This is a genomic window from Actinotalea lenta, from assembly GCF_030586465.1.
In the GTDB taxonomy this organism is placed as follows: Bacteria; Actinomycetota; Actinomycetes; order Actinomycetales; family Cellulomonadaceae; genus Actinotalea; species Actinotalea lenta.
In genome coordinates, this window is sequence record NZ_JAUQYP010000001.1 from 284444 (window position 1) to 342114 (window position 57671).

Genomic DNA, 57671 nt, shown 5'->3' on the forward strand with positions numbered 1-57671 from the left:
GCGCGGCCTGGGCACCGCGTTCGGGGTCACGGTGGTCACGCTCTCGTTGCACCTGGCCGGGGCCGACCTGGGGGGCGCCCGGGTGGCCCTGGCGGCGCTGGTCGCATTCGGGCTGGTGTCCGCGGTCGCCGCGCAGATCGGACGGCCGGAGGCGGCCGCATGACGGACCTGACCGCCGGGCCGAGCACCGAGCCGCGCGCCGGGGGCGGCACCGCCCGACCCGACGCGGCGCTCGCCGACGTCGTGGCCCGTCTGCGCCGGGCGATGCGCCGCGCCGCACGGTCCGCCGACCCCGACAACCCCCTGGCCGTCGCCCAGCTCGAGCTGCTGTCCTGCGTCGCGGAGAACCCCGGCGCCCGGCCCGGCGAGGTCGCACGACTGCTACGCCTGGCCCCGAACTCGGTGACCACCCTGGTGCGCGGGCTGCTGCAGCGCCGCCTCATCACCCGCGCCAGCGGGGGCACCGACCGGCGGACCGTCGCCCTACGTCTCACCGCGGACGGCGCGCACGCCGTGGCGCGTTGGCAGGCCACCAACACCGCGATCCTTCGCCAAGCGCTGGCCGGGATGTCTCGGCAGCGCCAGGACCTGATCACCGCGGCCCTCCCCGCGCTCCGCGAGCTGGTCGAGGCGGTGGACGCGTCGGCGGACCCCGTCGACGACCCGGGGGGCGGCACCTAGCCTGGGCTGATGGCGGCACCGCGCGCTCTGCTCATCGACGTCGACGGCGTCCTGGTGGTGTCCTGGCGACCTCTGCCGGGAGCGGTCGACGCGCTCGCCGCCGTGCGCGAGCAGGTCGGGGTGCGGTTCCTCACCAACACCACGTCGCACACCCGGGCACAGCTCACCGCACTGCTGCGCGACGCCGGGTTCGACGTCGGCCAGGACGAGGTCGTCACGGTCGCGTCGGCGGTGAGCACCTACCTGCGCCGCAACCACGCGGGGGCCCGGTGCCTGCTCCTGACCTCCGGGGACATCGCAGCCGACCTGCCCGAGGTACGGATCGTCACCGAACCGCCCGCCGACGTGGTGCTCCTGGGCGGGGCGGGCGAGGAGTTCAGCTACGACGCTCTGAACACCGCCCTGGCAGCGGTCCTGGACGGAGCCGCTCTGGTGGCCATGCACCGCAACCTGGTGTGGCGCACGGACGCAGGGCTGCAGCTGGACACCGGTGCCTACCTGGCCGGTCTGGAGGCGGCAGCGGGGGTGCGGGCGACGGTGGTGGGCAAGCCGGAGCCGGCGATGTTCGACGCGGCGCTGGCCTCGCTCGGCGTCCGTCCCGAGGAGTGCGCGATGGTCGGCGACGACCTGGACACCGACGTACGCGCCGCGCAGGCGCGCGGCATCACCGGGGTCCAGGTGCGCACGGGCAAGTTCCGCGCGACGCAGCTCGAGGACGGCGGCCCACCACCCCACGTGCTGCTGGACTCCTTCGCCGACGTCCCGCGGTGGCTGCGCGAGGGCGGGTGGCGGCGCGGGCAGACCTGAGCGGCCCGGCTGCGCGACCGCGCGGGTCGGCGGCCCGCGTGCGGTGGCACCTTCACTTCGCCTCGGCCCTGCCGATGAGAGGGGCCGGAGGCGATGAATGACGCAGGCGCACCGGGGGGTGGTTCGGGAGGCGGCGATCGGCGTCGTCGCCCTCCTCGGGCTGCTCGTGCTGCGGCTGGCGCTCGGCTCGGCCGGTGGCGCGTCCGCCCGCGCCGGCCTCGCCCTGGACGCCGCCGCGGCACTCGCCGTCTGGTTCGCGGCACGCGCCTCGACCCGCAAGGCGCGCGACGCCCGGAGCCGACGTGCATGGCTGGCCCTGACCGCATACCCGCTCGCCTGGGTCGTCGCGCCCGTGACGTGGCTGCTGGGCTGGCCCGAGGCGCTGGCGGACGTCGCGCGGGCGCTCGCGATGGCACTGGCCGCGGCCTCGTGGCTGTTCGCCGCGCGGGCCGGGGACCGTTGGTCCCGGATGCGGCTGGTCCTGGACGGGGCGCTCGCGGCGGCGACCGCGTTCGTCCTGGGCTGGGGGACGGTCGTGCCGGCCGTCTGGGCGCAGTCCGGTGGCGGCGCGCAGGGGTTCGCGGCGGTGACGCTGCCGCTCGTGGCGATCTGGCTCGCGGTGCTCGGCTTCGGCATGACGTGGACCGAGCTGCGCAACCGGAGCCGCCTGATGCCGACGCTGTTCGTGCTCGCCCTGCTGGTCATCGCCGTCTCCGACGTTCGCTGGGCGCTCGGCAGCAGCCCGGTGTGGGCGGTCGCGTGGGGGCTCTACTGGATCGCGGTGCGCGGGTACGGGGGCACCTCGCCGCGGGCGGCCGTGGTGATCACCCACATCACGCTCACGTACGAGCCGTACGTGCTGGTGCTGCCCACCGCCGCGGTGCTCGTGGTGGGCGTGGCTCGCGGCACCGGGGCCGCCGAGCCCGCCGTGATGGGTGCGGCCGCGGTCCTGGTGCTGCTCGTCGTGCGCCAGCACGTGGTCTCCATGGAGAGCCGGGCGTTGCTGATCCGCCTGGAGACCACCGAGAGGCTGCTGCGGCACCAGGCGACGCACGACCACCTCACAGGTCTTCCCGGACGCGTGGTGCTCTGGGAACGGCTCGAGGCGGCCTCGGCCGAGCGCGGGACGGTCGGCATCCCGGTCGCTGTCGCGTTCGTCGACCTCGACGGCTTCAAGGACGTCAACGACGTCCACGGGCACGCCTCGGGCGACGCGGTCCTGGTGGAGGTCGCCCGGCGGCTGGGCGCCGCGATCGGCGCGCACGGGGACGACGCGCTCGCCGTGCGCATGAGCGGCGACGAGTTCGCCGTGCTCCTGCTGCGCCGCGCGGCACGGGAAGCGCTCGACCTCGCCCACGCGATCCACGACGCGCTCCGGGTGCCCATGGCGGTCAACGGGGTGGAGGTCCTGGTCACGGGCAGCGTGGGGCTGGCCTCCGCACCGGAGGGCGAGCTGAACCCGTCGGCCCTGCTGCGCGCCGCAGACGTCGCGATGTACCGCGCGAAGCGCGCGGGCAACGCGGGCGTGGAGGTGGCGGCGGCCGAGCGCGGCTGACGGTCGCGCCCGGCGCGGCGCGGGCGCGCTACGCGCGCGCCCCCGTCACCCGGATCTCCAGGATGTGGCCGGAACGACGGAAGACCTCGGTGCTCACCGCGAGCGGGAGAGTGCCGCCGTCGTAGTCCGACTCGGACCCGTCGGCCGTGCGCACCCGCACGGCCATGCGCGCGCCACGCTCGTAGATGACGGGCACCTGGCAGAACGTGAAGGCCAGGCTGCCCGCCGGGAGCTCGACGTCCCGCTGGCGGCCTGCGACGTCGACGAACCGGAACACCGCGGGCTCCGACGTCCACTCCTCCGGGCGCAGCAGGACGGGCCGGAAGCAGATGGCGCCGCCCTCCACCCGCAACCCGAGCTCGCCGGCTCGGGTGAGCACCTCTTCCTTGACCTGACCGGTCATCCCTGGCTGACGTGCGCCCTTCCCGCCGGGCGTGTGCGAGTACGGATCGACCGGGAACGCGCCGTAGACCTCGGGCGGCTTGCAGTAGCCGAGCCCCTGACGCACGTCCTCGTACGCGCCGCGCAGCCCGTCGATCGTGCCGGGATCGGCGCCCTCGGCGACCGCGCGCTCGAGCGTCTCCTGAGCCGCGAGCAGGAGCTTGGAGACCATGTGCCAGTAGATGCTCCCGAGGCCCTCGTAGGCGAAGAAAGAACCCGAGCGACCCGTGAACTCCGAGTGCCGGAAGACCTCCTCGAAGACCTCCAGAAGCGTCGCGCCGTGCGCCTCGACCTGTGCGGCCAGCCGGTCATCGGTCCCGAGGGGGGCCCGGCGCCGCAGCCGCTCGAGCGCGTCGGCGACGTCCCGGGCGTTGTGGATCGCGGGCGCGAAGTGGTGGTCGCCCCGGGCGTCGCGGACGACGACGGAGCGATCACCCTCGTGTACGAGGGCGTCGACGAGAGGGCAGCGCGCGACCTGCTCCGGGGTGAGGCGGTTCTTCTCCAGGAACCTCGGCAGGTCACGGTCCGGGTAGAGCATGTAGCTGTGCTGGTCGGCCCGGTACAGCGCGCTGCCGCGCAGCGTCCTGAGCACGTCAAGGGCCTCGGCCGGCGTCAAGAGGCCGGAGGAGAGCGCGGCGACCTGGCCCTCGAGCATCTCCTGGAGACGGCCGATCGTCAGACGACCCGGACCGAGCCGCAGGACGTTGTACGAGTGGTACAGCCCGTCGGCCCGGCGGTTCGCGCGCAGGCCGGAGTCGACGTAGGCCAGTACGAGATCGAGCGCCCCGTGAACCTGAGCGCGGGCGACCGTGACGGACTCACCCGAGACGCCGTGGTAGACGGACTCGCGGTAGTCGCTGCCGGCGGCGCCGAGCGCGTCGACCACCCGGCGGCGCTCGACGTCGTCGAAGCCGTCCACCGTGCCGGCAGCGTGCTGCTCGAGGACCTCGGCGACCCGGGTGAGCAGGCGCGCGGCCTCGACACCGACCTCCAGGTCCTCGTCGAGGAGCGGTCGCACCACGCCGAGGTACCGACGCAGGTAGGCGAGCGTGACGACGGACAGGCCACGGCCGACGAGCGCGTTGTTGGCGTCGTTCCACTCCGGGCGCTGGGTGTTCATCCAGATGCCGCCCTCGGGGACGAGGTTCACGACCTTCGCGAGCATCAGCACGAGGAGCTTCTCACCGAGCGTGACCCGCACGAGGTCGCCGTCCGCGCCGTGCACGAGCCTGCCGTCGGCGCCCTCCCTGGCCACCCGGTCCGCGGTCGCCTGGGCGGCGCTCGCGTCGAACTCGATCGTGGACGACGGATCCTGCACGGTCTGCTCGTAGGACGCGATCCGGTAAGGCACGTCGGCGTGCGTGAACGCCGTGCGGTTCGTCAGTCGACGCAGCCTCCCGGGGTGGAACCGCTCCGAGGTCTCCAGGAGCTTGGCGAGGTACACGAGCTGGTGATCGCTCCAGTACCCGATGTTGGCCCACGGGTTGCCCGGCTCGGGCACCTCCCAGTCGATGCCGTCGCGCGAGATCCGGTACGGGTTGTAGCCGTCGGCGGTCGTGGCATCGACGAACACCGCGACCATCGACTCGACGTACTCGGGGAAGGACCACGCGAGGGCCTCCCAGTTCTGGAAGATGTCGCGCCAGTTGCCCTGGTAGTCCAGGCTCGGCCGGCCGTCGGCGTCCCGTAGCGCGATCCGGAAGGCGTTCCAGGGTCGACTCGGGTCGCCGTGCCGGCGGCTGAAGGTCAGGGGGAGGTACTCCCGGCACAACCGCCACAGGTCGACGTCACCCGAGGCCTCGGCGGCGGCGAGCAGGTCCTCGTGGGAGATCACCGGGGGCAGGGCTGCGAGGTGCTCGGCGCACCGTTGCGCGGTCCGTGGGCTCCGGGTGCGTACGAAGGCCCGGACGTCGTCGGCCCGGAGCCGGTAGCCGTGCACCGGGACGCCGCCGCGCATCGCGTTGAACAGGACGTTCGCGCCGTGGTGGGCCGTGGCGATCTCGTCGCCGGTGAGCTGCGCGCCGTCCGCCGACCCGACCAGCACCTCGAGGCCGCGCCGGGTGGACTCGATGTCGGCCTCCAACCGGGCTGCGAGCCCCTCGGGGTCGGTGAGGTCCTCGCGCAGACCCACGACGTCCGCGGCCGACAGGCCGACGTCGGCCACCACGCGCCAGGTCCGGCTCACGCCGGGCTCGAGCGTCACTTCCGTGCGGACGAGGTAGGAACCCCGTTCCCCGCGCACCTGGTCCTCGTCGCACACGCTGCCGCCCGCCCGGAGGGCAGGGAGCTGACGGTCGGACAGGAGGTGGCCCACCCCGGGGAGCCCGACCTGCCAGGCGACGGACGCCTGCAGCGACTCGCTCGCCTCGGCGAGGTCGGTCAGGGTGGAGTTCAGGTAGTACAGGCCCAGGCCGGTGGGGGCGTCGAGCTCGGCTCGCTTGTAGGCGTCCAGCAGGATGCTCAGCTCGTTCTGCACCTGGGCGGTCGCACCCGCCGGCAGGAGGTTCCGCAGGCCGTCCAGCACCTCGACCGTCACCGGGTCCTGCGAGGTCGAACCGAGCTGGCACGTGCGGACCACGCCGTACCGGGCGCTGGTCTGCCAGGCGACGCGGAGGCGCAGGCCGAGGTCGGCGCGCGCCTCCTCGAACACGACCGAGGTCCCCAGGAAGTCCTTGTAGAGGGTCCGTGCGACGGGAGCGTCGCCGGGGCGCAGCTCGGCGAACGGCCGCCACCAGACCGAGGTGCCGTCCGGGCGTCGTACGCGCAGCTCGGTCAGGCCACCGGTGTGGGCCGCCCCCTCCGCGACCTTGTCCTCCGTGTAGTACGGGAACAGCGCACCGTCGGCGTCCCGACGCCCGGCCGTGAGGCCTCCGGTGCTCGAGAGGAAGAGCCAGATGTCGCTCGCACCGACGACCGTCATGAGGAACGGAGGAAGGACCTCGTAGGACTCGATCGCGTAGTACCGGCGATCATCGAGACCGAGAGCGCTGCCGTCGACGACGGTGTGGCCGACGAGCCGTTCCGGAGCAGCGGTCGGCGAGATCATGGACGTTCTCCTCTGGCATCAGCGGCGGGCCCGGCGCCCCGACACGGCCGACGGCCCGGTGTGAGGGTCGCGAGAGAGCGCTCTCTCATCCTGGCACGCCTGCCGTGCGCAGGGCAACGCCACGGTGCACGCACGCGCGAGTGCAGCGCTCCGACCGGCGCGACCCGAGGTCGAGGGGTGATCTACCATGGCCGCGGCCCGCACGGCCCCCGTTGACCAGAGAGGTCCGTCATGCCCGCGTCGGCACGACCCCGGCGTCCGAGCCTGGAGGACGTCGCCGCCCGCGCCGGCGTCTCACGCGCGACCGTCTCGCGGGTGGTCAACGGCGCGACCACCGTGGACTCCACCATCGCCGCCCGCGTCGACCGCGCCGTGCACGAGCTCGGGTACCAGCCCAACCTCAGTGCGCGCGCTCTGGTCAATCGCCGCACGGACACGCTGGCCCTGATCGCCTCGGAGTCCGACACACGGGTGTTCGGCGATCCGTTCTTCAGCCGCATCGTCCAGGGCGCGACCCTCGAGGCCGGCGCCGCGGGGATGCAGCTGGTCCTGTTCATGCCGCAGGAGCGGACCGAGCTCGAGCGCGCGGAGCGCTACGTGCGCTCCGGCGCCGTCGACGGAGCGCTCCTGATCTCCCAGCACGAGGCCGACGTACGACTGCCCGAGACGCTCAGCCGTGCGGGCGTGCCCGTCGTGATTGGCGGACGCCCGTTCAACGAGGACCTCGACGTGCCGTTCGTGGACAACGACAACGTCACCGGCGGACGCCTGGCGGCCCGCCGGCTGGTCGCCATCGGCCGGCGCCGGATCGGAACGATCACCGGTTCCAAGGACATGACCGCGGGGATCGACCGGCTCGCAGGTTTCCGCGCCGAGCTCGGCGAGGCATTCCGGCCCGACCTCGTCGAGCAGGGCGAGTTCACCCAGGACTCAGGCCTGGCCGCGGCCCAGCGGCTGCTGGAGCGCGCACCCGACGTCGACGCCATCTTCGCAGCCTCGGACCTCATGGCCCTCGGGGCGATCCAGGTGCTCCACCGGACTGGCCGCCGCGTGCCCGAGGACGTCGCCGTCGTCGGGTTCGACGACATCCAGGTCGCGGCGTCGGCCGCCCCGCCCCTGACCACCATTCGCCAGCAGACCGCGCTCCAGGGACGAGCCATGGTGCGCCTCCTTCTGGCGCGCACCCGACCGGATCTGGAGCTCCCACCGCTGCCCGGGCTCCCCGGGCCGGCCACCGCCTCCCATCTCGTGCTGCCGGTGGAGCTCGTCGAGCGCGCCTCGGCCTGAGTCGCAACCCGGAGGTCAGGCGTCGGGACCCGTGACCTGAATGTTCGCCCTGGCCTGGCCGGGCCGGGTCAGCACCGTGCTTGGTGCGTGATCGGGGCGAGCGGACGCGTCTCAGTGTGACAGCGCCGCGCAGGCCGCCGCCGGGCGGACCGGGCTCGGTGTCGCGGGCACGGTGGGCGCGGGGCCCAGCCTGGTGAGGAACCGACGCAAGGGGTCTTGGGGTAGGGGCGGGGACCAGAGGAATCCTTGGGCGAGCGTGCAGCCCTGCTCGAGGAGAGCCTCGGCTTGTGCGGGCTGCTCGACTCCCTCGGCGACGACGGTGGCGCCCATGCCTTGGGCGATTCCGACTGCGGGTCGAAGGAGTAGGTCAGGGTGTGGTGCGGGATCACGGCCTTGACCAGGCGCCCGGCGCCCGACTTGCGGCCTCGTAGTACCCCGACCTGGAGATCCCCAGCACCCGGCAGGTCAGCGCGACGGGCACCCCGTCGGTCGCCAGCTCTCGAACCAGCCGGGCGGTCATTCTGGGAGCACGTTCTCCCGGGCGAAGTAGGCGCTGGCCCGCTTGAGGATCTCGTTCTCCATCTCCAGCACCCGGGTCCGCCGGCGCAGCTCGACCAGCTCCTTGCGCTCGGCCGACGTCAGGCCCTCCCGACGGCCCGCATCGACGTCCTCCTGGGCCATCCACCGCCGCAGGCACGACTCGCTGATACCCAGGTCCTTCGCGATCTTCGCGACCGGCTGCTGACCGCTACGGGCCAGGTCGACTGCTCGACGCCGGAACTCCGGCGGCTTGGCTGCAGGCACAAGGACCCCTCTCGAAGGTGACATCGTCACCTCAGATCAGGTGTCCGGGAAAGCGGGTCAGGCTCCCCGGCCTTCGACCTAGACGCTGACATGACGCACCCGGCGGACTTCGCCCTCGTGCGGGGCGGTGGCATCGCGCTCTACTGGAGCCCGGCCGTTCTGAGGGATGCTGAGCACGAGCTGGGCGAACTGGGGTACGACCACACCAGGGTCGACGCGGCGAACTGGGACGAGTCGACCATGCACGAAGCGGTCGCTACGACTCTCGACTTCCCGGGCTACTACGGACGCAATCTCGACGCCCTGGCCGACTGCCTTGGCGACGTAGCCCACGGCGACTACGGCTGGAGTGCGGAGCGCACCGACCTTGCCGTCACCTTCGACAACTTCGGGACCTTCGCGAGCGAGCAACGAGACCTCGCCCGCGACCTTGTTGATCTCCTCGCGGGCGCAAGCCGCTACGGACTCGCCTTCGGACACCGCCTCGTCTGGCTGCTCCACGTCGGCGACCCTCGGTTCACGCTCGGAACGATCGGCGGGTTCAACGTGCCGTGGAACCGCCGCGAGTGGCTCGACTCATCCCGCGCGTGAGTGAGCCCTCGGCGCTCAAGCAAGTGCGCGCGGCAGCTCCTCCGGAGGCGATCCGCGCAGTCGATCCGCGGCATGCCGTGCGAGCGGTGTGCAGCCACGCCGGACGGCGGCAGATGCGGATGTTCGCTAGGGCGCGAGTAGTCCGAGTGGGACGACGGCGATGCCGTCGGGTCGGCGGTAGGCGTGGGGTCCGGTGTTGATGACGATGGTGTCGAGGAGGGTGTCGCCGACCTGGTCGGTGAGCCAGTGCAGGTGGGTGGTGTCGCGGTCTTCGATGGTGGCGTTGAGCTTGACCTCGATGGCTAGCGCTCTGCCGTCGTCGCGGACCAGGACCAGGTCGATCTCGTGGTCGCCGTTGCGGGTGCGCAGGTGACCGATCGTGGCGTCGGCGGCTTGGGCCGGCACGCGCACGCACAAGGTGACGAGGGACTCGAAGAGGTGGCCGAGCAGGGTGCCAGCCTGGGGGCCGATGGGTGCGCCGTCGCCGTCGAGCAGGGAGGTACGGTCCGCGCCGAGGAGCCGGGCGGCCAGGGCGGGGTCGGCCAGGTGGTGCTTGGGGGCTTGTCCGAGCCGGGTCAGGGGATGGCCGGTCGGCGCCCAGGCCGGCACCGGGTCGAGCAGCCACAGCTGGGTCAAGACGTCGCGGTAGGCGATGGACGTGCTGCGAGCAGGCTTGTCCGACTGGCCGGGCGTCGCGGCGTCGAGCAGGCGCGAGTAGCTGGCGGTCGTGGCGGTCGCCGCGGCATAGGCACGCAGCCACGCCAGCATGGCCTCGGGCTTGCGCACCGCCAGACCCTGTTCCGGCACGTCGCGGTCGACGGCGTTGTGCAGGTAGGAGTCGAGCTGGAACCGCAACGCTCGTGGGGTCAGCCCGCGCAGTCCGGGGAACCCGGAGGCCAGGACCTCGTCGGTGTAGTCGGCCAGCCGCAGGTCGCACTGCCCCTCGACGGGCGGCCGGGTCCCGGTGAGCAAGGTGCGCAGGCTGACCGTCGGCTTCCCGAGGCCGCGCTCGGACAGGGTCATCGGACGCATCCGTAGCCGGCCGATCCGTCCGGCGCCGGAGTGCGCGGTGGCGCCCACCGCCGGGGCGGCGGATCCAGTGAGCAGGAACTGGCCACCGGTCGCCTCCTCGTCGGCGACCCGCCGCACCACGTCCCATACCTCGGGGACCTTCTGCCACTCGTCGATCAGCAGTGGCCTGGCCCGCACCCGGACCAGGTCCGGATCGGCCGCCACAGCGGTGCGGTTGGCCCGTGCGTCCAACCGGAGCAGGCCGGCAACCCGCTGCTCAGCCGTGGTCGTCTTGCCCACCGCCTTGGGCCCGTCGATCGCAATCGCCGGTACGTGCGGGAAGAGGTCATCCAACTCGTCATCGATGATGCGGCGCAGGTAGTCCACGCCACGACCCTACAACTCGCAGCCCACGAATCAGACAATCCGCAGGCCTCGAATCAGACAGTTCGCATGAGCGCTCATCGGCTACCGGGCGTCGCGCGGCCAGCGTGCAGCCCTCGAACACCGGGCCGCTCAAGCAGCGGGCAGCCACCTAGCAGGATCCGACTGGCACCTAGCCCGCCACACACCCCGACGCGCGCCGACCGCGTAGCCTCATCCTCGGGATGAGGACCGTCCGGACTGCTCCCTAGCCTTCCCCCTAGGTAAGTCCCGACTAATCCCCTCTCCACCCGGGCCTCTGGGTCCCGTAGACAAATGCGTCGCCGCAGGTCGCGGCAACGAGCTCCGATCCCGCGATAACGCGGATCGCCCCGCTCGGTAACGCGGCCAACTCGCCGCGGCATTCGACCGCGCAGGGCGGTCGCACCCGCTCGGGTCACGGCGTGGGGCTTCCGCAACCCCACCCACTACATCGCCCGCAGCCCGCTCGAGAGCGGCGGCTTCAGACCCCGACTACACCCTCGACTGCGACGGGCCGGGGCATCGCGTCAACCTCGGCGCGACGCTCGGTGGCCCGGGGCCGCGCCGCTCACGCCGGCGGCCGTCATGCCAAGGCGGGCGCGGGCATGGAACCCGCGCCCCAACGCGCGCGGAAGCACAGACCGCGTCAAAAACCCCCGTGGAGAGTCGAACGTGGCCGCCGAGCGGCGCCCGAACTTCCCAGACTTGAGACGAGACCGCACGGTCATTCAGACTCGCATCGCGAGCGAGCCCAGGAGAACCAGGAGGCCGGCTGTGCCGGCGCAGTACGCCGGGGCGCGATGCCGCCACCTCACGGGCGATTCTTGACCATCCGATGCCGGCCACAGCTGCCCCCGCCGCCGCCTCCTCGGACGCACGAAGCGGAGTGCCAAGAGGTAGGCGAGGCCGAAGAGAAGTTCTAAGATACCCGCAACGGACGCAACGGTGGTCAATTGCGAGCCCAGAGAAGGAGCCCGCCCGAGAAGGGCCGCGACGCAGGCAAGAACAGCTCCCATCGCACCGACGAAGGCCGCGGCTCCACCCCAGCTACCCGAGGTCTTCCAGTAGTCGTCACCACCAAGGAACGCGACCTCAACGCCGAGGTACGTGAGCCACGCACTCCAGGGCGCCGAGAGAAGGAGAAGTCCCAAACCCGTCAATTGCACGGTATTCACCACGCTAGGCTGGCCGCGCCCGCCGAGACATACCACGCAGTTCTCAGCGTGCTGACTCTGGGCCGGAGCCGCCATGCCGCACGCAACGAGACGCTGTCTGCTCGTGCATGACGAACCGTTGTCGCCACCCCACGGGTCAGGCGGCCGGCAACCTGAGCTGCGTGGTGCCGACCGACCCCCTTGAATGAACGGACCGCCTTGACTGGCGTGAAAGTCCGCGCCGCATCAATCGCCGTGCCTACCACAAATTCACTAACCTTCATCTTTCCATGTGCCAACTGAACTCCGCTAGAAGCCACACTCACTCCAAACGCAAGCACGCCAGCAGCCGCACATAGACCCGCAGTGGCAACGATGCAGGCAACCGTCGAAACCACCCCTACCCCGGCACCGCCACGCCGAACGACCTCACCGCCGGACTACACCCTCATCTGCGAAGAGCCGACATACCACCTCTCAGCGGTGGGAGTTCCTCCACCAAGCGAGGCCGAAGAATCCGGCGGCGGCCAGCATGGTTACGGGGAGGAAACGCATGTCGACGAAGATTGCCCACCCGGAAACACTGCTGATCACGAACAGCGTGACTATGAGGACATCCAACAGGACGGCGCTCCGCTTCCGCACGGGTCGGTCCATGATCACATCACCAAATTCCTCTCGCGCCGCCTCGCACCATTCGCCAACCCCATTGCAGCATGCTCATTCCATAGTAGTGGTACCTAATAATGCTATTGGCGGCGGGAGCGCGGATCCCTCCGCTAACAAGGTAGCCGACAGCCTCGCGACCAGTCGTCCGGTGACCGTACGCCTTGTCGACCGCGAGGTTCCCGACAAGGGACGCCGGCGTCGCGATCGCCACCGAAGCAGCGACGGCGCAGCCGACACCCCCGGTCCCGACGCACAGGGCGGCGCTCGCCGCGACCGCCAGTGAAGTCACGGCCACGGTGACGGCGAGGTGGGTAATGGTGCGTCGGTGCTGGTAGACCCATTTGGCCGCCTTCTTCGCGGCATCACCGAGGGAACCCCAACTGAAGCGTCCGTCAAGGTCGTAGGCGTTGATGGGGTCGAGGGGGTAGGTGTAGGTGTTGGGGTTGCCGCCGGAGACGGGGTCGACCGAGGCTTCAGCGAAACACGTGTGCCAAGAACGGTAGCTCGCCAGCAACGGCGGCCACCACCGAGAAGGCCACGGCAAAGCCGAACTGCTTGAGCACTCCCAGGCGATCTGCCCGGTAGTTGCCAGCATGCGTCACTTCCCACGTGCGGTGGGAGATGTCGGCCTGGAGTCGTCGCTGTGGCTTGTAGCCCGTCAGTTGGTCGATGAGGGACCCGGAGAACGCGAGGGCCGGCACACGGACGGTTCCCTGCGTGACGAGAGGGCTCTGCCCGTCCTTCAGCTCGATGCCCACTGCGCCGGTGAAGATGTGGTCCACGAGGGGGTTCCTCACCACTACACCCGTGTCATCCACAACAACTGCTGGCCGGACTCCACCTCGAAACACGACAAAGAGGATCGTTCCTCCAATGACCAGTCCTACTATCCGGTCCGGCAGCGACGGGATAGCCCACAGGCTCACCAACCCGTACGCCTCCACGCCCACGATTGCCACCGGACCAAGGATTGCCGTGGTTCGGCGCCGGTGCACCGTCATCCTAGAAGAACCGCACAGTACCGAATCCGTTTGATGCGACGAATACCGCTGCGTTGACAGCCATGTTGTGGGTCGTCGCGCCGATCGCGAGACGAAGGACCCTACCACCCGCTCGGTGAGCCCCCCGGGTCACCGTCCGGATCGCGTTGGTCCTGAGGAACGTCTTCGCGGACCCGGTCACCACCTTGGAGACGCCCGCGCCGATCCCCGCGCCAAGGGCCAAGAACGCGACATCCTCGGCCAACCCACCGAGCGCCTGCGCACTAGTGGCCCCGTATTTCCGAGCGTTCCCGTAATAGTTCGCGACCGCGAGAACACCGCTAGCAGCGAAGCAGGTGACACCCGCCCCCACGACACACAACGCAAAGACGGCGGCCGTGGCAATCCCCTTCCATCCGCCCACGCTCTTGTATAGCGAGTGCATGCCGCTCTTGAGGCTCGACCACCAGCTCTGCCCGGTCAGGTCGAATCCGTTGATGGGGTCGAGGGGGTAGGTGTAGGTGTTGGGGTTGCCGCCGGTGACGGGGTCGACGGAGGCGAACCTGCCCAGGGCGGGCAGGTACAGGCGGGCGCCCATCTCGATCGCGGCCAAGGTCCCGGCGTGTTCGTAGAGTCTGTGGTGTTGGCCGACCCAGGCGTCATCGGCGGTCGTCGTTTCAGACCCCGACTACACGAACCTCTGCGCCCATTGGCTCTTCAACTGCGATGAGCCCTCTACGCGTTCATCGGCCTGCGGACGGGCGCCACGCGCACCCTGGGACCGAGGCCATGCTCCCTCACGAAATTCCGAGATAGGGCTTCGCTTCCGAGTGTACGCGAACAGCAGGGTTTCGACTAAGCAGCTCTCGACCGAGGGTCGTTCGAAAGGAGGCCGTTCGATGGTCCAGTCGCAATAATGCGAGCCCCGTTCCGTCTCTCCGCTGAAAGAACAGCGTGGACCCGCGGCGAAAGTCGGACGGGAGTGACACTTCCCTAACGTCGCTCAGTGAGATTCCCCGGGTGCGGAACCGCTGTCGCATGTAGAGCACGCCGTCCTTTAGCCAGACCCTGCGGGGCGGCGCAACTGCTACCGCAAACAACGCTACTGCTAGACCGGCCGCCAGGTACCAGATCCGACGCCCGCTCTCGTCAAGGAAGCCAGCGGCCACGATCAACGCGCCCGCCCCGCCGGCGTATGCGAGAGTATCCCAGCGGCTAACGTCATCAACAGCGTTCATCGAGTCCTCGTCGAATCTAGAAGGCCCGCATCGGGCCATACGATCTCAGCCGAGATGTATCACTTCGTTGGCCTGTTGGCGCCCAGGCGAACGCGTAGTTGAACATTGCGTTGCCGACCTGGAGGCCGGTGATGCGACGGACTGTGCGTGGTCGACCGGCCGCGCGCGCTGCGTCCTTGGCGACCCCAATTATGCCACCCTGTCTGGCGGATGTTGCCCTGCTCACTGTTGATGCGGCCTCCGCCGCCTCACCGGCGGCGTGGGAAGCGCGCGCCACAGTCCCAATCCCGCCGAGAATAAGCGTCGTCGCGGTCGCGATCAGCGCGACTCTTGCAGCACCCGAGTCCCCGGCCAACGCGTAGGCGCCGGCCGAGGCAACCCCGAGCACCAGAGTTGCCGTCTGGCAGGCTGGAAGTAGGCAAAACCCGACAATCGCGGATGCAACCCCCAGTGCCTGGGCGATACCACCCCAACTGAAGCGTCCGTCAAGGTCGAATCCGTTGATGGGGTCGAGGGGGTAGGTGTAGGTGTTGGGGTTGCCGCCGGTGACGGGGTCGACGGAGGCGAACCTGCCCAGGGCGGGCAGGTACAGGCGGGCGCCCATCTCGATCGCGGCCAGGGTCCCGGCGTGTTCGTAGAGTTTGTGGTGTTGGCCGACCCAGGCGTCATCGGCGGTCCCGGTGCGGGTGTCGGGCACGGCGTCATCGGCGCTGGTGGTCCCGATCGCCCCGGTGGCCGGGTCCAGGGGCTGACCGAACGGGTCATACACACTCAACCCCCCGGTGCGAGCCCCGGTGGCATCAGAGGTGAACACCACGTCACCGTGGATGTCCGGCCACGCCCAGGACCCGGCCCCGCCCACCGGCACGGTGAGCTGGACCCCACCTACGATGGGAACAAGATCGCTCGAATGACGAGAGCAACAGCGCCTAGAAGCGCGGCGGCCATGCCGATAGTCCAGCCTCGACGATCTCGCGAAAGCTGGTTCTCGTCGCGACCCAACTGTTCCTTGGGGTCCAAAGGCACGCCGGGAAGCATCGCAGCGCGCGTCAATTCGACGATCGTGAGAGCTCCAAGAACCGCCACCGGGCCGTACAGGATCGCCTCGACCCACCCGGGGTGAGACCGCACGCTAAGAAAAGCCGCAGCCGCAACGCCGAAGGGAAGGTAGGCCAACATTGTCACCGCCCATGCCCGGCCCCAAATGGCGTGGCGCCAAGCAACCTCCCTGCGCGTCGCAGGATTCATCGCTCGATCGACCTGTTGGTGCGACGCGCCCGAAAGGGCACGGGTAGCCCCCTTCCAAGCCAACCAGGCCCGCGCGCGTACGCGCCTCGCGTATCTGACCATATCCCCTAGAATATCCTAGCCCTTATGGACGAGGTAGCGAACATTACCAGGCCCGCCCCCGCGATGGGGGCATTGATCTTGTAGTTCCACGTACTCTCGCGCTTGCTGGCCGCCCTCCACTGGCTTCGATAGGTTGCTCGCGCTGCTTTGCGCTCGGCTTTCGACACGCCGTCACGGACACCTTGTCGCCACATAGCTCGTTCCGCACCCCTAGTGAACTTAGCCGCCTTACTCGCAGCGTTGAGACCCCCAACTCCGCCCACTACACCGGCCACGTCTAGGCCCGCGGCGAGCCAATTTCCTTCGAGTACATCGTGAACCGTCATTGCAAGTGTCCCCGCCAGGGCGATCCCCGCCGCCGCCTCCTGAATCCCCGGAATTGGGACAATCGCGACGATAGATGCCACAGTTGTTACCGCCGAGACCGCATCCCAGAGCCCCCACCTCCCGGTGAGGTCGAATGCGTTGATGGGGTCGAGGGGGTAGGTGTAGGTGTTGGGGTTGCCGCCGGTGACGGGGTCGACGGAGGCGAACCTGCCCAGGGCGGGCAGGTACAGGCGGGCGCCCATCTCGATCGCGGCCAGGGTCCCGGCGTGTTCGTAGAGTTTGTGGTGTTGGCCGACCCAGGCGTCATCGGCGGTCCCGGTGCGGGTGTCGGGCACGGCGTCATCGGCGCTGGTGGTCCCGATCGCCCCGGTGGCCGGGTCCAGGGGCTGACCGAACGGGTCATACACACTCAACCCCCCGGTGCGAGCCCCGGTGGCGTCAGAGGTGAACACCACGTCACCGTGGATGTCCGGCCACGCCCAGGACGGCGCCCCGCCCACCGGCACGGTGAGCTGGACCCCGCCGGCCAGCACGATCAACCGCGCCACCAACGTGTTGGTGGTGGTCAGGACCAGGTCGGGGCTGTCCCCGTCCCCGCTGAACCCATACCGCACCCCCGCCTCCCCGGTCGCGGCGCGGGCCACCACCCGGCCGGTGGCGTCGCGGGTGTAGGTGACCGTGGTGGTCCCGTCGGTGGTGGACATGTGCCGGTTGGCCGCATCGAAGCTCAGGGTCTGGTCGGCCAGCGCGATGGTGTTCCCGTGCGCGTCGTAGGCCAGGCGGGCCGGCGCGGCGCCCGAGGTGCTCAGGCTCGTACCCGTCACCGGGGAAGCACCCGGGTACGGGTTGGTCACGGTCGTGGCGGTCAACCGGTCCGCGGCGTCGTAGCACGAGACCGTGCTCGTGGTCGTCGAGTCGTGGATGTCGGTGACCTTCGTCCGGTTGCCGTCCAACCCCGCCCCGTTCGCCGGGCAGGCCGACTGCGGGTCGAAGGAGTAGGTCAGGGTGTGGTGCGGGATCACGGCCTTGACCAGGCGCCCGGCGCCGTCATAGCTGTAGGTCGAGGTGCCGGTGGTGCCCCACCGGTCAAGGTGTCGGTCAGCACCCGACCCGACTGGGAGCGCACCCCCACGTCACTCACGCTGTCCCCACCCGCCAGAGCAGACGAGAGCCCGCTCAGCGCACCGGCCCCGTCCCGGGACACGGTCGAAACAGGCGTGCCGACCGTGGGCGGCGGCGGGGTGCCGGGGGTGGTGCCGATGGTCCCGGCCCACACGTCATCGAACGTCACGGTGATCGGGGTGTTGGACGCCGACGCCGAGGCGTAGGCCGTGAACCCGACGGTGCCGGTGGTCTGCAACCCGGAGGTGGCATCGGTGGTCTGGACCTGCCAGGTCGAGGGCTCGCCGTCCCCGACCTTCCACACCTTGGCCCGGATCGTGGTCGGGCTGGTGCCCTCCACCTGGACCCGCACCCGCAACCGGTCCCCACCGGCCACGGTCAACCCCGACACCGTCAGCGACCGGGCCCACCTACACCCCCACACACCCCAAACACCCCCGCCCCACCCCCGCACCCACCCCACCCACCCGCTACGCTCGCCAACGGGCCACCCCAACCAGGAATTCTCAACCAGATTCCCCACGTGACCCCGGGCCTCTAGCTCAATCGGCAGAGCAGCGGACTTTTAATCCGCGGGTTGTGGGTTCGATCCCCACGGGGCCCACTCTGAACTGCGGAAACGCTCGGTTCGAGACCTGCCGCGCCGCGGGTCCCTTACGAAGACCCTTATAGGCGCACTCCCTTCCGGCAGTCGCGATGCGGTCGCCGAGGGCGTTGAGGTCGGCGGCGGACCGGGCGGCCTGCGTGGCGGCGTGCTCGCGTCCGGTCGCAGGGTCCGGACGGCGACTCGGTCGCTCATCCTCCTGCCCGAGTGCATCAGCTGCTCACGGCACGTCGAGGCAGTGGACGATGACGGCGCATGTCCGGGTCGCAGCGTTGCCGCGGTCGCTCAACCGGAGCCCGGTCGATGCCGATGCATGGCTGGTAGCACTCGTTGATCCGAGGGGATGTCATGCGTCTGGGGCCGGTGCTTGCTGTCGCTGTGCTGGTGATGCTCGGAACTGCCGGGTGCGGAGCGGAGACGGAAGCCGCACTGATGCCTGACGTGACGGGAGACCAACTCGACGCAGCACGGGCCTCTATCAAGGACGCGGGCTTCACCGACGACGTCGACGTCGACGGTGGCGGTCTGCTCGGCGTGGTCGTTGAGTCGAACTGGCAGGTGTGCGACCAGTCCCCGGCTGCTGGTGAGCAGATCACCGGGACACCTCGGCTCACGGTCGATCGCAGCTGCGACGGAGAGACTGAGGAGGAGCCAGCCCCAGCGACGGAGTCCCCAGCACCCGAAGCGGAGCCGACGCCCTCGGAACCGAGCGTAATCACTGCAGCGACCGATCCGTCGTTCGCCGCGATCCTCGCCGACACCGACTACTGCAGCGACGCGATCGCCACGTTCGCTTCCCAGCACGAGGGAGCGACGATCGACTTCGACGGAAGCGTCGTTGCGATGAACAACCACGATGGGGCGGCCACGCGATACGACATCCTCGTCGCCGCAGGCGACTTCAACGAGTCGTCTCAGCCCGGGCCCGCGTTCCAGTTCAACGACGTGAACACCACGTTCGATCTCCACTGGACCAACGACAGCTCGACGAGCACTGTCGGGGTCGGCGACAACCTGCACATCGTCGCCACAGTCGATGGGTTCGACGCGAACCACGGCTGCCTGTTCACGATCGATCCGGTCGAGACATCGTTCCGGTAGCCGTGACGGCAGGGCTCGTGCACATGCTGTCTCGCCCCGGGTCTGACGGAGGCTCTCAAGCCCCGAGAGGATGAGAGTCATGGTGGCACCGAGGAAGTATCCCGAGGAGCTTCGGGAGCGGGCGATCCGGCTTGCGAGACCCAGCCCTTGGACACCTGGTACTCCCGGGCGACCTCAGCCTGGGACCGGCCCTCGAGGACCACCGCCGTAACGATCAACCTGATCTTGGACACGCCCCAGGCTGATGCCACCCACGACGTTTCCTATGTCCTGAGAGATGCGTTTCCTATGTCCTGAAGGAGCACACCACGGGGCCCACGTTTACGCTGTAAGGCTCCGACCGACGCTGGACGCTCCAGCTTCGGCTGATCCTTGACAGTGTTCCGGTTGATGGTTGACACCGGTTCCGGCTGATCCTTCACACCCGTCGTTCGAGCCGTGCCCGCGCCTCTCGCTGCCCTGGGCCGGTCGCAGGTTCTCTCGCCCGCCGTTACAAAGGAAGGCACGGGAGGTGGTCGGATGGCCTCGAGGCGGCACGGCGACTACTGGCAGCACGTCCTCGACCTCGTGTTCCTGATCGGGGTCACGTTCAAGGCGATCGACGGACTCGGCGAGATCCTCATCGGCATCCCCCTGTTGTTCATCACCCCGGCCGGCGTCACCAACGCTGTGCACCACCTCACCGCGCGGGAGCTCGCGGAGGACCCGCACGACCTCATCGCGAACCTGCTCGTCCACGGCGTGAACCACCTCGCAGGCTCCGACCTGCGACTGCTCGGGATCTACTTCCTCGTCCACGGCATCGTGAAGGCGGCGATCGTGATCGCGATCATCATCGGCGCGATCCGGGTCTACCCATGGGCGATCGGGGCCCTCACGGCGCTCACGATCTTCCAGATCGTCGAGCTCGCGCTCCACCCGACGATCAGCGTCGCGCTCCTCACCGTGCTCGACATCATCATCATCGCCCTGACCTGGCGCGAGTGGCGCGAGCACCGCAGCCTGCGCGACACCGCCCGCGAGACCTGGCGCTGGCTGCGACCCGCCCCCGCCCGATCGTGACCCGTGGCGCCGCTCCGGTGACTGTCACCCGTGACCGCAGCACGAGGCCGGCGCGCTTCCGGGCCCCCGGATGGTGAGCTCGCCAGGAGAACCGCGTGCCGCAGGGCGGCCGGCTGTCCCCGCGTCAGCCGACCAGCGCCGACTCGGATCCCCCCGGTGCCGCCCCGGCCCGACGCGCCGACTCGACGTCCCCCAGGGCGTCACCCGCCTGCTCGAGCAGCGCCCGGGCTGCCACCCGTCCCGCCTCGACCATGCGGTCGAACTGATGGAACTCGAGGAGCCCGGTCCCCACCGAGGACGGCGCGACCACCCAGGCGCCACACCGACGGGCTGCGTCGATGGCTCCGCCGCTGCCGATCGTCATCGTGCGAAGCAGCGTGTCGCCCAGCGACGGAACCTTGGGGCGCCCCGGCCGACGCTGGCCCGACCCCCCCGTGCCGATGGAGACGGCCACGACCGGCCCCTCGTCCCGCTCGACGAGCAGGTCGGCCGGAAGGTTGTCGAGCACGCTGCCGTCGACGAGGAGCCTGCCGTCTTCCTGAGGCAGCGGCGGGAACAGCACGGGCAGCCGCGACGATGCGAGCACCGCGTCCACCAGGCCACCCCGCTCGTGGACCTGGCGCACGCGGCTCGTGAGGTCCACGCTGACCACCCGGAGCTGGCGGGACAGGCCCTCGAACACGGCCGTCTCCCCGAGACCACGAATCAGGCCTTGACGTGCCCGGATGCCCTTGGCAAGCGCATGGACGGGCGCCGCCCAGTCGCTGAACGGGTTGCGACGGACGAACTCCGCGTAGCAGACCTCCTCGAACGCCTCACCACCGCCGCTCGTCGCGTAGGCCGCGGCGACCACCGCGCCCATGCTGGTGCCTGCGAGTCGATCGATCCGCAGCCCCGAGTCCTCGAGCTCGCGGAGCACACCGATGGACGCGAAGGCCCTGGCGGCTCCCCCGGCGAGGACGACGCCGAGCGAGCGACCGCACAGCCGGTCGGCGAGAGCGCGCACGTCCGCGGTGACGTCGCCCTCGGCCACGGTCACCTGCCACGCGTCCGTCGCTGCCCCCCAGGCCGCGCGACGTTCGGGCGGCGGGGCGGGCCCGACGAGGACGACCTCGGGGCGCCGGGAAGGCACGCTGGCCGCCGAGACCTCCGGGACCTCGGCATCCGACCGGGCGACGAGCACGACGGTGTCGGCCTGGCGCACGCAGAAGTCCTGCCAGGCGCGGTCCCCTGCACCGTGACCCTCGACGCCGCCTGCGACGAGGATCACCCGGTCGTGCTCCAGCTCGGCGCGCGCCAGCCCGTCCGGGTCGACGCGTCCCGGAGCGACTGCGTCCAGATGAGCCGCCATCCGCGCCGTCAGTGCGGAGGCGACCTCGTCGACCGGAGCACCCCGGTGCGCCGCGACCACGGAGACGACGGAGGGCCGCTCGGGCGGCGGCGCCGACGGCGGCGCCGCGGTCCGCAGCCGCTCGGCCATCTGGCCGAGGAGGAAGCGTGAGGCATGCGCGTCGGACTCCAGGACGGCCTCGAGCGCGGCGCGGGGCAGTTCCAGCACGGTCGCGTCGCGACGCGCGCGGACGGTGGCCGAACGCGGCTCGCCGGTGAGCAGCGCCAGCTCGCCCAGGACCGCTCCGGGTCCGAGCTCGCGGACCCGCCGACCGTCGATGAACACCTCGAGCCTGCCGCGACGGACGACGAAGGCCGACGCAGCGGGGTCGCCCTGTCGGACCAGGTCCTGGCCCGCCGCGACCTCGACGAGACGACTGGCGTCCTCGACGCGACGACGGGCTGCTTCCGGCAGGGCGGCAAGCAGGGGCACGTCCCCCACGTCGGTCGACATCGCGGAGACAGGGCGGGCCGCCGCCCAGTCCGGCGGCGGGGTCGGGCCGAACACCTTGGGCGGCCGGGAGTCCCCGGGCTCCTCGGACTCGGCCGAGGAGCGGATCCGGCCCAACGGGATCGCCACGAGCGCCACCACGAGGAACGCGACGATCGACAGGACCCATCCCTGTCGGAAGGCCGCCACCGCGGTCTGCGGGGTCAGGTTCCCGAGGACCACCACCAGGACGGCGATCCCCAGGACACCGCCGAGCTGGCGGGCGCTCGAGTTGACCGCTGACGCCGTCGCGTACCGCCCACCGGGCACCGCAGCGAGCGACGCGCTGCCCAGCAGCGGCAGGGTGGCGCCGACGCCGATGCCGCTGAGGATCTGCCCAGGCATCCACTCGGACCAGAAGGCAGGTTCGAGGCCCACCTGCTGGTGGTACCAGAGGTACGCGCAGGCCCAGACGACGGCGCCAGGCACGACGAACCAGCGGTAGCCGAACCGTTCCGCGAGGGGTCCGAGCCGGGAGGCGACGATGGCCGCCACCACGGCCCCGGGGACCAGGGCGAGACCGGCGTGCAGCACGTCGTAGCCCCAGACGTACTGGAGCCAGAGGATGTTGGTCAGCAGGTAGGCGTAGAAGCCGAAGCCTGCGATCACGGTCGCCACCGAGCCGATGTCGAACGACCGCAGCCGCAGCAGCGTGGGGTCGATGAGCGGGGACCGGTGGCGTCGCGAGCTGAGCACGAAGCCGGCGAAGAGCACAGCGGCCACCGCGAAGCTCGCGAGGGTCTCGGCACTGAGCCATCCCCAGTCCGAGCCCTTGACGATGCCGAGGTTGAGCAACGCCAGCGACGCAGCCAGGGTCGCTGCTCCGGCGAGGTCGGGGACCGTCCGGCGCCCCGGGGCCCGGCTCTCGACGAGCTGGCGACGAGCCGACCACAGGGCGGCCAACCCGAAGGGCAGGTTCACCAGGAACGCCCAGCGCCAGCCACCGAGCTCGGTGAGGGCACCACCGATCGGCGGCCCGAGGCCCGCGGCGACCGCCGCCGACGCCCCCCACAGACCGATCGCATGCGCCCGCCGCTCACCGGGGAAGGCCGCGATGACGAGCGCGAGCGACGCGGGCACGAGGGCCGCCGCACCGAGCGCCTGCACCACCCGGAACGCGACGAGGAGATCCACCGTCGGCGCCGCGCCGCACAGTGCGGAGCCGAGGGTGAACACGGCGACCCCGCCGATGAAGGAGCGTCGGCGCCCGATCAGGTCGGTGAGCCGACCGAAGACGATGAGGAATGCGGCGAACACGATGTTGTAGGCGTTGAGGACCCACGACAGCCCGCCGATCGACACCGTGGGGAAGGACTCGCGGATCGAGGGAAAGGCGACGTTGACGACGGTGGCGTCGAGGAAGGCCAGGAAGGCCCCGAAGCACGCCACCAGGAGCACACGACCCGGCGGGATCCGCGCGGAAGAGCCGCCCGTCGCTTGAGCTCGTCCTCGAAGCACGCTCGGGACGGTATCGGTCCGCACGGTCGACCGCGCGTCGAGCGGAGCTCTCGAGGCACCACTCACCGGTGGGCGGTCTCGGCGCGGCCTCATACCTCGAGCTCGAGACCCTCGTGGGCTGTGACGACCTCGAGGTCGGTCGGCACGGCGGCGGCCATCGTGTCGAGCTCGTCGTCGCCTCGCGCGGGGCTGTGATGGAAGAGGACGACCTTGCCCGCACCGACGCGCTCGGCGAGGTGGACGGCGTCGTCGACCGTCGCGTGCCCGTAGTCCCGCGCCCTCGGCCGCTCCCACTCGAGGAACTGGGCGTCGTGGACCAGGACCTCGACCCCGTCCAGTACGGCGAGCAGCCGGTCGGAGACTGCGACGGCAGGAGCGTGGTCCGGGACGTAGGCGACGCGTCGGCCGGCCTCCTCGACGACGAACCCGTAGGTGCGCCCACCCTTGTGCTCGACGTCGACCGCGGTGATCCCGAACCCGTCGATGACCTCGGTGCCCGGCTCCATGACGTCGAGACGCCAGTCGCCGAGGAGTCCGTCGGGGGTGATCGGGAATCCCGGCGGGGACATCAGCTGCGCCAACAGCTCGTAGCCGGACCGGCCGTCCTGGGCAGGGAGGACGAGCCGCACCTCGGCATCCGGCCGGTCACCGGCGGCGAAGAAGGGCAGTCCCTGCACGTGGTCCCAGTGGAGGTGACTCACCATGATCGTGCCGCGGAACGCAGCACCACCAAGCATCGGGGTGAGGGAGCGCAGCCCGGTGCCGGCGTCGAGGACGAGCACCGGGGTCGTCCCACCTGCCGCGGTGACCGCGACGCACGACGTGTGGCCGCCGTACCGGACGAAGCCCGCTCCGGGCGCGCACGTGCTGCCCCGCACCCCGAGGAACGTCAGCCTCACTGCCACCTCCCAAGCCGAACGCCGGCCGGGGCACAGATCCTTTTGACCCGGTAAAACGTGTGGAATCATACCGTCTTGCGGCAATTGTCGACCGACCGGATCGGAGGGCGCGGGTGAGCGACCTGCGTCGACACGTCCCGCCGATCGCGCTGGGATGGGACGCCGAGGTACCTGGCGCGTCGTGGCGGGCCGTCGACGGCACGCTCGTCTTCGCCGACGTGTCAGGCTTCACCGCACTGACCGAACGACTGTCGCAGCGCGGCCGGATCGGGGCCGAGGAGATCGTCGAGACCCTGAACCGGGTCTTCGGACCGATGCTGCTCATCGCGGCGGCGCGCGGCGGGGAGATGCTCAAGTTCGGCGGCGACGCCCTGCTCTTCCTGTTCCGCGGGGACGGCCACGCCGAGCAGGCCTGCGACGCAGCCGTCGAGATGCGCGCCTCGCTACGGGAGTCGACAGCCGTCCCCACCTCGGTGGGCCGTCTCGCGCTGTCGATGTCGGTCGGGGTCCACTCCGGCCAGGTCCACCTCTTCCTGGTGGGCACCCCGAGCCGCGAGCTCGTCATCCTCGGCCCCGCGGCCTCGCGGACCGCGCTCGCCGAGCACACCGCGGACGCGGGCCAGATCGTGGTGACGGCGCAGACGCGAGCACGCCTGACCCCCGGCTCCACCCGGGCCCGGGGCGACGGCGCGCTGCTGCTGACCCGCCGCCGCACCCGGACCCCGCACCGTCCCGCGCCTGACGCCCCGCACGCCGACGGCGAGCTCCTGCGCTCGCTGTTCCCTCGCGACCTCGGTGACTACCTCGCGCCCGGGCCGCCCGACCCGGAGCATCGGATCGCGACGATCGCGTTCATCAGGTTCTCCGGCACCGACGCGGTGCTGGCCCAGGATGGTCCCGACCGGCTCGCGACCATCCTCGACGAGCTGCTCACCACGGTCGAGGCCGCCCTCGCGACCGAGGACGTCACTCTCCTTGCGACCGACCTCGACACCGACGGCGGCAAGCTCTTCCTCGGGTCTGGCGTGCCCCGCAGCCGTGAGGACGACGAGGGTCGGATGCTCCGGGCGCTCCGCCGCATCGCGGACGCCGGTCTCGCTCTCCCGCTCCAGCTCGGCGTGAACCGTGGCCACGTGTTCGTCGCCGAGCTGGGCGTGCAGGATCGCGCGGCCTACTCGGCGATGGGCGACACGACGAACACGGCAGCCCGGATCGCCGCCAAGGCACCGCCCGGCGTGGTCTACGCCCATCCCACGGTCCTGGACCACTCCCGCACCCGCTTCGCCGTCACGCCGGCCGGCCCGTTCGCCATGAAGGGCAAGGCCCTCCCGCTGCTCGTCTACGAGCTCGGCGAGGAGACCGGCACCCGGGAGCCGCGGTCCACAGGCCGGGCCCCGTTCATCGGACGGGAGAACGAGCTGGCGGCGGTGTGCGCGGCCCTTGCCGCGGCACTCGCCGGCGACGGCGGGGTTGTCACGGTGGACGGTGCGACCGGGATGGGCAAGTCCCGACTCGTCAGCGAGGCACTGCGTGCCTTCCCCGGCACGGATCGGTTCGTGGTGCGCGCCGAACCGTACGGCGCGTCCAGCGCGTACCGGGTCTTCCGCGACCCGTTGCGCGCATATCTGGGCATCTCGCGCGACACCCCGACAGCGATGGGGCAGGCGCTGCTCGACTCGCTCGGTCGACGTGCCCCCGACCTGGTCCCGATGGCTCCCCTGCTCGCCGACGTCGTGCAGGTCGACGTGCCGGCCACGCCTGAGGCCGACCGCATCGACGAGCAGTTCCGGGCCGACCGGGTCGCCGACCTCCTCATCGACCTGCTCGAGCGGACGCAGACCCGGCCGATCGTCCTCGTCGCCGAGGAGGCGCACTGGGCCGATGAGGCCTCGGCCCGGCTCCTGGAACGGCTCGCGACCGCGACGGCCGGGCGTCCATGGGCCGTCGTCGCGGTGCGGCGCGGGGCGACAGGGGGCTTTGCGCCCGATGTCGGGACCACGGTCGTCCTCGAGCCGCTGCCACCCGACGCCGTCGAGCGGCTGGTCATCGCCGCGACCGAAGCCACGCCGCTGAGACCGCACGAGGTCGCTGCCATCGTGCAGCGCGCCGAGGGCAACCCCCTGTTCGTCGAGGAGGTCACCCGGATCGCTCGCGGTGTCGGCTCGCTCGGGGCTCTCCCCGAGTCGGTGCAGGCCGCGATGTCCACGCAGATCGACCAGCTGCCGACGAACGTCCGCCGGGTGCTCCGGCACGCCGCAGTGCTCGGGCGCAGCTTTCGCCGCACGGTCATCGCGGCAACACTGGCGCAGGAAGGTCTCGACCTCGACCCCGCCACGATGGACGCCTTGGGTGACTTCATCGAGCCCGACGGCGCCGAACGCCTGCGCTTCCGCAACGCGCTCCTGCGGGACGCCGCCTACGAGGGGCTCGCCTACCGTGTCCGTGCTCGCGTCCACCGCACGGCCGGCGAGGTCCTCGAACGGCTGAGCACCGACCTCGACTCCGACTCACCGACCCTGGCCCTGCACTTCGAGCGTGCCGGCGACGCCGAGCGCACCTGGCGCTACGCCCAGAGAGCGGGTGATCTCGCCCGTCGCTCGTACGCCAACGCCGACGCCGCCGACCACTTCGAGACCGCGCTCGAGGTGAGTCGCCGCGTCCCCTCGGTGGGCGATGCCGACCGCGCGCGTCTGTGGAGCCTGGTCGGGGAGCTCCGCGAGCTCGCCGGGATGTTCGACGAGTCGGTCGACGCCTATCGACGAGCCGCGCGACTCGTCCGTGGCGACGGCGTCGCCGGCGCGGAGATCCTCGTCCGGCAGGCCGCCGTCTACAACCGGATCGGGAGCTTCAGCACCGCGCTGCGGGTGGTGGCGCGTGCGCGCTCGCTCGTCGAGGACGCGACGGACACGGCCCGGCGAACGCTCGTCAAGCTCGATGCCCTCACCGCCCTGGCCCGCGTCGAGCAGGAGCGCCCGGTCGAGGCGAGGCAGTGGGCGGAGCGCGCGGCCGCAGCCGCGCGTGAGGTCGGCGACGACGAGACGCTCGTCCGGGTCCTCATGCTCATCGACGGCATCGACCTGCGGATGGGGGCACCAGGGCTCGGGTCCCGCCACCTCGAAGCGCTCGACATCTGCGTGGCGAACGGATGGCGCCCTCAGGAGTCGACCGTGCGCGGCAACCTGGGCGCTCTGGCCTACCTCGCCGGTCGGTGGACCGAGGCTGCCGACTGGTACGCGACGAGCCGCCAGGTCGCCCAGGAGATCGGTAAGGCCTTCGGCGCGGCCGAGACCGGCGTCAACCTCGCCGAGCTGCTCGTGAACCAGGGCCGCCTGGACGAGGCCGAGGCGGTGCTCGTCGACTCGGTCCGGGTGCTGCGCGCCGCCGGTGCGGCCTCGTTCATCGCCCAGGGTGAGATCCAGCTCGCGCGCATCAATCTCAGTCGCGGAGAGCTCGCCGACGCGGAGCACCGCGCCTTCACCGTCGCCCGCCGGCTGCTCGACCTCGGTCAGCCCGCGACCGCCCTGGAGGCGTCCCTGGTCGGGGCCGAGGCGGTGATCCGTTCCGGGAGGCCGCACGAGGCTCTGGGCCTGATCGACGCCGCCGAGGCGGCGGCCAACACGGGGGCGGTCTCGTCGCTGCCGCAGCTCTGCCTGCAGCGCGGCAGGGCGCTGCTCGCTCTCGACGAGGCGACGCGAGCGGCCGAGGTCGCCGAGGCGGGTCTCACCGCCGCGCGTGAGCAGGGGCTCCCCTACGAGGAGGCCCAGCTGCTGCGCGTGGTGAGCGACGCGCGGGGCCGGCTCGGCGACGAGCCGGGTGCGGCGCTCGCGTGGCGCGAGGCGCAGGACATCCTGACGTCGGTGGGCGCGCACCTGCCCGCGGGCGCGCCCACCGACGCACCCTAGAAGCTCAGCCGCACGTCACCCAGGACGTAGACCGTGTAGGTCGCGGCCTTCGTCGGGGCGTAGGCGTTGGTCTTCGCCACGTCGATGACGCAGCCGTACTGCTGGCCGGGGACCCCGCCGTCGAGGTCGGTCGACGGGACCAGGGCGGAGTCGATCGCTCCACCGGAGTACAGCCCGTCGGGGCAGTCCCCGAGCAGGACCGGCCCGGACCCGAAGTTGAGCGTCGGGTACGGGAGCTTGCCTGCGGGCACCACGAACGTGGTCGTCCACACGGCCTGGGCGGTGGCGCTGTCGGCGGGCTTCACCAGCTCGGCGAAGGGCGCGCCCGCGGTGGTCACACCGGTCGTGGCCCGGTACGGGTAGGGCGTGCACGTGCCGCTCGAGGCAAGGTCGTCGTACCGCTTCCACGTCGAGGTGAGGACCTTGCCGCTCGACGGCAGCGTCGCGCTGTCCCCGCAGGCGAGCACGGGCGCCAGGTCGAAGAACGAGCTCAGCTCGGGGTCGGCGAACCCTGCCCAGGTGTCCACGGGGACGGCGCCGTCCGCACCGCCGTCCAGGGAGAACGACCCGGCGGTCGCCGTGAGGGTGAGCCGGTCGAACATCATCGGGGCGGCAGGGTCCTTCCCCGCGATGTCCCAGCGGCAGTGGTCGGACGTCCCGGCGTCGGGACCGGAGTCGGCCAGGGCGTTGCAGGTGGCACCCGAGGCGCTCGACCCGCTGGTCAACGTGAACGTCCCGACGGCCGAGGTTCCCAGCCACGCCGTCGCCGACACCGATGCGTCGTGCTTGAGCTCGATGTCGAGCGCCGCCGCGGTGAAGACGTACCCCGTCAGAGCGCCGCCGAGCTGCACGGTGAGGGACTCACCGTTGGCGGCGTCGACCATGGCGCAGGACTGGCCGTTCGCAGTGAGGCTCTCACGGACGCCGATGGATCCTGCGCGGTAGCCGACGTAGCCCGCCCCGCCGGGCTCGGCCGTGAAGCCGAGCAGGTCGGCACCCGTGGCGGTCAGGGCGCACGCTGTGTCGGAGAGCAGCGACTGGCTCAGGCCGGTCGGGGTCCCGGAGGTGTCGTACACCGCCACCGCGCCGGTTCCGGTGCGCAGAGCGAGCTGGCTGGTCACGTAGGGCGGCGGGCTGGTCGCCTGGGCCGGTGCTGCGGCGATCAAGCCCACCGCGGCGAGGATCGCGGCCGACGCCCCCGCGCCGACCCGACGCCGAATCGTGATGGTCATCAGTACCTCCGGAGGAGCAGGTGCAGGGATGGGGGCGGGACTCAGGACGCTGGGGCGAGGGGTGCGGTCGACGCCACGGGGTGGCACATGACGCAACATTAGGACTAAAGACCCAAATCGGACATACCCGCAGTAGCATTCGCCCACAGCCCGCCGCTGGGGCGGCACCGCGCAGGAGGCACCATGTCGAAGGCTTCCGATGCCGTCCGCGAGACCCGGACCTCTCTGACCACGGTGTTCCGCAACCCGAACCTGCGCAGGATCAACCTTGCCTTCGCCGGGTCGGCGATCGGCGACTGGGCCTATGCGACCGCGATCGTGATCTGGGCCTATGACGTCGGCGGCGTGCGGGCGGTCGGTCTCTGGTTCACGGTCCGGCTCCTCCTGATGACCATCGCCACCCCGTTCGCCTCGACACTGGTCGACCGGCTCCCGAGGCGGACCGTCATGGTCACCACCGACCTGGCACGGGGTGCGATCGCCGCCACGGTCGCCCTCCTGGTCTGGGTCGACGCCGCACCGCTCACCGTGTTCGTGCTGGCGACGCTCGCCTCGATCATGGCGGCGCCGTTCCGCCCCGCCGTGGCAGCGATCCTGCCGACGCTGGTGGAGGCACCCGAGGAGCTCACCGCCGCCAACGGGACCACCAGCACGATCGACAGCCTCTCCTTCCTGGTGGGACCCGCTCTCGGGGGTGTGCTGGTCACCGTGATCGGCGTTCCGTTCGTCGTCGTCTTCAACGCCCTGACGTTCCTGTGGTCGGCGTCCCTGCTGCTACGGGTGTCCACCGGCGGCGAGCTCGCGGCCACGACCGTGCAGGAAGCCGTCGTCCCGGGCGCCGAGGGCGTCGTCGCCGAGGCTGCCGAAGGCCGGGGGGCCGGGGCCGGCGAGACCCTCGCGCCGGTCGTCGCTCCCGCGGCGACCGTCGAGGTGGAGCGGCCCGGCTCCGCCGACGAGGCACCAGTGGCGAAGGAGCCCTCCGGTTTCCTCAGCGACTCCATGGCAGGCTTCCGCACGATCTGGCGCGACCCCGATCTGCGCCTCGTGTCGGGCGTGTACTCCGCGCAGACGATCGTGGCCGGCGCGTCCGCGGTGTTCATGATCGAGATGGCCGTGCAGATGACACCGTTCGGCAGTCGCGGCGTGGGCTACCTGGACAGCGCGATGGGCGTCGGCGCGGTCATCGGCGGACTGGTGGCGATCGGCCGGGCCTCGGCGCGGCGACTGGCCACCGACTTCGGGATCGGCGTCGTCTTCTGGGCCGTGCCGCTGGTGCTGGCGGCCGTCTGGCCCCAGATGTGGGCGGCGTTCCTGGCCATGTTCATCATCGGGGTGGCCAATCCCGTGGTCGATGTCAACGCCGCGACGATCCTGCAGCGGACGGCGTCCGACGCGGTGATGGGCCGGGTCTTCGGGGCCCTGGAGACTGCGCTGATCGGCGCCATGGCGCTCGGGTCCGCGGTCATGCCCCTGCTCATCCACGCCGTCGGGCTGCGCTGGTCCCTGACCGTCCTCGCGGTGGTGATCAGCATCGCCGTGCTGCCCGCCTTCATCCGCCTCCGCAGGATGAACGCCATGCTCGCCGAGCCGCACGCCCTCGCGCTGCTGCGGGCCATCCCGATGTTCGCCCCGGTCGAGCCGAAGGCGCTGGAGCACATCGCCCGGAGCATGGTCCGGATCGAGACCCGGCCCGGCGAGGTCGTGATCCGCGAGGGCGAGGAGGGCGACCGGTTCTACGTCATCGAGTCCGGTGCGCTGACCGCCACGTTCCACGGCGGCACGCTGTCCAAGATGGGCGCCGGGGATCCGTTCGGTGAGATCGCCCTGCTGCGGCACGTGCCGCGCACCGCGACGGTGACGGCGGACGAGCCGGCCGTCCTGTGGGCACTGGACCGCGAGGCGTTCCTCGACGCGGTGACGGGGAACAGCGAGGTCAACAGCCGAGCCGACGACCTGATCGGCAAGCGGATCCCGACGTACTAGGGCACGCCGCGGCGATCAGGAGACCCAGACCACCGTCCAGAGCCCGAGGGGCGGCAGCTCGAAGTCGACCCCGCCCTGCCCGGAGGACCGCGTGGCAGCGCTTCAGCAGCAAGGCGAGGATGAGCACCGTGGCCCAAGCGATCCGCGAGCTGGCGATGTTCCCCCTCGGCTCGGTGCTGCTGCCGGGGATGCCGCTGCCGCTGCGGGTCTTCGAGCCCCGCTACGTGGCACTCCTGTCGTCGGTGCTCGGCGAACCGGATCGTGCGTTCGGTGTGGTGCTGATCGAGCGCGGCTCGGAGGTCGGTGGCGGCGACGCCCGCTTCGGGGTCGGCACCGTGGCAGGCATCGAGACGGTGGAGATCGGCGAGGGGTCCATCCAGCTCGTCGCGCGCGGCACCACCCGGGTCGAGGTCGTGGAGTGGCTGGAGGACGACCCGTTCCCGCGGGCGCGGGTTCGTGAGCTCGCGCCGCTGGTGATCGGCCCGGCCGACCTCGACGCGCTGGACGACGCCGAGCGCGCCGTACGCGAGACCCTCACGCTGCTCAGCGAGTTCGTCGAGCTGCGCTGGCCGGCGGACGTCGCGCTCTCCGAGGACCCCACCGAGCGCCTGTGGCAGCTCGTCGGGATCGCGCCGATCGGCCCACTGGACCAGCAGTCCCTGCTGCGCTCGAGCACCGCCGGAGAGCTCATCACCCGCCTCGTGGAGGAGACGCGCGCGGCACGCGAGAGCATCACGGCGGGCTGGACGCACGACCTGGGCGACGAGGACCTCGGCTGATCACGCTGCCGTCCCGGCGCGGCCCATCCCGGCCCGCGGTCGGCGTAGCGTGAGTGCAGTCGGCCGCGGGGCCTCGTCCCACGTCCGGAACGACTCACCGCGTGGCCGCAGTCCCGGAAGGAGACGGGCATGGGGCTGGTGGCAGGCAAGGTCGCGCTCGTCACGGGCGGCGCCGCTGGGATCGGGCGGGCCTCCGCCGTGACGTTCGCGCGGGAGGGCGCCCGTGTGGCCGTGGTCGACGACGACGCGGCCGGGGGTGAGAAGACCGTGGCGATGATCGAGGAGGCGGGCGGCACCGCCGTCTTCATCGAGTGCGACATCGCCGACGCCGACGGTGTCGAGTGCGCGATCGCGAAGAGCGTCGAAGCGTTCGGTCGCCTCGACTGCGCCCACAACAACGCGGGCGTCGAGGGCCCGATGGCTCTGACGGCCGAGTACGCGGAGTCGGAGTGGGACCGCCTCATGGGCGTCAACGTCAAGGGCACCTGGCTGTGCATGAGGCACGAGATCCCGCGCATGCTGTTCCGCGGGGGTGGCGCGATCGTCAACACCGCGTCCTTCGCGGGAGTGGTGGGTGTCGAGGGGATGACCGCCTACAGCGCCTCGAAGTTCGGGGTCGTCGGGATCACCAAGGTCGCTGCCCTCGAGTACGCGTCGATGGGCATCCGGGTCAACGCGGTGTGCCCGGGCCCCATCCGGACCGCGATGATCGACCGACTCCGTGAGACGAACCCGCAGGCGATGGCCGACCTGCTCGCGAGCGCACCGATGGGCCGCCTCGGCCGCCCGGAGGAGATCGCCGAGGCCGCCGTGTGGCTCTGCTCGGACCGGGCCTCGTTCGTCAACGGGCACAGCATGGTCGTCGACGGCGCCTTCACCGCCCGGTAGGACGCTCCACGCCAGCGAGCGCGGTCCGCTGACGCCTGCGCGGGGCCCCTGCGCAGGCGTCGGGCCGGGGTCAGACCACCGGCCCGTCGATGAACTCGCGCACCTCGACCGGGAGCGTCGTCGCTCGGGCGAGCCTGCGACCCCACTCGGTGGCCTCGGCCCGGTCCGCGGCGGTGATGATCGTCAACCCGCCGACGTGCTCCTTCGACTCGACGTACGGACCGTCGGTCACCGCCGCGCCTGCGCGGCGCGGATCGGCCACGGCGGCCGCGCTCGGGTCGTGCAGGCCCCCGGAGAACACCCACGCACCCGCGGCGATCATCTCCGCGCGCACGACGTCGACGGCTCGCATGATCCCCGCGAGGCGGTCAGCCGGGGGTGGGTCACCGATCGGCTGGTAGATGCTGAGCAGGTAGTGCGCCATGCGCCGCTCCTTCCAGATGCGCTCCGGGAGAGCCCCGGACGTCACACCTCTCCGACGATCGTCGGCGGCCGCGTTCGACACCCAGGACCCTAGAACGGGAACAGCTCGTCGCGGGACCGCGCCACCGGTCGATCACCACGCAGCTCCCGACCCAGGGCACGGGCACCGAACAGCAGATGGAAGCCCAGCACGAGGGTGCCGGCGATGGCGCCGTAGCCGAGCCAGCCACCCCACCACGTCACGGTCCCGACGACGCCCCACACCGCCACGCCCAGCGTCGCGGCGGCGGCGCACGCCAGCGTGACGATCACGGCACGGCGACGCTGAGGCGTTCCGGGCTCCCGCGAGACGGCACGGCGAAGCAGCGCCTCGTAGATCGCCGCCGGGATCGCCGCGACCAGGAACGACACGGCGAACTGGAAGATCGGTAGCTTGACTGCCTCAGCGAAGGCCCCCATCACCACATCATGCGCGAACGCGCTGCGCACGTCTCCCGGACGGCGGACATCACCCGACGGCGCCTCACGGCGCGCTACGGTCGATCACGTACTCGTCGAAGGAGAAGGACATGCCCACCATCGCGATCGTCGGAGCCGGACCCGGTCTGGGGGCCGCCGTCGCGCGCCGGTTCGGCGCTGAGGGCTTCTCGGTCGCGCTCCTCTCACGCGACCAGGCCAAGCTCGACGCCCTCGCCGCGGAGCTCGGTGCCGGCGGCGTGACGGCCAGGGGCTACGCCGCCGACGTCCGCGACCCCGCCACCCTCGAGGACGCGCTTGCGCGGGCCGCAGCCGAGCTGGGCCCGATCTCCGTGCTCCAGTACAGCCCGCTGCCCTCGCGCGCCTACCTCGAGCCGGTGCTCGACCTGACGCCCGACCTCGCGCTCGAGGCCCTCCGGTTCTCCGCGCTCGGCCTCATCCACGCCGCGCGCGCGGTGCTCCCGGCCATGCGCACGGCCGGCGAGGGGTCGATCGTGCTCATCAACGGCGGCACCTCGGTCAAGGCGCGGCCGGGCTTCGCGGGCACCTCGGTCGCGTTCCCCGCGGAGAGCGCCTACGGGGAGATGCTGCACGACGCGCTCGCGGACGAGGGCGTCCGGGTCGTCCAGCTCGTGATCCCCGGGGCGATCCCCAAGCTCCGGCTCGAGCACGGCATCGACGACGTGGCCGAGCGCATCTGGGAGCTGCACCGCTCCGACGGCCCCTTCCGGTCGATGCTCATCCCGCTCGAGGAGGGCCGGGAGTAGCCAGACCCGCCACCCGGCGGAGGTGGAGTCGGGCCCGTCCACGACGATGTGACAGAACCCCCTTGACAGGGGTCGTGCAGCGGCGGACCGTGTGACCTACGTGGTTTGCGCAGTCTTCCGACCGGTACACGTGCCGGTCCACTCACCTCACACGCGCTAGGCCGGATGCCGGGCCAGCGACGTCTCCTGCGCAGGAAGGCGCAGGACCGGTGCCGCCCGCGTCACCGATGGAGGCCGGTCATGGCTGAACCGCTGGGCATTCTTCCGCTCCGATCCTTTCGTGACACCGTCGACAAGGAGCAGTTCACCGCAGCGCGTCGCGACCCGCGCGCGCGCGTGGTGAGCAAGCAGTCGTTCGACGAGATGAAGTCCCACCTCCTCGAGCTGTACGGGGATCTCGACGCCGAGCACAGCTTCGAGGACCCCGCCGGCGCTGAGGTCGACTGCGTGCCGATCGAGTCCCAGCCGTCGCTGCGGGGTACCGACGGAACGATCGCCGTCGCGCCCGACCTGGGCCCCGTGCTGCGGGGCGAACCCCCGCAGGTCCCCGCGCAGCAGGCGCCGCGTGCGCCCGTGAACTTCCACCGCCGGGACCGGCACGGCAACGAGGTGTACGTCCCGTCCGGGACGATCCCGATCCGCCGGGTCCGGCTGGCCGACATGGCTCGGTTCGCGACGCTGTCGGACTTCATGCGCAAGAGCGCCGGGCCTTCACCGGTACCACCGAGTGCGCCCGACCCGGACACCGGCAAGAACCATCGCTACGCCTACACCCACCAGACCGTGGACAACATCGGCGGTCACAGCTCGCTCGCGGTGTACGCCCCGACCATCACCTCCGACCAGGTCTTCTCCCTGGCCCAGCACTGGTACTCCGGTGGCACCGGCAACGCCCACCAGACGCTCGAGGTGGGCTGGCAGGTGTATCCGGCCAAGTACGGTCATGCCAACCCCGTGCTGTTCCTCTACTGGACCGCGGACAACTATCAGTCCACCGGTGCGTACAACCTCGACTCCGCGGGGTTCGTGCAGACCAACAGCGCCTGGACGATCGGCGGTGCTCTGAGCCCCGTCAGCACCAAGGGCGGCCAGCAGTTCGAGATGGAGCACGCCGCCTACCTGTTCGGCGGGAACTGGTGGGTCTACGCGGGCGGGACGTCGTCCTCGGACGCGCTCGGCTACTACCCGACCTCGCTGTACTCCGGCGGCCAGATGGCCTCCAAAGCCACGGAGATCACCTACGGCGGCGAGACCGTCACGTCCGCCGTCGGCTGGCCGGCGATGGGCAGTGGGGAGTTCGCTTCCGCGGGGTGGCAGCAGGCCGCCTACCAACGCAACCTCTACTACTACCCGACCGGAGGCGGGGCGCAGTGGGCGGGGCTCACCGCCGAGCAGCCCTCCCCCGCCTGCTACACGCTCCAGCTCGGTGCCGCCGCCGCACCGTGGGGCGTCTACTTCTTCTACGGCGGGTCCGGCGGAGGCAACTGCTGAGGCGAGGGAGGTCCCCCCATGGCGACAACACCCGGCCAGCCCGTCCCGGCTCCGATGGCCGCCGCACCGGAACGCGCGTCGGCCTCGACGCACACCGCGGCGTTCGGCACGACGGACGCCACGACCGGCACGGGCTCGGTCCCGGATCGTGTCCGGTCGGCGATCGGGGCACGCGCCCGGATCCCGCTGACGGTGGACCCGTTGGGGCTCCGTCCCGAGCTGCGGGCGCAGTTCTTCGACACGCGTGCGAAGGCCGTGGCCAACCTGTTCACCGGGATGGCCCAGGTCCACGCCGACCTGGGCACACTGGTCGCCGACCTCGCGGTGCCGACCGCGCCCGCCAACCTCATCGCGGTGCTGGTCCAGCCGGACGGCAGCCCGGTGGGACCGGTGCAGATCCAGTTCGACCCCGCGACCCTGCAGCACAAGGCGCCCGTGGTCAGCGTCGTCAACGAGCGCGACGGGGGCTTCCGGCTCCCGCTGCCCGCCGGCATGCGGCTGCCGACGACGGCGAGCCTCCACCTCGTGGTGCACGGCGGCTCGGGCGGCAGCGTCACCGTCGATGTCCCGGCCGCCGAGATCGCCGCCAACGGCGTCGCGGGGACCATCCGGCTCGGCCAGTTCGTCACCCCGCTGCCGGTGAGCATCCTCGCCTCGCTCCAGCAGCTGGTCGCCCCGGCGCCCACGTCCGAGCCGCCGCCGAAGCCGACCACCACGCCCGCGCTTCCGGTCGTGTCGATCGGCGACGGGGACTCCTGCCTGCTGAGCTACGGCGCGAACGCCTCGGTGGACCGGTTCCGCTACGGCGTCTTCTTCCGGCTGGTCGAACCACGCGCCTCGATCGTCAGCCAGGCCCGTCCCGTGCCGACCGCCGGGGGGTTCACCTTCCTGCCGTTCTACGCGACCGAGCTCGTCCGGGCGGACCAGCCTGCCGTGGCACCGGCACAGCCGGAGGCTCCTGCCCGACCCGGCGCCCTCCCGCAGGTGCCACCCGCCGACCCGGACCCGGGGAGCGTCACGTACGTCGACCGCGTGCCGGTCGAGCAGCCGATCAGCGTCGACGGGTTCCGCGACCAGGTGATGGGGCTCACGGAGGACGGCACGTACACGGCCGACGAGCTCCGTCCGATGGCGGGCACCCTCGGCATCGGGTACGTGCTTCACCTGTCCCAGCAGTGGACCCTCCAGGGGCTCGCGCTGGGCGACCTGGTCTACTCCCTGCCGCTCGCCCCCGGTGAGCAGCAGCAGGTCGCCGTCTTCGAGCGCACCGACACCGCTCGGGTGACCGAGTCGGAGTTCTTCACGCAGGAGGAGGCCCAGCACCAGCGCGCCCTGTCCGACACCTCGACGCACGCCACGTTCGAGTCGGCCTTCGAGGAGGCTATCCACGGCTCGAGCCACTTCGACACGCACTCCAGCTCCAAGAGCTGGGGCGCCAGCATCATCATCGTGAGCGGTGGCGGTGGTAGCTCCTCGGCGAGCGGTTCGTCCTCGCAGACGCTCGAAGGGCACCGGCAGACCACCCAGGAGGCCGCTCAGCAGACGCACTCCGCCGCGGAGAACCAGGCCTCGGCACGTCGCCGGGCCGCGCGCACCGGGATGCGGGTCGCGACGGCGACCGAGTCCCAGGAGCTGACCACGCGGGTCATCACCAACCACAACCACACCCGCGCGCTGACGATGCAGTACTGGGAGGTGCAGCGGCTCTACGACGTCACGACCGGCATCGACGGCCTGACCCTGGCAGTCCTGGTCCCGCTCCAGGTGGTGCGCTTCATGCCGCCGGGACAGCCTGTGCACCTGACCTCGCCGTCGCAGGTGGACAGCCGGGCCAAGATCCTGCAGCGCTACGAGGCGATCCTCAAGCACGCGGACGTGCTCGGGCAGGCCCTGCCACGCCGCTACCAGCACGGCCTGCAGATGCTCACCGGCTTCGCAGCGGACCCGCTCGCCGCGGTGAGCAGCGCCGGAGCCGCCGCCCAGGACATCATCCAGGTCACGGTCACCGGCTCCTTCCTGGACACCGAGGACGTGTGGCTGCGGGTGGTCACCGACCGCGGCACCCGCATCGGGCCGGTCAAGCTGACCAACCCGGCGCCCCCTCCACCGGCGGAGACCTTCGAGAGCAAGGACCAGCTCGTCGACTGGCTCATGAACGAGCGCCGCAACAGCGCCGTGGCGCTCAGCGGCGCGGTCGCCCTGCCGCCGTCGATGAACCGGTCCAACGTCGTCGGCTTCGAGCTCTCGCGCGCCTTCGCGAGCCTGTCCTACCCGCTGCTCACCCAGGAGGTCGCGACGCTCAAGTCGCTCGAGGGGCTGTTCGGCGGCACCAGCTGGATCGACCAGGCGCTCGAGTCCAAGCTGTCCGCGGCGTCGGCGCGACGGCAGACGGTTGTCCTCACCCCTGCGGACCTGGAGCGCGCGGTCGGCGGACCGCACCTCACCTGGTTCTCCGCCGCGGTCGAGGAGCTCGCGGACGGCAGCCCCACCGGCGCGGCCAACGAGGAGTACGCCAACCAGCCGCTGTCCGGGGTCGAGCTCCCGCAGCAGACCTACCCGGTCCCGGCACGCCAGCTCGCGCCCGTGCTGCGCTACGACGAGGTGCTCGAGATCGAGAAGATGGCCGGCCACGTCGCGCGCAACACGCTGACGTACTCGCACGCGGTGTGGGCCTCGATGGACGACCTCGAGCGCGCCGTGCTGCTGGAGGCGTACACCATCGGGGTGCCACCGGACGGCGTCGAGGACGCCACCCAGATGGTGCCGCTGCTGAACTGCGTGCAGAACCGCGTGCTCGGGTTCTTCGGGAACTCGATGATCCTGCCGTTCATCATCCCGCAGTCGCTGTCCGGGCGGATGGTCGGCGGCCAGGCGGTCGACCCGATCGCGCTGCACGACGCCCTCCTCGCCTACCAGAAGGCGACGTTCAGCCCGCCGCACTCGACGATCGCGCTGCCGACCCGCGGCGTGCTCGCCGAGGCCGTGCTGGGCACCTGCCCGTCCGCGGAGAAGATCGACCTGCGCCGGTTCTGGAACTGGCAGGACTCCCCCGCGGACACGGCACCGACGATCTCGCCCGTCACGCTGCCGACCGGTGCGGAGAACCAGGCGGGCGGCCTCACCGCGCCGTCGAACCTGACCAACCTGCCATCGTTGATCAACAACGTGCTGACCGCGCCGACACCGGACACGTCGCTGCTGTCCGCCCTGAGCCAGGCGGCGGCCGGCCAGAAGGACTTCGCCAGCTCGCTCACCGGCGCCTCGGAGCTGGCCGGGCTCGTCACGAACGCCCAGAACACCGCCAACCTGGCCCGCGCCGACGCGCTGAAGACCACCAAGGAGCTCAACGCGCAGGCGATGGCGACCGTCGGCAACATCCTCGGCGGCATCTACGGCGGCAACCCCACTGCCGGGTCGAGCGCCGCCGCCGCAGTCTCCGGCAAGGGTGACGGCGGACCGGCCCCGAGCCCGAGCACCTCGAAGGGCACCGCCAAGCCGCCGGACGCCAGCGGCGGTGGCAAGGTCACCGCCACGGGCAGCCCGGGCAGCAACGGCGGCACGCCGAGCCCGAGCGGAGGGACACCGAGCCCGAGCGGAGGCACGCCGTCCGGTGGGCCGCCAGGACCGCCGACGGGCAACCCGAGCCCGAGCCCGACCCAGCCGAGCAGGGAGGGATGAGCGATGCCGTCGAACCCCAGGACCGGCGCCGCCGCACCCATCGTCGAGCTGCCCGGTGACCGGGCCGCCGAGCCGACGGGAGCCGCACTGGCCAACCCGCCCGCGAACGCGGCGCCCCCGACCGGGCCCACGCCGGCCGCCGAGCCCGCTCCGGCACCGACGGGCGGTCCGTCCGGACCGTTGCCGGACACCCCCGGCGGCTCCGGGACCGGACCGGGCGGCACCGGTGGCGGCACCGGTGGCGGCACCGGTGGCGGCACCGGCACCGGACCGGGCGGAGGGCCGGCGGGCACCGGTGGCGGCACCGGCACCGGACCGGGCGGAGGGCCGGGCGGCACCGGTGGCGGCACCGGCGGCACCGGCGGGCCCCCGGACGCCGGGGGCGCCGGCGCGGGCCCCGGCGACACCACCGGCGGCGTCCCGGTGACCGGCGGCGGCCTCGACGAGACCCAGGTCGGCGAGCAGCTCGCGAGCAGCCTGCTGGACCTGGTGACCAATGCCACGTCAGGCGACGCGGTGGAGGCGCAGCGCATCATCCTGCGCCGGATCGCGCTGCAGGGCGACATCGTGCCCTCCCGGGTCCCGGCCCCGCTGAACATCACCCAGATCGGCGGGTACCTCAACCTCCTGGAGAGCCTGGGTCAGACCGACATGGAGCTGCAGACCCTCGCCGGGATCCTCGGGGTCGCCGGGACCGTACGGCCCCAGGGCCTGCTCGGGGGAGCACCCGCGCTCACGCTGGTGCCGGTCGCCAACGACCGTCCACCCGGTCCTGCCCAGCCGTCCCTGCCGGTGGTGGTGGCGTTCCGCAGCGACCTGGCACCCGCGGTGCGCGCGGCGTTGTCCGGCCTGCACGACGTCGGCGCGGTCCTGCCGATGCTGGGCAACCCGACGGGCCTGCCGGTCGCGGGCCTGGCCGCCGCCGTGCCGGACCCGCTGCCGTACCTCGGGCGGGTGCTCACCGTGGCCTCCGCGTACGCGACGCAGAACGCTGCGACCGATCCGCTGCTGCTGGCGCGGCCGTCCGGGAGCACGGACCCGTTCGAGCTGACGGCCCGCGCCGCGGCACCGACCGCCCCGGCCGACCTGGACGTCCTGGTGTGCACCTCGTCGTCGTGCGTCCCGCTCGCGCAGACCGGGGTGCGCGCCGTGCCGGTGGGGCCCGCGCTGGCGTCGGCAGGTTTCTACCCCGCCGACCCACCACCGCAGCCGGCGAGCAGTGCCGACACCGCCTGGGCCCGCTACACCAACACCACGGGCCTGGTCGCCGGGACGCGACTCGGCGACGAGCTGGCGCTGCTGTACACGTGGGACACGATCGCCGGGAGCGTCTACAGCGACCACTTGGACTGGGTGTGGACGGGCACGACCTTCGACGTCGCCGGCTCCCCGACGACCGGCACCGCAGGGACCGGCACCGCGGGGACCGCCGGCACGGGGGGAGCCGGTGGGCCCGCACCCGCACCCGGTCCGGGGCCCGCACCCGCGCCCGGTCCGGGCCCAGCACCAGCACCCGCACCCGGTCCGGGGCCCGCTCCCGCGCCCGGTCCGGGCCCAGCGCCAGCACCACCGGCCGGCCCCAGCCGGTAGCCCGCCCTGGCCGGACGGGCTCCTCGCTCACGCCTCGGCGAGCTCGGCCAGGGCACGGCCGATGCGTGCGCCGGCCTCGTCGGCGTAGTCGGTCAGGCCGTCGACGTCGGTCACCGTCGAGATCAGGGCCGGGTCGAACACGTGCACCTGGCAGCTGTCCGGGCCGGTCGCCCGCACCACCACGCTGCACGGCAGCAGCACACCGATGCGCGGGTCCGCGGTCACGGCGCCCTCGGCGAGCGCCGGGTTGCACGCCCCGAGGATCACGTAGGGCCCGATCTCGACCTGGCGCTTGGCGCGCAGCGTCGCCTCCATGTCGATCTCGGTGAGGATGCCGAACCCCTGGGACGCCAGTGCCTCCCGGGTGCGGGTCACCGCGTCCTCGAAGGGAAGGGCTACGTCCACGGTGCGCTCGAACTGCATCTCGGGCTCCTCGCTGGTCGACAGGGACCCGGCACGGCACGACTCGCCGGCCGGCTCCTTCGTGTCTACCACCGCCGCGCGGACCCTGCCGCGGGTTTCACGCGACCTCCGCGATCGGGGCCGCGCTACCGTCGACGGATGGTCGGCCCCCCCTGGTGGTTCCTGGACGTCGACGGGGTGCTCAACGCCTTCCCCCCGCCTCCGTCCGGCGCGACCACGTGGTCCTACCGGTCGCTCCGGGTCGGGGCGCAGGGTGGGGTGTTCACCGTGACCGTCGCGGACGAGCTGCTCGCCGCGCTGCGCGACGTGCACACCACCGGCCAGGCGGAGGTGGTCTGGTGCACCACCTGGGGCTCGGACGCCCGGGACAGCCTCGCCCCGCTGCTCGACCTGCCCGACTGGCCCGTCGCGCCACGCCCGGACGACATCCGCTGCGCGCCGCTGCCGGGCTGGTCGGCCGCGCCGTGGTGGAAGCTCGAGGCCGTCTCGCGCTGGCTCGACCGGGAGCCCCGCCCCTATGTGTTCACCGATGACGACCTGGTCCCCGAGGTCGTCGAGGAGCTACGAGCCCGCCATCCCGGCCTGCCGGCGTGCCTGCTCCGGCCGAGCACCACCCCGGGGCTCGGGCCGACCGAGCTGCGTACCGTGCACGAGTTCCTCACCCGGCCGGCCGGCTGACGCTCCCGCGAGGGCGCAGGCCGGTGTGCTTGACTGTCCGGAGGGACGACGGGGGGCGACGTGGGCACCATCAGGATCGAGGCCGACCTGCTGGTCCCCGGGCGCGGGGACCCCGTGGGCGACGGCACCGTCCTGATCGACGACGGCCGGATCACCTACGCCGGCCCGACGACCGATGCCCCCGCGACCACCGCCCCGGCGACCCGGGTCGCCACGGTGATGCCGGGCCTGTGGGACAGCCACGTGCACTTCATGGGCGTCCTCGACCTGGACCTCGGCAAGCTCCTGCAGGAGGCCCACTCGGTGTTCGTGGCGCGCGCGGTGCGATCCGCGGCCGACGTGCTCCAGGCCGGGTTCACCAGTGTGCGCGAGCTGGGCGGGCACGGGGTGTACCTCGCGCACGCCATCGACGAGGGGACCCTCGACGGCCCGACGATCTACGGCGCCGGATCGATCCTGAGCCCCACGGGCGGCCACGCCGACTTCCACGGCCGCTCGCTGGCCACCCTCATGGACTACAGCGCGCACGAGGGCGCCACCCAGCTGTGCGACGGCGTGCCGGACTGCCTGCGCGCGGTCCGTCTCCAGCTGCGCAAGAACGCCCGGGTGATCAAGGTGTGCGCGTCGGGCGGTGTGCTCAGCGAGGTCGACCACCCCGTCCACCAGCAGTTCTCCGGCGAGGAGCTGCGCGCGATCGTCGAGGAGGCGGGTCGCGCGGAGCGGGCGGTCGCGGCGCACTGCCACGGCAAGCCCGGCATCATGGCGGCACTGGAGGCCGGTGTCCGCACCATCGAGCACGGCACCTATCTGGACGTCGAGGCGGCCACTGCGATGCGGGAGGCCGGCGCAGTCCTCGTCGCGACACGCTCGATCGTGGCCCGGATGACCCGTGCCGTGGACCAGGTGCCACCGTTCGCCGCCGCCAAGATCCGCGCCATCGTCGAACGCCACGCCGAGGCGATGCAGGTCGCACGCGAGGGGGGCGTGGCCGTCGCCGCAGGGACCGACTTCGCCACCGTGGGGCCGACCACCCTGGCGCCGCTGGGCCGCAACGGCGAGGAGCTCGAGCACCTGGTCGCCGCCGGGTACACGCCGCTCGAGGCGATCGAGGCCGCCACCGCGAACGCGCCCGCCACGCTGGGCGCGCAGGCACCGCGATCCGGCCTGCTCGCCGCGGGGTACGACGCCGACGTCATCGCCGTGGACGGCGACCCCACCGCGGACATCGCGCTGCTCGCCGACCCGGTCCACGTCACACACGTCTGGAAGGCGGGCCGCGCGGTCAAGGCCCCGCAGTGAGCTCCGACGGGGCCCGCCGCGCACCTCATCCGCAGGACCGGGTGAGCTGTTGCCAGTCCTGGCTCAACCACGCGGCCGGAGCCCGGCCGGTGGGGCCGGCCGCCAGACAGAACGTCTCGGTGCCGGCGGACAGCAGCACGACGTCGACGTCGGTGACCGGCTCCCATCCCGCGCCGATCAGCGCGCCGACGTCCCTGGTGAACGTGCCGTGCCGGTCATGGTAGGTCTCCTGGGCCGTGGCGGCGGCGGCCAGCGCCTCGCTCACGGAGGACGACGTCGCCCCGGCGCTGCGCGCATCCGCTGACGTCCACGCGGCGACGCCGAACGAGCCGAGCACCAGCGCGGCCGCGACGGCGGAGGTCACCCCCAGCCCGTGGCCGCGCCGGCCCCGCGGACGTCCGCCCACGTGGGGCGCAGGCTCAGCGGGATGGGCGATCACCGTCATCGCGCCACCTCCTCGCCCGTCCCACCAGTCCGATCGGCGGCGCGCGGCGGCTATCAAGGGTTTCTCCGGCGTCCTTGCTGGTCAACCCGGCCCGCGGCGCGCCATAGTGGGCACCAACCGGACACCGTCCGGCCGTCACGGGGGGCGTGTCACGGGAAGGGGCCCGCGGCTCGGCGCGACGACGATCCCAGTGGGTACCGATGCGACGCTCCAGGCCGGCTGCGCCCGAGGCGCTGCGTGACCGGGCCCTCGCCCGGACGGTCACGGTGCACCCCTGGCTCGCCGCCGGCGCCACGGTCGCCGGGCTCGCCATCTGCTGGGGCCTCGTGTGGGTCACCGGAGGCAGCGAGCGCGCCTTCACGCACACCTTCTACGTCCCGATCGTGTTCGCAGCGGTGCGGTTCGGCCTGCGCGGGACCGCAGTCACATCGATGGTCGCTGCGACGCTCGCCGGTCCGCTGATGCCCCTCAGCACGGTCTCCGGAGAGGCGCAGTCGACGCAGGCCTGGCTGACCCGCGCCGTGATGTACTTCGCCGTCGGCACCCTGGTCACCTTCACGGTCGAGGGGCGCCGCCGCGCTGCCGAGCGCCAGCTCGCGCGGGACGTGCGCGAGACCCTGGCGCCCGCGGCAGCGCGCCCGGTCGACTCCTCCCTGGTGCCGCAGGTCCGCACCGTCCTGGAGACCTCGGCGTTCCACATCGTGTACCAGCCGATCTACGCCCTGCGCACCGGCGAGCTGCTCGGCGTCGAGGCGTTGACCCGGGTGGACGTCGCACCGTACCGGCCACCGGACCGCTGGTTCGCGGCCGCACGCGAGGCCGGTCTGGGGACGGAGCTGGAGCTCGCAGCCGTGCGGGCGGCCGTGGCCGGGGCGTCCTCGCTCCCGGACGACATCGACCTCGCCGTCAACGTCTCTCCCGGCACGGTCGCCGACCCGCGGCTGCTCGAGCTCCTCACCGGTACCGGTCGCCCGCTCGTGCTCGAGATCACCGAGCACGCGGGGATCGAGGACTACGACGTGCTCGCCGGCCGGATCGACGCCCTGCGTCAGGCCGGTGCCCGCATCGCCGTCGACGACGCCGGGGCCGGGATCGCGAGCTTGCGGCACATCGTCCAGCTCGCCCCGAGCGTCATCAAGCTCGACATCTCGCTCGCTCAGGGCGTGGCCACCAGTCCGCTGCGTCGCGCGCTCGCAGGCTCGCTGATCGAGTTCGCAGAGCAGACGGGCGCCGAGCTCCTCGTGGAGGGCATCGAGACCGGCGAGGACCTGGTCACGTGGACGAGTCTCGGCGCGCACTCCGTGCAGGGATACCTCGTGGGCCGCCCGTCGCCACTGCCCGTCCCGCAGATCTCGATGGCGATCGCCCGCGGCGTGGCAGCGGTCAGCCGGGCGGGACGACGCGCCTGACGCCCGTCGGCCCCCGGCGTACCCTCGCCGCGTGGCACCGGAGTGGAGCCCGCAGCGCCGGATCACCCCCGAGCTCGCAGCGGACGTGATCGCAGCGCAGTTCCCGGAGCTGGCCGATCAGGACGTCCGGGCGTTCGACGCGGGGTGGGACAACGCCGTCCTCGCGGTCGGCGAACGCTGGCTGTTCCGCTTCGTGCATCGCGAGATCGCGGTCGACGGCTCCCGGCGCGAGCTCGCCGTGCTGTCGCGCATCAGCGAGCTACCGCTCCCGATCCCGCGCCCTCGGTTCGTCGGGCGACCGACGCCCGAGGTCCCGTGGCCGTTCTGGGGCGCCGAACGACTGCCGGGGACCGAGCTGGCCGCCTCGGGCCTGGCAGACCGCGCGGAGGTCGCCGCCGCCCTCGGCGGGTTCCTGCGTGAGCTGCACGACCCGGCCCGGCTCGCGCAGGTGGGAGCTGGGGCGCTTCCCGTGGACCCGATCGGCCGCGCGGACCCGGCCCGGCAGGCGCTGCGCGCCGAGCAGCGCCTCACCTCGATCGCCCGCGGCGCGGACGACACCGACGTCCGGGACCGGGCCGACGACCTGCTCGTCCGGTCCGCGCCGCTGCGCCGGGCCGCCTTACGCCTCGCACCCGGCCGGGGCCGCGTTCTCGTGCACGGGGACCTGCACGGGCGACATGTCCTGGTGGAGGGCTCGTCGCCGACCGGCGTGATCGACTGGGGGGACACCGCGGTGTCCGACCCGGCGGTCGACCTCATGGTGGCGTGGGCCTCGTTCGGTCCCGCCGACCGCGCGGTGTTCTGGGAGGCCTACGGGCGCGACGACGCCGGCCGTCGGCTACGGGCCCGGGCCACCGCGCTGAACGTGTGCTCGGCGCTGGCGGAGCAGGCCGCGGCCGACGGCCGGGTCGAGATCGCAGCAGAGGCGTTCGCCGGAGCGGCGCGCGCCTGCGACGACTGAGCTGCTCAGCCCTGGGGGGCGAGCATGAAGCCGGTGCCGCCCTCGGCGGGCGCCACGTCGAGCTGCTGGTCGGAGAGCATCGTCGCGGTGGTCGGCTCGACGAACACACGCGCGCCCTCGGCCTCGATCAGCTCGTCGCCCTCGACCGGGGCGGTGACGAGCGACAGGTCGAAGGTGCCCTGCTGGGACGACTCGGCGATGCGCATCCCGCCCTCGGCCGGCAGGCCTGCCCGCTCGGTGAGGTCGTGGACCGCGTGGGAAGCGTTCTCGGTCAGGGTGAGCATGTGGGGACTCCTTGTCCGGGGTGCAGCACGCACGGTGCAGCGTGGTGGCACGTTCGGCGTGCCCGGTCGGATCCACCGTCACCCCGGTCGCTGGATGGGACAACCGGGTACCCGGGATCGTCCACCCAGCGGACACGGTGCGTGTCAGCGATCGGGACGACCCTCCTCGGCGGAGTGCGGCGGCCGCAGGCCCTCCGCATGGTGCTCCCGTTCGGCGATCACCCGGTCCCCCGGTCCGCTGAAGGCCTTGGACCTCGCGACGGCCGACAGGCTGCCCGTGAACAGCCCCGAGTCGCGTCCACCGTCCACCAGGACCGTCTCCTGGCCGGCGGGACGCGTGCGCAGCGGCTCGGAGGCCGGCTCGACGGTCGCGACCACCTGCTCCTGCGGCGCGGACGCCGACTCCCACCGGGTCCGCGGCAACCCCTCCGGGTGCTCGCGCTGCAGCCAGGCCACCAGACCCTCGCGCACGGCGCACCGCAGGTCCCACAACGTGGGCGCGTCGGTGGCCGAGGCCAGGGCGCGGACCCGGACGCGCCCCTCCACGGCATCCGTGACCTGGAGGACCCCCACCCGGTGGTCCCACAGCTCACTGGCCTGGAGCAGCCGCATCAGCTCGGCGCGCATCCGGCCCACGGGGACGTTCCAATCCACGTCCAGCTCGACCGTGCCCAGCAGGTCCGCCGCGCGGCGGGTCCAGTTCTCGAAGGGTGTCGTGGCGAAGTACGTCGACGGGAGGATGAGACGGCGGTCGTCCCAGACGTGCACCACGACGTAGGTCATGGTGATCTCCTCGATCCGACCCCACACGCCGTCCACCACGACCACGTCATCCAGGCGGATCGCATCGGTGAAGGCCAGCTGGATGCCCGCGAAGACGTTGGACAGCGACGTCTGCGCGGCAAGGCCGGCCACCACCGAGACGAGCCCGGCGGAGGCGAGCAACCCGGCGCCCACGGTGCGGGCCTCGCGGAAGGTCAGGAGGGCGGCCGACACCGCCGCGACCACCAGGACCAGGACGGTGAGCCGTCGGGCGACGCTGATCTGGGTCCGCACCCGCCGCACGTGCCGGTCGTCGCCGCCCGTGCGGTACCTGGCCAGAGCGGCGTCCTCGGCGACGAACATCAGCGCCCCGACGAGCCACGCCCCGGCCAGGATCGCCGCGATCTGCAGCCCGTGCTGGACCCAGGTCATCCAGTCCGGCTGTGGGGCGCTGGGGGTGACGATCAGCAACGCGATCCAGACGAGCACGATGACCAGGACCGTGCGAAGCGGGCGGCGGGCGCGGCGGGCCAGGTTCTCCGCGAGCCAGGTGCGCCGACCCGCGGCCCGGGTGACCGCGGCGAGCACCTCCGCCAGCACCAGGGCGACGATCAAGGCGATCGCGACGGCGAGCACGACGGCGACGCCGCTGGTCGACGGGGGAGTCGTGTCGGCAGCGAGAGGGATCACCCGTTCAGGCTAGGCCCGGGGCGGCACGTCGGCTCCCCGTGCCCCGCCGGAGCTTCACCGGCTCGACGCAGGGCGGCCACCCGATCCCCTCGGGGCACGTGGATAGGGTCTGCCCATGACATGGATGGTCACCGGCGGTGCCGGCTACATCGGGTCCCACGTGGTGCAGGCGTTCCGCGAGGCCGGGATGGGCGTCGTGGTCCTCGACGACCTGTCCAGCGGCCACCGGGAGTTCGTCCCGGGCGACGTGCCCTTCGTGCGGGGCTCGGTGCTGGACGAGGGCCTGGTCACCGCGGCACTGCGCGAGCACGGCTGCGAGGGAGTCGTGCACCTCGCGGGCTTCAAGTACGCCGGGGTGAGCGTGCAGCGCCCGCTGCACACGTACGCCGAGAACGTCTCGGGGACCCTCAGCCTGCTGCGCGCCATGGCCGAGGCGGGCGTGCCGAGCATCGTGTTCTCCTCGTCCGCGGCCGTCTACGGCACCCCGAGCACGGACCTGGTGACCGAGGAGACCCCGACCGCGCCGGAGTCGCCCTACGGCGAGTCCAAGCTGGTGTGCGAGTGGATCCTGCGCGACCAGGCGCGTGCCACGGCCGACAGCCCCGTGCCGCTCCGGCAGACCTGTCTGCGCTACTTCAACGTGGTGGGCTCGGGCAGCCCCGAGCTGTACGACACCAGCCCGCACAACCTCTTCCCGCTGGTCCTGGACGCCCTCGTGGCAGGTCGGCGACCCAAGGTCTTCGGCACCGACTACCCGACGCCGGACGGCTCCTGCGTCCGTGACTACATCCACGTCGCGGACCTCGCCGCGAGCCACGTCTCGGCGGCTCGGGCGCTGGCCGGGGGGCGTTCGCTCGAGCCGGTCTACAACCTCGGCAGCGGCACCGGGTCCTCGGTGCTCGAGATCATGGCCGCGATGTCGGAGGGGACGGGGATCGCCTTCGAGCCCGAGATCGCCCCGCGCAGGGCGGGCGACCCGGCCAGGATCGTCGCGTCGGGCGAGCTCGCCGCGCGCGACCTGGGCTGGCGGATGACGCACGACCTGACCGACATGGTCGCCACCGCCTGGCGCGCCAGGTCGGCCGCCGCCGAGTCCTGACGGCGCGTCAGCCGACGGTCCGCGGGACCGGCCGCACTGCACGCAGCTCGGCCAGCCGCCCTGCGGCCTCGTGCAGCACCCGCTCGTCGCCGGCGTACACACCGTCCGGCCGCGGCCAGTGCAGCACGAGGTCCGTGAACCCGAGGCCTGCGGCCCGCTCGACCGCCTCGGTGAGGACGCCCACCGAGCTCAGCGAGTAGACCGGGGCCCCGTCGACGCTGAGGTATCGGTCCACGTCGCCCGGCGCGCGACCGGCCGCCACGACCGCACGGTCGAACCGCTCGACGAGCCGCTCGAGCCCGGCCCACCACCGCTCCTGGTCCGCGGCGGACCCCGTCTCCTCGAGCCCGGCCAGGGACGGGCCGTACGTGCCCCAGCCCTGCCCGTACCTGGCGGCGGTCGCCATGGCCCGCGGACCGTTCGCCGCCACGACGAACGGCACGCGCGGCTGCTGGACGCAGCCGGGCAGCATCCGGGCGCCGTGCGCCTGGTACCAGCTGCCCTCGTGGTCGGTCACCGGCTGGCTGAGCAGGCGGTCCATGAGGTGGCAGAACTCCTCGAAGCGCTCCGCACGCTCAGCCGGCGAGACGGCCGCGCCGAGCACGTCCGCGTCGAACCCGGAGCCACCGGCACCCAGTCCCAGGAGCAGCCGCCCCGCGCTGACGTCGTCCAGGCCCATGATGTCCTTGGCGAACGGCACCGGGTGCCGGAAGTTTGGGGAGGCCACCCAGGTCCCCAGGCGGATCCGCTCGGTCACCACCGCCGCGGCCGTCAGGAGCGGCACGGTGGCCAGCCAGGGTCCGTCGGCCAGCGAGCGCCACGCGAGGTGGTCGTAGGTCCACGCGTGGTCGAACCCCCACTCCTCGGCGGCCCGCCACCGCGGCTCGACGTCGACCCAGCGATGTTCCGGCAGGAGCACGATCCCGATGCGCACGCCCGCAGGCTAGCCCCAGCCGAGCTCGTGGAGGCGTTCGTCGTCGATGCCGAAGTGGTGCGCGACCTCGTGCAGCACGGTCACCGCCACCTCCTCCACGACCTCCCGCACCGACTCGCAGACCGCGAGCGTGGGGTGGCGGAACACCGTGATCCGGTCCGGCAGGGAGCCCGCGGCCCACCACGAGTCCCGCTCGGTGAGAGCCACCCCCTCGTACAGACCCAGCAGGTCGGGCTCGTCGGGTGGCGGGTCGTCCTCGACCAGCACGACGACGTCGTCCATCATGGCCGCGATGTCGTCGGGCAGCAGGTCCAGGGCGTCGCGGACGGCGTCCTCGAACGCCTCGCGGGACATGTCCACCACAGCGCCATCCTCCCCCCGACACGCCGGCGGCCGAAGGTCTGTGGACCCTCTCTTTGGAGTTTGCCCGCGGAGACCGTATGATTCCCGAGGTTCTGGGAGCGCCAGCGTCCGGGGCGCCCACGGGCCCCCATCGTCTAGCGGCCTAGGACCCCGCCCTTTCACGGCGGTAGCACGGGTTCGAATCCCGTTGGGGGTACGAACCACCTGGACCTTGTTCCATACAAGGCCCCGTGGCGCAGTTGGTTAGCGCGCCGCCCTGTCACGGCGGAGGTCGCGGGTTCAAGTCCCGTCGGGGTCGCTCGTCGGTCCGGTCACGAGCCGGACCGCGGCTCGGCCACTTAGCTCAGTTGGTAGAGCGTTCGACTGAAAATCGAAAGGTCGGCAGTTCGACCCTGCCAGTGGCCACGTCCACGCCCCGGTCCGCGCCCTGCGGTCCGGGGCGTCGTCGTCCCCCTCCTCCCGGCCGTTCGAGCGGCCGATCCGGCGCGACTCGCCCGGGCTCCAGGACGAAGGGCATGCACGAGACGCCCGAGCAGGGAACAATGATCGCCAACGGTGCGGCGGGTCCGTCGCCGCCGGAGCACGTACGGCCAACTGCGGAAGGACGTGGTGACGTGATCGGCCGCTCCGAGACCAGACCGTCCATCGGCGAGCTGGTCTCCCTCCTGTCGGAGAAGACCTCCCAGCTGGTTCGCGACGAGATCAGGCTGGCGAAGGCGGAGCTGGCGGACAAGGCCAAGCACGCCGGCGCGGGTGTCGGCATGTTCGTGGTCGCCGGAGTCTTCGCCTTCTTCGCACTCGGAACCTTGATCGCGTCCGCGGTGCTCGGCCTGGCGAACGCCGTCCCGGCGTGGTTGGCGGCCCTGATCGTCGCGGTGGCGCTGCTCCTGCTCGCCGGCGCCCTTGGCATCGCCGGCAAGTCCATGCTGGACCGGGCCTCGGGGTCCGTGAAGGCGGTCGAGAGCGTCAAGGCCGACGTGGCAGCGGTGAAGGAGGGACTCTCCCATGAGCGCAGCTGAGGACATCCAGGCCGACATCACGCGCACCCGGTCCGAGCTCCAGGCGACCGTGGACGAGCTCGCGGACCGTCTGGACCCCAAGGCGAACGTCCTGCGCGCGCTCGAGGAGGCCAAGGTGGCACTCGCAGACGTGCAGCGCCGCGTTCAGCGGACCGATCGGGGCCCCGAGGATCGCGAGCCGACCACGACCGGCTGGGTCGTGCTGGGCGTCGGTGCTGCCGCGACCGCAGCCATCGTCACGACGGTGGTCCGCAAGATCTGAGCCCCGGCGCCCGGCTCGTGCCGGCTGCCGACCGTCGGGACCGGCGCCTCAGCGGTCCTCGTCCGGCTTGGGCTCCGGGACCTCCATGAGGGCCAGCACCTCCGACTCGCGGAACCGCCGGTGACCGCCGAGGGTCTTGATCGCCGTGAGCTTGCCCGACGTCGCCCAGCGGGAGACAGTCTTGGGGTCGACGCGGAACAGCGCGGCTACCTCCGCAGGCGTCATGAGCGGCTCACGCTGTGGTGTCCGAGCACCCACGCGGACCTCCCTTCCCCGTCGCGCCGACCGGCACGAATCCGTGGTGTCGTTACCTGGCCGTGACATAGTAACCACGCCCGGGGGGCCAGGCCCGATCCGGCGCCGGGAGGACGCCGGTCGCAGGAATGGCTCCGGACCCTGTAGCGTTAGGGCAGGAACCAGCACTCCGGGGCCGCACCTGCGAGGTGCCGCCCCGCTGCCATGTGATGAGGGGGTCGATCGCCATGGGGCGCGGCCGTCAGAAGGCGAAGCAGACGAAGGTCGCTCGCGAGTTGAAGTACTCGATCTACGAGCCGAACTACAAGGCTCTTGAGCAGGAGCTCACGTCTGCGCAGCGCCATGACACCGACAGCGACACCGACCCGTACTCCGCATGGGTCGAGGACGAGGACGAGGACGACGAGACCAAGTAGGGCTGTAGCCGCGACACCGGAGCGTTGTCAGACCCGGCCGTGGTCAGACCCGCCGTCGTCGCACCCCGTCGTGGTCACGCCCCGTCACACCCGGTAGTCGCCGGCCAACCGGACGGCTCCACCGCGCACACCCTTGGTGCCCTGCACCGCGCCCTCGTCGTCCCCGTCGGTCGCCATGACCTCGCCGAGGATCCACGGCGACGTGCCCGCGTCCGCCAGGAGCCGTAGCGCCGGGTCGACCGAGTCGGGCGGCAGCACGGCCACCATCCCCACGCCCAGGTTGAGGGTCTGCTCCAGGTCGGCCCACGGCACCTGCCCGAGCTCACGGATCAGGTCGAAGACCGGTGGTACGGTCCAGGACGCCCGGTCGACCCTCGCGAGCACGCCCGCGGGCAGCACGCGCGCCAGGTTCGCCGCGAGGCCCCCGCCGGTGACGTGGCTGAAGGCGTGCACCTCGACCGCGGCGGCCAGGTCCAGGCACGCCCGGGTGTACAGCCGGGTCGGGGTGAGGAGCTCGGCACCGAGCGTCGGGCCCCACGCGAGCCGGCGGTCCAGCGACCAGCCGGAGACCTCGACGACCCGACGCACCAGCGAGTACCCGTTGGAGTGCAGGCCGGAGGACGCCATCGCGACGACGACGTCGCCGGCCCGCACGCGGTGCGGCCCGAGCAGGGCATCGGCCTCGACCACCCCCGTGGCCGCTCCGGCGACGTCGTACTCGTCCGCACCCAGCAGGCCCGGGTGCTCGGCTGTCTCACCGCCCACCAGCGCCGTGCCGGTCAGTGCGCAGGCCTGCGCGATACCCCGCACGATCGCCGCGATCCGGTCCGGCTCGACGTGCCCGCACGCGATGTAGTCCGTCATGACCAGCGGCCGGGCACCGACGACCACGATGTCGTCGACGACCATGCCCACGAGGTCGTGGCCGATCGTGTCGTGCACGTCCAGCGCCTGCGCGATGGCGACCTTGGTGCCCACACCGTCGGTGGAGGTCGCCAGCAGGGGACGGCGGTACTCGCGCAGCTCGGAGGCGTCGAACAGGCCGGCGAACCCGCCGACGCCGCCGATCACCTGTGGCCCGTGCGTGGCTCGCACAGCGTCCTTCATGAGCTCCACGGCACGGTCCCCAGCGGTGGTGTCCACGCCCGCGGAGGCGTACGTGATCGGCTCGCTCACGGTTGCTCCAGGGCGCTGCCGCCGCCGACGCCGCCCACGAGCGTCGCCAGACCGTCGTCACCGAGCAGCGGTTGGTCCACCAGTGCCGTCCCGAGTCGTTCCGCCGGTGGCAGGGCGATCGGGTAGTCGCCCGTGAAGCAGGCGGCGCACAACCGGCCGGCGGGTTGGTCGGAGGCGGCGACCATGCCCTCGAGCGAGATGTAGCCCAACGAGTCCGCGCCGATCGACCGCCCGACCTCGTCCGCGTTCAGCCCGGTGGCGATGAGCTCGGCCCGGGTGGCGAAGTCGATGCCGTAGAAGCAGGGCCAGCGCACCGGTGGTGAGGAGATCCGCACGTGGACCTCAGCCGCACCGGCCTCGCGCAGCATCCGGACCAACGCGCGCTGGGTGTTGCCGCGCACGATCGAGTCGTCGACCACCACCAGGCGCTTGCCGCGGATGACCTCGCGCAGCGGGTTGAGCTTGAGCCGGATGCCGAGCTGGCGCAGGGTCTGCGACGGCTGGATGAAGGTGCGCCCGACGTAGGCGTTCTTCACCAGCCCCTGGGCGTACGGGATGCCGGACTCGTCGGCGTAGCCGATCGCCGCGGGCGTACCGGACTCCGGGACCGGGATGACCAGGTCCGCGTCGGCGGGGTGCTCGCGGGCCAGGGTGCGGCCCATCTGGACGCGGGCCGCGTGCACCGACCGGCCCGCGATCGTCGTGTCCGGCCGGGCGAGGTAGACGTACTCGAAGATGCAGCCGGTGGGCTCGGCCGGTGCGAAACGCGAGCTGCGCAGGCCCTCCGCGTCGATCACCAGCAGCTCGCCGGGCTCGACCTCGCGCACCACGGAGGCGCCCACGATGTCCAGGGCGGCCGTCTCGCTGGCCACCACCCAGCCTCGTTCGAGCCGGCCCAGCACCAGGGGCCGGACCCCGTGCGGATCCCGGGCGGCGTACAGCGTCCGCTCGTCCATGAACACGAGTGAGAACGCGCCGCGCAGGCGGGGGAGGACCTCGAGCGCGGTCGCCTCCAGGGTGCGGTCCGGGTCGCCGGCGAGCAGGGCGGTGATCAACGCCGTGTCGGTGGTGGTCCCCCGGGCCAGCTCTCCGCGCCGGCGCGGGCCGTAGCGCTCGGCGACCAGGTCGATGAGCTCGGCCGTGTTGGTGAGGTTGCCGTTGTGGCCCAGCGCGACGGTGCCGCCGGCCGTGGGGCCGAGGGTGGGCTGGGCGTTCTCCCACACCGAGGCGCCGGTGGTCGAGTACCGGGTGTGCCCGATCGCGAGGTGGCCCTGCAGGGCGTTGAGCGCGGTCTCGTCGAACACCTGGGAGACCAGGCCCATGTCCTTGTAGACCAGGAGCTGGTCGCCGGTGGAGGTCGCGATACCGGCCGACTCCTGCCCGCGGTGCTGCAGGGCGTACAGGCCGAAGTAGGTGAGCTTGGCGACCTCCTCGCCCGGGGCCCAGACCCCGAAGACGCCGCAGGCGTCCTGGGGTCCCTTCTCGCCGGGGAGCAGGTCGTGGGTCAGTCGTCCGTCTGGGCGCGCCACGCGCACATCGTCGCACACCGGGCTGTGCCCGGCCGCCCCGGTCCCGCATCCGGCCAGGGCGGCCGGGCGGTCGCCCCTCAGTCGGTCAGGGTGCAGGCGTGGCCGTCCAGCGCGAACGAGCTGGGGGCTGCGGGGCCGCCAGGACCGGCGAGCCCGAGCACCCCGAACGCGGCCCCGTCGGGCGTGACCGTGGTGCGCTCGGTGCCGGTCACGGTGACCTGATCACCGCGCTGACGCAGCCGGACCCCGAACCCCGTGAGGTACTGGGTCCCCTCCCCCGCGGTCCACGTGAGCACGCTTCCGGAACCCAACGGGCCGGACGCGTGCACCCGCAGGAACGCCCCGAACGTCCGGTGCGCATCCCAGGCGCGGTACTCGATGGTGCAGAACGCCGTGATCCCGACCAGGATCGGGTCGTGGTCCGAGGCGCGGTACACGGTGGACGCGTCCGGGTAGGCCCCGTAGTAGCCGCGGGCCGGCCACTCGGAGGCGTTGATGTCCCACACGCCGGCGCCGGTCAGACGCACCGCGAGGGCCGGGTCCACCAGCACGTGGTCGAGCGAGCCTCGCTCCCCGTCGTAGGTGTAGGTGTACTGGCCCGCCGCCAGGGTGGGCACGACGTCGGTGTAGCCCGCGTCGAGGAACACCTGGACCGGGTCCTCGTGCGCGTAGGAGTTCAGGTCCCCCATCACGGCCAACGACGCCACGCCCGAGTCGCTGACGAGCCGCTGGGCGAGGTCACGGACGGCGGTCGCCTGCGCGACGCGCTCCGCGTTGAACAAGCCCTGGCCGTCGGCGGGCTCAGGGCCGTCGCCACCCTTGGACTTGAAGTGGTTGGCGATCACCCAGAAGTCCCCGCTGCCGTCCACCGGGGAGAACCGCTGCGCGATCGGCTCGCGCGCGATGTCCCAGACCGTCTCGTCCACGTCGGTGGTCGCGTCGCCCACGGGGACGACGGCGGCCGGCCGGTAGATGATCGCGTTCATGATCACGTCGGTCGCGGGAGCCCCGTCGCCGTACAGCGCGGCGGGCGTGGGCACGTACGCCCAGGTGCCGGCACCCGCGGCGGCGTTCAGCCCGTCCACGAGGTCCGCGATGGCCGCGTCCGGCGTGGCGGACCCGAAGTGGATCGCGTTCTCGATCTCCTGGAGCGCGACCACGTCGGCACCCAGTGCGCTGATCGCCGCGACGATCTTCGCCTTCTGGATGTCGAACTGTGCCTGGTCGTCGGCGCCACGGGCCAGGTCGTCGTCGGCGCGGAACGTCGTGAAGTAGTTGAACACGTTGAACGTGGCCAGCTGCAGGTCACCACCCACCTGGGTAGGCGCCTCCGGGCGTGGGTCGAGGGTGCTGAAGCTCGCCTTCTGGCTTGCCGGGGTGCTCGCGTCGATCGGGGTGAGCGGCTGAAGCCGCCACTCGTCGTAGCCGTAGGACAGCACGTAGGTCAGGTCCCCGGAGTCGAGCTGGTCCCCCACGCGTACGACGTGGTCGGCGGTGAGGTAGGGCTGGGTCTGAGCGGTGACCTGCTGGCTCTTCGCGTCGTCCAGGAGCAGGCGCCGTGCGGCGTTGTCCGCCGCGATCGCGACCGCGTCAGGTCCGGGCCGAGTGGCCTCTGTGCTCGTGACGAGCGGGGCCAGCCCCGCGGAGAGCCACACCGTCCCGTACCGGTCGACCTCGTGCAGCGAGGCGACCAGGTAGTCGTCGGTCGGGTCGACGAGCATGCCCTCGTACTGCTCACGGTCGCTGCCGAGCACGGAGTCCGGCAGCGACACGGGCTGCGGGAGGACACCGGGACCGGTCACCGCCACGGAGCCGCCCGTGCGTGAGGCGTTGATCTCGGTCAGGCCGTAGTACTCGGTGACGACGCCGGTCACCTGGACGGCGTCGCCGATCGCAGCGTCCGTGGTGCGCCCACCCAGGTAGACGAAGACGCCGTCGCTGGCGCCCGGCGTGGCGTCCGAGGCGCCACCCGAGCCGGCGGTCTGG

48 protein-coding genes, 4 tRNA genes and 1 pseudogene (2 of these 53 running past the window's edge) are annotated in these 57671 nt (G+C 72.0%); 28 read left to right on the forward strand and 25 right to left on the reverse strand.

Annotated elements, in window-relative coordinates:
* The 4 genes from Q6348_RS01330 to Q6348_RS01345 form a co-directional block, all read left to right on the forward strand.
* Positions 1-163, forward strand: partial view of an MFS transporter gene (locus Q6348_RS01330; protein WP_304599537.1) — the 3' end only. It extends 1214 nt beyond the left edge of the window; the window shows 163 of its 1377 coding nt (coding positions 1215-1377); its start codon lies off the left edge, out of view; it ends in the stop codon at positions 161-163.
* Complete coding sequence (locus Q6348_RS01335; protein ID WP_304599538.1) at positions 160-681, forward strand: MarR family winged helix-turn-helix transcriptional regulator; 522 nt, start codon at positions 160-162, stop codon at positions 679-681. The genes Q6348_RS01330 and Q6348_RS01335 overlap by 4 nt, the downstream gene beginning before the upstream one ends.
* 9 nt (positions 682-690) lie before the next feature.
* On the forward strand, positions 691-1488 hold the full coding sequence (locus tag Q6348_RS01340) for a TIGR01458 family HAD-type hydrolase (RefSeq protein ID WP_304599539.1): 798 nt from the start codon (positions 691-693) through the stop codon (positions 1486-1488).
* Positions 1489-1585: 97 nt separating this feature from the next.
* Positions 1586-3043, forward strand: a complete 1458-nt coding sequence (locus Q6348_RS01345; RefSeq protein ID WP_304599540.1) for a GGDEF domain-containing protein — start codon at positions 1586-1588, stop codon at positions 3041-3043.
* Positions 3044-3071: 28 nt separating this feature from the next.
* On the opposite strand, the gene Q6348_RS01350 is transcribed toward Q6348_RS01345, so the two are convergent.
* The gene (locus Q6348_RS01350; protein ID WP_304599541.1) at positions 3072-6530 is read right to left on the reverse strand and encodes a 1,3-beta-D-glucan phosphorylase, GH149 family; all 3459 of its coding nucleotides are present in this window, start codon (positions 6528-6530) and stop codon (positions 3072-3074) included.
* 231 nt (positions 6531-6761) lie between these two features.
* Here Q6348_RS01350 and Q6348_RS01355 point away from each other — a divergent pair, with 231 nt between their 5' ends.
* Positions 6762-7817: a LacI family DNA-binding transcriptional regulator gene (locus Q6348_RS01355; protein ID WP_304599542.1), complete on the forward strand. Its 1056-nt coding sequence runs from the start codon at positions 6762-6764 to the stop codon at positions 7815-7817.
* A gap of 111 nt (positions 7818-7928) precedes the next feature.
* On the opposite strand, the pseudogene Q6348_RS15660 reads toward Q6348_RS01355, so the two are convergent.
* Positions 7929-8168: pseudogene (locus Q6348_RS15660) on the reverse strand (EAL domain-containing protein); the annotation flags it as partial.
* Between the two features lie 165 nt (positions 8169-8333).
* Positions 8334-8621 carry a transposase gene (locus Q6348_RS01360; RefSeq protein ID WP_304599543.1) on the reverse strand — a complete coding sequence of 96 codons (288 nt, stop codon included), beginning with the start codon at positions 8619-8621 and terminating at the stop codon, positions 8334-8336.
* Positions 8622-8711: 90 nt separating this feature from the next.
* Here Q6348_RS01360 and Q6348_RS01365 point away from each other — a divergent pair, with 90 nt between their 5' ends.
* Complete coding sequence (locus tag Q6348_RS01365) at positions 8712-9212, forward strand: barstar family protein (protein ID WP_304599544.1); 501 nt, start codon at positions 8712-8714, stop codon at positions 9210-9212.
* Positions 9213-9338: 126 nt separating this feature from the next.
* Here the strand turns inward: Q6348_RS01365 and Q6348_RS01370 are convergent, their stop codons facing one another.
* From Q6348_RS01370 to Q6348_RS01400, 7 genes are all read right to left on the reverse strand, one after another.
* The gene (locus tag Q6348_RS01370; protein WP_304599545.1) at positions 9339-10610 is read right to left on the reverse strand and encodes an ATP-binding protein; all 1272 of its coding nucleotides are present in this window, start codon (positions 10608-10610) and stop codon (positions 9339-9341) included.
* Positions 10611-12446: 1836 nt separating this feature from the next.
* The gene (locus tag Q6348_RS01375) at positions 12447-12965 is read right to left on the reverse strand and encodes a hypothetical protein (RefSeq protein ID WP_304599546.1); all 519 of its coding nucleotides are present in this window, start codon (positions 12963-12965) and stop codon (positions 12447-12449) included.
* Positions 12925-13410 carry a hypothetical protein gene (locus Q6348_RS01380; RefSeq protein WP_304599547.1) on the reverse strand — a complete coding sequence of 162 codons (486 nt, stop codon included), beginning with the start codon at positions 13408-13410 and terminating at the stop codon, positions 12925-12927. Before Q6348_RS01380 ends, Q6348_RS01375 begins: the two co-directional genes overlap by 41 nt.
* A 43-nt stretch (positions 13411-13453) precedes the next feature.
* Positions 13454-14044 carry an RHS repeat-associated core domain-containing protein gene (locus tag Q6348_RS01385; protein WP_304599548.1) on the reverse strand — a complete coding sequence of 197 codons (591 nt, stop codon included), beginning with the start codon at positions 14042-14044 and terminating at the stop codon, positions 13454-13456.
* A 641-nt stretch (positions 14045-14685) separates the two neighbouring features.
* Positions 14686-15483: an RHS repeat-associated core domain-containing protein gene (locus tag Q6348_RS01390; protein WP_304599549.1), complete on the reverse strand. Its 798-nt coding sequence runs from the start codon at positions 15481-15483 to the stop codon at positions 14686-14688.
* Between the two features lie 541 nt (positions 15484-16024).
* A complete protein-coding gene (locus Q6348_RS01395) occupies positions 16025-17368 on the reverse strand; it encodes an RHS repeat-associated core domain-containing protein (protein WP_304599550.1) in 1344 nt (447 codons plus the stop codon).
* Complete coding sequence (locus Q6348_RS01400) at positions 17365-17850, reverse strand: hypothetical protein (protein ID WP_304599551.1); 486 nt, start codon at positions 17848-17850, stop codon at positions 17365-17367. The genes Q6348_RS01395 and Q6348_RS01400 overlap by 4 nt, the downstream gene beginning before the upstream one ends.
* Before the next feature lie 149 nt (positions 17851-17999).
* Here Q6348_RS01400 and Q6348_RS01405 point away from each other — a divergent pair.
* The 3 genes from Q6348_RS01405 to Q6348_RS01415 all read left to right on the forward strand — a co-directional run bounded on the left by Q6348_RS01405 (position 18000) and on the right by Q6348_RS01415 (position 20235).
* Positions 18000-18072, forward strand: a tRNA-Lys gene (locus tag Q6348_RS01405).
* Positions 18073-18420: 348 nt separating this feature from the next.
* Positions 18421-19173, forward strand: coding sequence for a DUF4839 domain-containing protein (locus Q6348_RS01410; protein ID WP_304599552.1), 753 nt, complete (start codon positions 18421-18423; stop codon positions 19171-19173).
* Between the two features lie 519 nt (positions 19174-19692).
* Positions 19693-20235 (forward strand): DUF2127 domain-containing protein, encoded by a 543-nt coding sequence (locus Q6348_RS01415; protein ID WP_304599553.1) that lies wholly within the window; start codon positions 19693-19695, stop codon positions 20233-20235.
* A 124-nt stretch (positions 20236-20359) separates the two neighbouring features.
* Here Q6348_RS01415 and Q6348_RS01420 read toward each other — a convergent pair whose 3' ends face one another.
* Positions 20360-23572, reverse strand: coding sequence for an MFS transporter (locus Q6348_RS01420; protein WP_304599554.1), 3213 nt, complete (start codon positions 23570-23572; stop codon positions 20360-20362).
* 89 nt (positions 23573-23661) lie between these two features.
* On the reverse strand, positions 23662-24471 hold the full coding sequence (locus Q6348_RS01425; RefSeq protein ID WP_304599555.1) for an MBL fold metallo-hydrolase: 810 nt from the start codon (positions 24469-24471) through the stop codon (positions 23662-23664).
* Between the two features lie 113 nt (positions 24472-24584).
* Here Q6348_RS01425 and Q6348_RS01430 point away from each other — a divergent pair, with 113 nt between their 5' ends.
* A complete protein-coding gene (locus tag Q6348_RS01430) occupies positions 24585-28373 on the forward strand; it encodes an adenylate/guanylate cyclase domain-containing protein (RefSeq protein WP_304599556.1) in 3789 nt (1262 codons plus the stop codon).
* Here the strand turns inward: Q6348_RS01430 and Q6348_RS01435 are convergent.
* Positions 28370-29605, reverse strand: coding sequence for a hypothetical protein (locus Q6348_RS01435; RefSeq protein WP_304599557.1), 1236 nt, complete (start codon positions 29603-29605; stop codon positions 28370-28372). The genes Q6348_RS01430 and Q6348_RS01435 overlap by 4 nt on opposite strands.
* Before the next feature lie 183 nt (positions 29606-29788).
* On the opposite strand from Q6348_RS01435, the gene Q6348_RS01440 reads away from it, so the two are divergent.
* The 3 genes from Q6348_RS01440 (at position 29789) to Q6348_RS01450 (ending at position 33255) form a co-directional block, all read left to right on the forward strand.
* Positions 29789-31588: an MFS transporter gene (locus tag Q6348_RS01440; protein ID WP_304599558.1), complete on the forward strand. Its 1800-nt coding sequence runs from the start codon at positions 29789-29791 to the stop codon at positions 31586-31588.
* Positions 31589-31707: 119 nt separating this feature from the next.
* Positions 31708-32367, forward strand: a complete 660-nt coding sequence (locus Q6348_RS01445; RefSeq protein WP_304599559.1) for an LON peptidase substrate-binding domain-containing protein — start codon at positions 31708-31710, stop codon at positions 32365-32367.
* Between the two features lie 129 nt (positions 32368-32496).
* Positions 32497-33255, forward strand: a complete 759-nt coding sequence (locus Q6348_RS01450; protein WP_304599560.1) for an SDR family oxidoreductase — start codon at positions 32497-32499, stop codon at positions 33253-33255.
* Between the two features lie 70 nt (positions 33256-33325).
* Here the strand turns inward: Q6348_RS01450 and Q6348_RS01455 are convergent, their stop codons facing one another.
* Entirely contained in the window at positions 33326-33679 is a 354-nt protein-coding gene (locus tag Q6348_RS01455) for a YciI family protein (protein WP_304599561.1), read from the reverse strand.
* Between the two features lie 89 nt (positions 33680-33768).
* Positions 33769-34137: a hypothetical protein gene (locus Q6348_RS01460; protein ID WP_304599562.1), complete on the reverse strand. Its 369-nt coding sequence runs from the start codon at positions 34135-34137 to the stop codon at positions 33769-33771.
* A gap of 110 nt (positions 34138-34247) precedes the next feature.
* Here Q6348_RS01460 and Q6348_RS01465 point away from each other — a divergent pair, with 110 nt between their 5' ends.
* From Q6348_RS01465 to Q6348_RS01480, 4 genes are all read left to right on the forward strand, one after another.
* On the forward strand, positions 34248-34922 hold the full coding sequence (locus tag Q6348_RS01465) for an SDR family NAD(P)-dependent oxidoreductase (protein ID WP_304599563.1): 675 nt from the start codon (positions 34248-34250) through the stop codon (positions 34920-34922).
* Positions 34923-35162: 240 nt separating this feature from the next.
* Entirely contained in the window at positions 35163-36413 is a 1251-nt protein-coding gene (locus Q6348_RS01470) for a neprosin family prolyl endopeptidase (RefSeq protein ID WP_304599564.1), read from the forward strand.
* Positions 36414-36431: 18 nt separating this feature from the next.
* Entirely contained in the window at positions 36432-40091 is a 3660-nt protein-coding gene (locus Q6348_RS01475; protein ID WP_304599565.1) for a hypothetical protein, read from the forward strand.
* A gap of 3 nt (positions 40092-40094) precedes the next feature.
* A complete protein-coding gene (locus tag Q6348_RS01480) occupies positions 40095-41681 on the forward strand; it encodes a hypothetical protein (protein ID WP_304599566.1) in 1587 nt (528 codons plus the stop codon).
* A 27-nt stretch (positions 41682-41708) separates the two neighbouring features.
* Here the strand turns inward: Q6348_RS01480 and Q6348_RS01485 are convergent, their stop codons facing one another.
* Entirely contained in the window at positions 41709-42104 is a 396-nt protein-coding gene (locus tag Q6348_RS01485) for a DUF302 domain-containing protein (RefSeq protein WP_304599567.1), read from the reverse strand.
* 138 nt (positions 42105-42242) lie between these two features.
* Between Q6348_RS01485 and Q6348_RS01490 the strand changes: the two genes are divergently transcribed.
* Together Q6348_RS01490 and Q6348_RS01495 are read left to right on the forward strand one after the other, a co-directional pair.
* Positions 42243-42782 carry an HAD domain-containing protein gene (locus Q6348_RS01490; RefSeq protein WP_304599568.1) on the forward strand — a complete coding sequence of 180 codons (540 nt, stop codon included), beginning with the start codon at positions 42243-42245 and terminating at the stop codon, positions 42780-42782.
* Between the two features lie 60 nt (positions 42783-42842).
* Complete coding sequence (locus Q6348_RS01495; protein WP_304599569.1) at positions 42843-44081, forward strand: metal-dependent hydrolase family protein; 1239 nt, start codon at positions 42843-42845, stop codon at positions 44079-44081.
* A 25-nt stretch (positions 44082-44106) separates the two neighbouring features.
* Here Q6348_RS01495 and Q6348_RS01500 read toward each other — a convergent pair whose 3' ends face one another.
* On the reverse strand, positions 44107-44526 hold the full coding sequence (locus Q6348_RS01500) for a hypothetical protein (RefSeq protein WP_304599570.1): 420 nt from the start codon (positions 44524-44526) through the stop codon (positions 44107-44109).
* Positions 44527-44726: 200 nt separating this feature from the next.
* On the opposite strand from Q6348_RS01500, the gene Q6348_RS01505 reads away from it, so the two are divergent.
* Entirely contained in the window at positions 44727-45935 is a 1209-nt protein-coding gene (locus Q6348_RS01505; protein ID WP_304599571.1) for an EAL domain-containing protein, read from the forward strand.
* Positions 45936-45966: 31 nt separating this feature from the next.
* A complete protein-coding gene (locus Q6348_RS01510) occupies positions 45967-46896 on the forward strand; it encodes a phosphotransferase (RefSeq protein WP_304599572.1) in 930 nt (309 codons plus the stop codon).
* Between the two features lie 5 nt (positions 46897-46901).
* Here Q6348_RS01510 and Q6348_RS01515 read toward each other — a convergent pair whose 3' ends face one another.
* Positions 46902-47180 (reverse strand): adhesin, encoded by a 279-nt coding sequence (locus tag Q6348_RS01515; RefSeq protein WP_304599573.1) that lies wholly within the window; start codon positions 47178-47180, stop codon positions 46902-46904.
* 144 nt (positions 47181-47324) lie between these two features.
* Positions 47325-48632 (reverse strand): mechanosensitive ion channel family protein, encoded by a 1308-nt coding sequence (locus Q6348_RS01520; protein WP_304599574.1) that lies wholly within the window; start codon positions 48630-48632, stop codon positions 47325-47327.
* A gap of 115 nt (positions 48633-48747) precedes the next feature.
* Between Q6348_RS01520 and galE the strand changes: the two genes are divergently transcribed.
* Positions 48748-49731, forward strand: coding sequence for a UDP-glucose 4-epimerase GalE (galE, locus tag Q6348_RS01525; RefSeq protein WP_304599575.1), 984 nt, complete (start codon positions 48748-48750; stop codon positions 49729-49731).
* 7 nt (positions 49732-49738) lie between these two features.
* On the opposite strand, the gene Q6348_RS01530 is transcribed toward galE, so the two are convergent.
* Together Q6348_RS01530 and Q6348_RS01535 are read right to left on the reverse strand one after the other, a co-directional pair.
* Positions 49739-50665: an LLM class flavin-dependent oxidoreductase gene (locus Q6348_RS01530; RefSeq protein WP_304599576.1), complete on the reverse strand. Its 927-nt coding sequence runs from the start codon at positions 50663-50665 to the stop codon at positions 49739-49741.
* Between the two features lie 9 nt (positions 50666-50674).
* Positions 50675-51019: a metallopeptidase family protein gene (locus Q6348_RS01535; protein WP_304601881.1), complete on the reverse strand. Its 345-nt coding sequence runs from the start codon at positions 51017-51019 to the stop codon at positions 50675-50677.
* A gap of 132 nt (positions 51020-51151) precedes the next feature.
* On the opposite strand from Q6348_RS01535, the gene Q6348_RS01540 reads away from it, so the two are divergent.
* The 5 genes from Q6348_RS01540 (at position 51152) to Q6348_RS01560 (ending at position 52309) form a co-directional block, all read left to right on the forward strand.
* Positions 51152-51224: transfer RNA gene (locus Q6348_RS01540), tRNA-Glu, on the forward strand.
* 28 nt (positions 51225-51252) lie between these two features.
* Positions 51253-51326: transfer RNA gene (locus Q6348_RS01545), tRNA-Asp, on the forward strand.
* Between the two features lie 34 nt (positions 51327-51360).
* Positions 51361-51433 (forward strand) — tRNA-Phe (locus Q6348_RS01550).
* A 110-nt stretch (positions 51434-51543) separates the two neighbouring features.
* A complete protein-coding gene (locus Q6348_RS01555) occupies positions 51544-52047 on the forward strand; it encodes a phage holin family protein (protein WP_304599577.1) in 504 nt (167 codons plus the stop codon).
* Positions 52034-52309, forward strand: coding sequence for a DUF3618 domain-containing protein (locus tag Q6348_RS01560; RefSeq protein ID WP_304599578.1), 276 nt, complete (start codon positions 52034-52036; stop codon positions 52307-52309). Before Q6348_RS01555 ends, Q6348_RS01560 begins: the two co-directional genes overlap by 14 nt.
* Positions 52310-52357: 48 nt before the next feature.
* Here Q6348_RS01560 and Q6348_RS01565 read toward each other — a convergent pair whose 3' ends face one another.
* On the reverse strand, positions 52358-52534 hold the full coding sequence (locus Q6348_RS01565; protein ID WP_304599579.1) for a BldC family transcriptional regulator: 177 nt from the start codon (positions 52532-52534) through the stop codon (positions 52358-52360).
* A 257-nt stretch (positions 52535-52791) separates the two neighbouring features.
* On the opposite strand from Q6348_RS01565, the gene Q6348_RS01570 reads away from it, so the two are divergent.
* Complete coding sequence (locus Q6348_RS01570) at positions 52792-52980, forward strand: DUF3073 domain-containing protein (protein ID WP_304599580.1); 189 nt, start codon at positions 52792-52794, stop codon at positions 52978-52980.
* A gap of 84 nt (positions 52981-53064) precedes the next feature.
* On the opposite strand, the gene purM is transcribed toward Q6348_RS01570, so the two are convergent.
* The 3 genes from purM to Q6348_RS01585 form a co-directional block, all read right to left on the reverse strand.
* Positions 53065-54156, reverse strand: a complete 1092-nt coding sequence (gene purM, locus Q6348_RS01575) for a phosphoribosylformylglycinamidine cyclo-ligase (RefSeq protein ID WP_304599581.1) — start codon at positions 54154-54156, stop codon at positions 53065-53067.
* Positions 54153-55685 (reverse strand): amidophosphoribosyltransferase, encoded by a 1533-nt coding sequence (purF, locus tag Q6348_RS01580; protein ID WP_304599582.1) that lies wholly within the window; start codon positions 55683-55685, stop codon positions 54153-54155. Before purF ends, purM begins: the two co-directional genes overlap by 4 nt.
* 77 nt (positions 55686-55762) lie before the next feature.
* Positions 55763-57671, reverse strand: the 3' portion of a protein-coding gene (locus Q6348_RS01585) for an ExeM/NucH family extracellular endonuclease (RefSeq protein ID WP_304599583.1). The gene runs 227 nt beyond the window's last position; 1909 of the gene's 2136 nt are visible here — the last part of the coding sequence; its start codon lies beyond the right edge, outside the window; the stop codon is at positions 55763-55765.

Excerpts from the sequence above, each read along its gene's own strand:
- Q6348_RS01335 (WP_304599538.1), top strand. The coding sequence starts at position 160 with ATGACGGACCTGACCGCCGGGCCGAGCACCGAGCCGCGCGCCGGGGGC.
- Q6348_RS01340 (WP_304599539.1), top strand. The coding sequence starts at position 691 with ATGGCGGCACCGCGCGCTCTGCTCATCGACGTCGACGGCGTCCTGGTG.
- Q6348_RS01345 (WP_304599540.1), top strand. The coding sequence starts at position 1,586 with ATGACGCAGGCGCACCGGGGGGTGGTTCGGGAGGCGGCGATCGGCGTC.
- Q6348_RS01350 (WP_304599541.1), bottom strand. The coding sequence starts at position 6,530 with ATGATCTCGCCGACCGCTGCTCCGGAACGGCTCGTCGGCCACACCGTC.
- Q6348_RS01355 (WP_304599542.1), top strand. The coding sequence starts at position 6,762 with ATGCCCGCGTCGGCACGACCCCGGCGTCCGAGCCTGGAGGACGTCGCC.
- Q6348_RS01365 (WP_304599544.1), top strand. The coding sequence starts at position 8,712 with ATGACGCACCCGGCGGACTTCGCCCTCGTGCGGGGCGGTGGCATCGCG.
- Q6348_RS01410 (WP_304599552.1), top strand. The coding sequence starts at position 18,421 with ATGCGTCTGGGGCCGGTGCTTGCTGTCGCTGTGCTGGTGATGCTCGGA.
- Q6348_RS01415 (WP_304599553.1), top strand. The coding sequence starts at position 19,693 with ATGGCCTCGAGGCGGCACGGCGACTACTGGCAGCACGTCCTCGACCTC.
- Q6348_RS01435 (WP_304599557.1), bottom strand. The coding sequence starts at position 29,605 with ATGACCATCACGATTCGGCGTCGGGTCGGCGCGGGGGCGTCGGCCGCG.
- Q6348_RS01440 (WP_304599558.1), top strand. The coding sequence starts at position 29,789 with ATGTCGAAGGCTTCCGATGCCGTCCGCGAGACCCGGACCTCTCTGACC.
- Q6348_RS01445 (WP_304599559.1), top strand. The coding sequence starts at position 31,708 with ATGAGCACCGTGGCCCAAGCGATCCGCGAGCTGGCGATGTTCCCCCTC.
- Q6348_RS01450 (WP_304599560.1), top strand. The coding sequence starts at position 32,497 with ATGGGGCTGGTGGCAGGCAAGGTCGCGCTCGTCACGGGCGGCGCCGCT.
- Q6348_RS01455 (WP_304599561.1), bottom strand. The coding sequence starts at position 33,679 with ATGGCGCACTACCTGCTCAGCATCTACCAGCCGATCGGTGACCCACCC.
- Q6348_RS01460 (WP_304599562.1), bottom strand. The coding sequence starts at position 34,137 with ATGGGGGCCTTCGCTGAGGCAGTCAAGCTACCGATCTTCCAGTTCGCC.
- Q6348_RS01465 (WP_304599563.1), top strand. The coding sequence starts at position 34,248 with ATGCCCACCATCGCGATCGTCGGAGCCGGACCCGGTCTGGGGGCCGCC.
- Q6348_RS01470 (WP_304599564.1), top strand. The coding sequence starts at position 35,163 with ATGGCTGAACCGCTGGGCATTCTTCCGCTCCGATCCTTTCGTGACACC.
- Q6348_RS01475 (WP_304599565.1), top strand. The coding sequence starts at position 36,432 with ATGGCGACAACACCCGGCCAGCCCGTCCCGGCTCCGATGGCCGCCGCA.
- Q6348_RS01480 (WP_304599566.1), top strand. The coding sequence starts at position 40,095 with ATGCCGTCGAACCCCAGGACCGGCGCCGCCGCACCCATCGTCGAGCTG.
- Q6348_RS01485 (WP_304599567.1), bottom strand. The coding sequence starts at position 42,104 with ATGCAGTTCGAGCGCACCGTGGACGTAGCCCTTCCCTTCGAGGACGCG.
- Q6348_RS01490 (WP_304599568.1), top strand. The coding sequence starts at position 42,243 with ATGGTCGGCCCCCCCTGGTGGTTCCTGGACGTCGACGGGGTGCTCAAC.
- Q6348_RS01500 (WP_304599570.1), bottom strand. The coding sequence starts at position 44,526 with ATGACGGTGATCGCCCATCCCGCTGAGCCTGCGCCCCACGTGGGCGGA.
- Q6348_RS01505 (WP_304599571.1), top strand. The coding sequence starts at position 44,727 with ATGCGACGCTCCAGGCCGGCTGCGCCCGAGGCGCTGCGTGACCGGGCC.
- Q6348_RS01515 (WP_304599573.1), bottom strand. The coding sequence starts at position 47,180 with ATGCTCACCCTGACCGAGAACGCTTCCCACGCGGTCCACGACCTCACC.
- galE (WP_304599575.1), top strand. The coding sequence starts at position 48,748 with ATGACATGGATGGTCACCGGCGGTGCCGGCTACATCGGGTCCCACGTG.
- Q6348_RS01535 (WP_304601881.1), bottom strand. The coding sequence starts at position 51,019 with ATGTCCCGCGAGGCGTTCGAGGACGCCGTCCGCGACGCCCTGGACCTG.
- Q6348_RS01555 (WP_304599577.1), top strand. The coding sequence starts at position 51,544 with ATGCACGAGACGCCCGAGCAGGGAACAATGATCGCCAACGGTGCGGCG.
- Q6348_RS01560 (WP_304599578.1), top strand. The coding sequence starts at position 52,034 with ATGAGCGCAGCTGAGGACATCCAGGCCGACATCACGCGCACCCGGTCC.
- Q6348_RS01565 (WP_304599579.1), bottom strand. The coding sequence starts at position 52,534 with ATGACGCCTGCGGAGGTAGCCGCGCTGTTCCGCGTCGACCCCAAGACT.
- Q6348_RS01570 (WP_304599580.1), top strand. The coding sequence starts at position 52,792 with ATGGGGCGCGGCCGTCAGAAGGCGAAGCAGACGAAGGTCGCTCGCGAG.